This is a genomic window from Arenimonas sp. (genome assembly GCF_036275555.1).
Classification (GTDB): domain Bacteria; phylum Pseudomonadota; class Gammaproteobacteria; order Xanthomonadales; family Xanthomonadaceae; genus Arenimonas.
The window spans coordinates 111,340-166,567 of sequence record NZ_DASUDO010000037.1 but is presented as its reverse complement, the minus strand read 5'-3'; the positions used below and the strand labels follow the sequence as shown (position 1 = coordinate 166,567).

Below are 55,228 nucleotides of genomic sequence, written 5' to 3'. Positions count from 1 at the left end.
GACATGGCGCCTACGCTGGGCAAGGCCTTCAACGACCCGTGGGCGCAGCTTTACGACGTCACCCTGCGCGGCCAGGACGCGCCGACGCCGCGCGCCCTGCGCGCCCGCTGGGTGCTCGAGGCGCGCGTGCCGGAACTGATCGACGCCGCCTACACCCAGCGCTTCCTGCCGGTGCCGCGCCAGCAGCGCGCCCAGGCCATCGCCGCCGCCGTGCGCGCCGCCGCCATCGAGCGCGTCGGCCAGGCCGCCTGGCTCAGCGAGGCCGGCAAGGCCAGCGCCCGCCAGCGCCTGGAGTCGATGGTCGTGCAGCTGGGCACCGAAGTGCCGGACAACGTGTTCGACGACCTGCGCTTCAGCCGCGACAACTTCGCCGGCAACGTGATCACCCTGCGCAAGTGGCTGATGAAGTACGCGCTGGTGCGCGCCCGCTTCGCCTGGCCGGCCGAGCAGTGGCAGCCGATGGTGGCCTACCTGCCGAAGGAAAACCGCCTGCTGGTCACCGCCGCCACCCTGCAGCCGCCGGTGCTCGACGATGGCGGCAGCGCCGCCGACTTCGGCAGCCTCGGTGGGCTGGTGGCGCAGCAGATGAGCCTCGCGCTCGCGTTCGAAGGCGCCGACAAGGCGGCCTGGGACAAGCGCGTCGCGCCGCTGGTGCCGCAGTACGCCGCCTACTCCGCCACCGGCGGTGCGACCCGCGTCAACGGCGCCGGCTCGCTGGCGCAGAACGCCGCCGACCTCGCCGGCCTCGAGATCGCCTGGGCCGCGCTGAACGCGCAGGGCAAGCCCGATGCCGCCGCGGCCAAGGCCTTCTTCACCGGCTGGGCCGGCCTGTGGCCGCGCCAGGACGTGGCCACCGCGCTCGCGGCGGCCCAGGCCAAGGCCATCCACGCCCCGGCCAGGTGGCGGGTGAACGGCCCACTGGCCAACCTGCCCGCCTTCGCCGAGGCCTTCGGCTGCAAGGGCCGCGTCGCGATGCAGCGGCCCGCCAAGGAGCAGGTCGCCCTCTGGCGCTGATGAACAGTTTCGCTCCCGGACAACGTTGGTTCTCGAGCGCCGAGCCTGAACTCGGGCTCGGCACGGTGCTTCGCCTCGCGGGGCGGCAGGTGCAGATCGTCTTCACCGGCACCGGCGTGGTGCGCATGTACGCCCTGGGCTCGGCGCCGCTGCTGCGCGCCGTGTTCCGGCCGGGCGAGCGCGTGCGCATCGGCGGCCAGGACAAGACCGTCGAGCGCGCCGAGCTGCGCGACGCCCTGATCCACTACACCTGCGACGGCCAGCTGCACACCGAGGGCGAGCTCGACGCCGAGCAGCCGGTGTCGCAGGCCGATTCGCGCCTGCTGTCGGGGCGCGTGGACCGCAACGACCAGTTCGAATTCCGCCGCGAATGCCTGCAGCGCCGCGCCGACGCGCGCGCGCACCCGGGCTGGGGCGTGCTGGGCGCGCGCATCGACCTGATCCCGCACCAGCTACGCGTGGCCGAGATGGCCGGCCGCCGCCGCCCGCCGCGCCTGCTGCTGGCCGACGAAGTGGGCCTGGGCAAGACCATCGAGGCCTGCCTGGTCACCGCCCAGCAGCTCGCCAGCGGCCGCGCCCGACGCGTGCTGGTGCTGGTGCCGGAAAGCCTGGTGAACCAGTGGTTCGTCGAGCTGCTGCGTCGCTTCAACCTGCCCTTCGCCATCTACGACGAAGAGCGCTGCGAATCGCTGGAGATGACCGAGCCCAAGGCGAATCCCTTCGAGGACGAGCAGTGCGTCATCGCCTCGGTGGACTGGCTGGCCAGCCACGAGAAGCGCGCGCGCCAGGCGCTGGCCGCGGGCTGGGACCTGCTGCTGGTGGACGAGGCGCACCACCTGGTGTGGACGCCGGAGTTCTCCAGCCCGGGCTACGCGCTCGTGGAAGCGCTGTCGGCGCGCACGCCGGGCCTGCTGCTGCTCACCGCGACGCCGGAGCAGCTGGGCCTGGGCGGCCACTTCGCGCGGCTGCGCCTGCTCGACCCCGCGCGCTACACCGATCTCGACGCGTTCCGCGCCGAATCGCGCGGCTACCTTGAACTCTCCGCGCTGGCCGAGCGCCTGCTCGAAGGCCAATCACTGACGACCGCGGACATGACGACGCTGTCGGGCCTGTTCCCCGGCGACGAGGCCGCGCTGGTCGCGCGCCTGGGCCGCATCGCCGCCGGCGACGACGCCGAGCGCGAGGCGCTGCTGGCCGATTTGGTCGACCGCCACGGCACCGGCCGCGCGATGGTGCGCAACCGCCGCGCCGCGGTGGGCGGTTTCCCCACGCGCCTGCCCTGGATCACCACGCTCGACGCGCCCGAAGACCCCACCGTGCTCGGCCGGCTGCGCGCCGAGTTCGCGCACGACGTCGGCGACAGCGACGACGAGCCCGGGCACGACTACGCCCGGGACCCGCGCACCGACTGGCTGCTCGGCATCCTCGAGCAGGTCGCGCCGGCCAAGGTGCTGCTGCTCTGCCGCTCGCGCGCCAAGGTGCAGGCGCTGGAGGAAGCGCTGCGCCTGCGCACCGGCCTGCAGGTCGCCCGCTTCCACGAGGACATGAACCTCCTGCAGCGCGACCGCAACGCCGCCTTCTTCGCCGACCCCGACGGCGCGCGCCTGCTGATCGCCAGCGAGATCGGCGCCGAAGGCCGCAACTTCCAGTTCGCCCAGCACCTGGTGCTGTGGGACCTGCCGCTGCACCCCGACATGCTCGAGCAACGCATCGGTCGCCTCGACCGCATTGGCCAGAAGGGCGACGTCAACCTCCACGCGGCCGCCGTCGCCGGCAGCGCGCAGGAAGTGCTGCTGCGCTGGGTGCACGAGGGCCTCGACGCCTTCCGCGGCGTGCTGGCCGACGGCCGCGAGCTGCTGCGCAGCTTCGGCGCGGAACTGCTGCAGCTGGCCGAACAGGACGCCGACGCGCGCGAGCCCGCGCTCACTGAGCTCATCGCCCGCAGCCGCGAAAAACATGCCGAACTGGCCCGCATCATCGCCGAGGGCCGCGACCGCCTGCTCGAACTCGGCAGCCGCGGCACCGACGGCGGCGAGCTGCTGGCCGCGCTGCACGGCGACGACCAGCACGCCGCGATGGACGACCACGCGCTGCGCCTGCTCGAGGCCTTCGGCGTGCACAACGAGCCGCTGGGCCCGAACCAGTGGCTGCTCGACCCCGAGCACCTCACGGTGGACGGCTTCGAAGAGCTCAAGCAGGGCCCGCGCGCCGTCACCTTCGACCGCGCCACCGCGCTGGGCCGCGACGACCTGCTCTACCTGCGCGACGACCACCCGCTGCTGCTCTCGGCCAACGAGCTGCTGGTCTCGGGCGAGACCGGCAACGCCGCCTTCCTGGTCGACGACAGCCTGCCGCCGCGCACCGTGGTGATGGAGGCCGTGAACGTGATCGAGTGCGTCGCCCCGCGCGGCCTCGACGTCGAGCGCTACCTGCCGCCGGCGCCGCTGAGCGTGGCGGTGGACACCCGCCTGCAGGTCCGACCGGACTTCGCCCCGGGCGAGCGCGCCCGGCTGCGCGCCGGCGACCGCGTCTTCGACCTCTCGCCCCAGCGCAAGGTGCTGGCCGCGCTGGTGCCGCCGATGCTCGAGCGCGCCCGCGAAGAAGCCCTGCTGCGCGCGCAGGAGCGCGTGGCCGAGGCCATGGCGAAAGCCGACGCCCTGCTTGGCGCCGAAATCGCCCGGCTCAAGGCCCTGGCCCGCGTGAACCCCGCGGTCCGCCCCGAGGAAATCAGCGCACTCGAACAGGAGCGCGAGCAGCTGCTCGCCATCCTGCCCACCGCCCGCCCCCGCCTCGACAGCCTCCGCCTCGTCGCCAGCACCGACTTCCTCCAGCTCCGCCGCTGACAAAAAAGGGGTCAGAGTAATTATTCGTTTGAAACGAATAATTACTCTGACCCCTTTTTCCCGGCTAGCGGACGAGCCTTGGACCGCGCGGGCGGAACGGCGGCTGGCCGCGCCAGTAGCGGATCACCAGCCAACCGAACAGCATGCCGCCCAGGTGCGCGAAGTGGGCGATGCCGGAATTGCTGGAGAACACGCCCATGCCCAGCTCGATCGCGCCGAACACGATCACGAAGGTGCGCGCCTTCATCGGGATCGGCGGGATCAGCAGCATCACCTGCCGGTTCGGGAACAGCATGCCGTAGGCCAGCAGCAGGCCGAACACGCCGCCCGAGGCGCCGATGGTGGGATAGACGCCCTGCCCCGTGATGCCCGAGGTCACCACCGCCAGCTGGACCAGGCCCGCACCGGCCACGCAGATGAAGAAGTAGGCCAGGAACCGGCGCGTACCCCAGGTCTGCTCCAGCGAAGCGCCGAACATGAAGAGCGCCAGGCCATTGAACAGCAAATGCGGGAAATCGCCGTGCAGGAAGCCGTAACTGACGACCTGCCACGGCAGGAACCCGACGCTGATCGGCGAGCCGTCGGCAGTGAATCCCATCGGGTGTTCGCCCAGCGGCCACAGCGCGAAGTACATCAGCAGCGGTTCGGGCAGGAAGTTCTGCAGCAGGAAGCCAATGCCAAGGGCCCAGAGCAGGCCGGCGGTAGCCGGAGGCAGTCGCATGGGGAAGTGCCGGTGGGGAGCCAGCCCGTATCATAGCGGCATGGCCCCGCCCCTTCCGTTGATCCCCGGTGACGATGCGCTCGACGCGCTGGCCGGCGTGCTGCGCGAGCGCGACTGGGCCACGCTGGCGCTGGATCCCGCCGATGCCCGGCTGCACGCGGCCGCCGATGAAGCGCGCGCGCACGCCGCGGCCGGGCGCCTGGTGCCCGCCGCCACCGGCCGCGCCGACGGCCGCCAGTTCGCCGGGCTGCGCGGCGACGCCACGCTGTGGCTCGACGACCCCGCCTGCGGCCCGGCCGCGCGCGAATTGCTGGCCTCGCTCGACGCGCTGCGCAGCGGCCTCAACCGCCGGCTGCTGCTGGGCCTGGACGAAGTCGAGGCGCACTTCGCGCACTACCCGCCCGGCGCCGGCTACGCCCGCCACCGCGACCGCTTCCGCAGCGACGATGCGCGCGTGCTGTCGCTGGTGCTCTACCTCAATCCCGACTGGCCCGACGCCGCCGGCGGCCAGCTGCGCCTGCACCTGCCCGAGGGTCCGGTGGACATCGCGCCGCGGCTGGGCACGGTGGCGATCTTCCTCAGCGCCGACGTGGACCACGAGGTGCTGCCGGCGACGCAGCCGCGCTACAGCGTCGCGGCCTGGTTCCGCCAGCGCCCGCGGGGCTGAGGCACTTCGTCAGCGCTTGCGGGCCGGCGGCGCCCACAGCATCTCGTCCAGCGTCGGCGCCGCGCGCTGCCCGCGCACCCGACCCGCCTCGACCCGCACGCCCTCGGCGCGCAGCCGCTGCACCTGCTCATCGAAGCCTTCCGAACCCTCGGGAAAAGCGATGCGCCCGTCGGAGCGCAGCACGCGGTGCCAGGGCAACCCCGGTTCGTCGCCCGCCGACAGGATCCGCGCCACCAACCGCGCCCGCCCCGGCAGGCCGGCGCGCCGCGCCACTTCGCCATAGCCGGCCACCTCGCCCGCGGGAATGGCGCGCACCGCCGCGAGGATGCGCTGGCGGGCGGCGGCGGGCGATTCGCTGGCGTTGGGCTTTGGGGCCATGGGGGTTTAGGATACCCCTCCCGCAGATTTCCACGCCGCCATGCAGAACTTCGAACAGATCCGCAGCCACCTCCAGGGCAAGTACAAGCTCACCGCCAGCGAACCCTACCTGGCCTGCGTGCAGCTCTCGCTGGACAAGGGCAAGCGGCACCAGAGCATCTTCCTGTCGGAGATGGTGGGCGAGGACGAGCGTCCCTACCTGCGGGTCAGCACCGTGATCGCGCCGATGACCGGCATCGACGCCCGCCGCATGCTGCAGTTCAACTGGCAGAGCCGCGTGGGCTACCTCGCCATCGGCGAACTCGACTCCGTGCCCTACCTGCAGCTGTGCGAAAACCGCCCCTACGACACCCTCACCGCAGCCGAGATAGACCGCCTCGTGCTGGAAATCGGCGGCCTCGGCGACCAGATGGAACGCATGCTTTCCGCCGGCGGCGACCTTCTTTAAGTGCGTTTTAGCCACAGATGAACACTGAAAAACACGGATAAAGCAAAGGGTATATGGGGTTGCGGCGTCAGTAGGAAACGTCGAAGACCAACCTTCTGTCTTTTGCCTTATCCGTGTTCATCAGTGTTCATCCGTGGCAAAAAATTCTCTACGTCACCCCCAGCCCATCGCCGTGACGCCCTTGAGGAGGAGCCAGGCGAGGCCGCCCGAGGCGGGGATGGTGAGGATCCAGGCCCAGACGATCTTCTGGATCACGGTCCACTGCAGGGCGCGCGGGTTCTTGGCCACGCCCACGCCCATGATCGCGGTCGAGATGCTGTGGGTCGTGGACACCGGCATGCCGAAGTGGGCCGCCAGCGTCAGGATCGTGGCCGAGCTGGTTTCCGCCGCGAAACCATGGATGGGATGCAGCTTCACCATCTTGTGGCCCAGCGTCTTGATGATGCGCCAGCCGCCGGCCGCGGTGCCGGCCGCCATCACGATCGCGCAGGTGACGATGATCCAGGTCTCGATGCCCTGGCTGTCGCCCGGGTGCATGAAGGCCAGCCAGCCCGGCAGGTTGTCGAGCGTGCCCGCCGCCTCGGCGCCGATCAGCGCCAGCGCAATGATGCCCATGGTCTTCTGCGCGTCGTTGGTGCCGTGGGCGAAGCCCATGTAGGCCGCCGAGACGATCTGCGACTTGCCGAACACCGCGTTGATCCAGCGCGGCCGCGAGATGCGCGCCAGCCAGCCGCCGGCGCCGTTCATGGCGCTGATGATCGCCATCAGCCCGCCCATCATCAGCAGGCCGAGGGTGAAGCCCGCCACCGGCGAGCTGATCATCGGCACGATCACTTTCCAGAAAATGCCCTGGTTCTTGGTCCAGTGCTCAGCCTCGCGGGCCCAGATCAGCGCGTCCAAGTCACCGCCGGACGCCGCCAGCGCGGCGCCGCACAGGCCGCCGATCAGCGCGTGGCTGGACGAGGACGGCAGGCCGAACCACCACGTGATCAGGTTCCAGACGATGCCGCCCATCAGGGCGCAGATGATCAGCTGGGAGGTGACCACCACCACCTGGTCGTCGATCAGGCCGGAGGAAATGGTCTTGGCCACCGCCGTGCCGGCCAGCGCGCCGATGAGGTTCATGAAGGCCGCCAGCGCCACCGCCTGGGTCGGGTTCAGGACCTTGGTGGCCACCACGGTGGCGATGGAGTTGGCGGTGTCGTGGAATCCGTTGATGTACTCGAACACCAGGGCCGTCAGGATGACGGCCAGCACCAGGATGAGCGCGGTGGTCATGGCTCAGGCGTTCTTGAGGACGACGCCGTAGATGACGTTGCCGGCGTCGCGGCAGCGGTCGATGGCCTTCTCCAGGATCTCGAACAGGTCCTTGAGGATCAGGTAGCGCATCGGGTCGGTTTCTTTGGTGTAGGTGTCGCGGTAGAGCTCGAGGATCAGGCGGTCGGCCTCGGCCTCGATGGCCTGCAGCTTGTCGTTGAGGCCCTTGGTGGTCTCGAGGTTCATGCCCTTGCGCAGCAGGCCGACCATTTCCTCGAGCACCACGCAGGCGCGCTCGAGCATGGCCGCGCGCGACACGAACTCGACGTCGCCGATGCGGTCGGAAGCCAGCATGTAGCGCTCGGCGAACTTCTCCACCACCTTGGGGATCTTGTAGAGGACGTTGCTGAGGGCTTCGATGTCCTCGCGCTCGAGCGCGGTGACGAAGGTGTTCACCAGCTCGTGGCTGATCTGGGCGGCGAGGTTCTTCTCGCGCTGGCGGGCGAGCTTGAACTTCTCCAGCGAGCGCTGGGCCGGCGGGGTGGCGAGCAGTTCGCCCAGGGCCCGGGCGCTTTCACGGGCGGCCGCGGCGCTGGCCTCGAGCAGGCCGTAGAACTTGTCGCCTTTGCCGAAGATGGTCTGGAGGGAAAACATGGATGCGGGCCCCTGGCTGGCCGGGAAGCCCCGGCCGTGGATGTCGAATGTGGCCGCAATATTACAACGGCATGACGCCCGGACGCCCGCCCCGCGGGCATCCAGCGGTCCGGGAGGCCGGGCCGGGCCGGGGCGCTGTGGCATAGTTCACCCTCCGCCCGCCCTCCCTGAACGGAATCCCGTGCCGGCCCGTCCCGGCAGCCCATGACCCTCGCCCTTGCCATCGTCCTGTTCCTGATCATCTGCAACGGCTTCTTCGCCCTGTCGGAGATGTCGGTAGTCGCCTCCCGCAAGCCCAAGCTGCGCCAGATGGCCCAGGACAGCCGCCGGGCCGAAGCCGCCCTGGCCCTGGCCGAGCACCCCGAGCGCTTCCTGTCCACCGTGCAGGTGGGCATCACCTCGATCGGCATCCTCACCGGCATGTTCGGTGGCGATGCCCTCGGCGACGGCATCGCGGCCGGGATCGAACCGCTGGGCCTGGAGCAGCTGGTCGGCGGCTGGCTGGAGCCGGTGCTGGCCTGGATGAGCGTGGACCTGGACGTGAACCAGGCCATCGGCACCGCGATGGCGGTGATCCTGATCACCTATTTCTCGATCATCCTCGGCGAGCTCGTGCCCAAGCGCATCGCCCTGCTGGCGCCCGAGAAGTTCGCCAGCGGCGTCGCGCTTCCGATGTCCTGGGTCTCGAAGATCGCCATGCCCTTCGTCTGGCTGCTGTCGCTGAGCACGCGCAGCATCCTGCGCCTGCTGCGCCTCAACCAGGGCAGCGACAACCAGGTGACGGAAGAGGAGATCCGCCTGCTGGTGGCCGAGAGCCACGAGCAGGGCGTGATCGACGCCGACGAGCGCAACATGATCAACCGCGTGCTGCGCCTGGGCGACCGCAGCAGCGCCGGCCTGATGACGCCGCGCACCCGCATCGTCTGGCTCGACGCCGCCGCCAGTACCGAGGATAACCTGGCGACGATGCGCGAGACCCCGTTCGCGCGCTACCCGGTCTACCGCGGCAGCGACGCCGACGTGCTGGGCATCCTCGAGGTGAAGTCGCTGACCGGCCTGCTCGGCGCCGGCGCCACCACCACCCCCGACCTGTTCCGCGAGCTGCGCCCGGCGCTGTTCGTGTCCGAGTCCACCCACGCCCTGAAGCTGCTGGAGATCTTCCGCGAGGAGCAGCAGACCATGGCCCTGGTGGTGGACGAGTACGGCGACATCCAGGGCATGGTCTCGGCCAACGACCTGCTGGACGCGGTGCTGGGCCGCGTGCAGGCCAGCGAATCCGAGGACGACGAGGCCCTGGTGGTCACCCGCGCCGACGGCTCGCTGCTGGTCGACGGCCGCCTTTCGACCGAGGAGCTGCGCGAGGTGCTGTCGGTGAACGCGCTGCCGGGCGAGGAAGAACACGACTATCACACCGTCGCTGGCATGGTGATCGCGCGCTTCGGACGCATCCCCCACGCCGGCGAGCTGTTCGACTGGGAAGGCTGGCGCTTCGAAGTGGTGGACCTCGACGGCGCCCGGATCGACAAGCTGCTGATTTCAAGGCTGCCGGACGCCGACGATTCCCCGGCAATTTAGGGCCGATAAAGCCGGCCCCCCACAGACTCCGGCCCCGATGAGCCCAGAAATCAGCACGCGCGCCCTGTTGCATGCCCTGGCCGAGGGGCGTGCGGGGCATTCGCTGACGCTGGGTGACCTGCTCGACCAGTTCCGGGCGCGGGCCTTCGGCGTCTTCCTGCTGATCGCGGTGCTGCCGGCCTTCGTGCCGCTGCCCATCGGCGCCGGCGCCATCAGCGGCCCGCTGGTGTCGCTGATCGGGCTGCAGCTGATGTTCCAGCTGGCCCATCCGTGGATCCCCGGCTTCCTGTCGCGGCGCGAGCTCTCGCGCGAAGGCGTCGAGAAATTCCGCAACCGCACCTCGCGCCTGCTCGGCTGGCTGGAGAAGATCAGCCGCCCGCGCGCCGAGGCGATCATCGACCATCCCGCGGCGCGCACCTTTACCGGCCTGATGCTGGTGCTGCTCGGCGGCCTGCTGGCGCTGCCGCTGCCGGCCACCAACTATCCCTTCGGCCTGATCCTGCTGGCCTTCGCCATTGCCCTGATCGAGCGCGACGGCCGGCTGATGCTGGCCGCGTGGGCGCTGGGCCTGGCCGAGCTGGTGGTGGTGGGCTTCTTCTCCGGGCAGATCGCCACCTGGGTGGGCGACCTGTTCCGCTGATTACTCGCGGAACCGGCGCTGCATCTCGGACGCCGGCATCGGCCGGCCCAGCCAGAAGCCCTGGCCCTGGTCGCAGCCACGCTCGCGCAGCACTTCGTACTGGCCTTCGGCCTCGATGCCCTCGGCGACCACGGTGATGCCGAGCGAATGCGCCATCGCGATGATGGCCGAGGTCAGCGCCAGGTCGTCGGGATCGCGCAGCACGTCGGCGACGAAACTGCGGTCGATCTTGACGCCGTCCACCGGCACCCGGCGCAGGTGGCTCAGCCCCGAGAAGCCGGTGCCGAAATCATCCAGCCACACCTTGACGCCGGTCGCGCGCAGGCGCGACAGCAGCGCGCTGGCCTGCACCTCGTCGCCGAGCACGGCGGTCTCGGTGAGCTCCAGGTGCAGCTGCTTGGGCAGCACGCCGGTGGCGGCCAGCGCGCTGGCCACCACATCGGGCAGGTCGCCGGTGCGCAGCTGGCGCGGCGAGATGTTCACCGACACGAACGGCGGCTCCATGCCCGGCTGCGACCACGCGGCCGCATCCTGGCAGGCCTGCACCAGCACGTGCCGGCCCAGCGATTCGATCAAGCCGCTCTGCTCGGCCACTTCGATGAACACCGACGGCGGCACCACGCCCAGGCGCGGATGCTGCCAGCGGCACAGCGCCTCGGCGCCCATCAGGCGGCGATCGGCCAGGCGGTAGATCGGCTGGTAGTGCAGGCTGAGCTCGCCGCGCTCCCAGGCGCCGCGCAGCTCTTCCTCGAGCTGCACCCGGCGCTCGACGGCCTGGTCCATGGCCTTGGAGTAGAAGCGGTAGCAGCCCTTGCCCGCGACCTTGGCCTGGTACATGGCGATGTCGGCGTTCTTGAGCAGCTGGCCGGCGCTGGCGGCGTCGAACGGGAACAGGGTGATGCCCACCGACGCGCCCAGGAACACCTGGCGGCCGCGCAGCACCAGCGGCCGCTGGATCTCCTCGATCAGCGACTCGGCCAGGTGGCCGGAGCTGGCGCGGATGTCCTCGGCCATGAACAGCACGATGAATTCGTCGCCGCCGAAGCGCGCGATCTCGGCGCCGACCCCGCCCAGGCGTTCGACCGCCATCCGGATGCGCATCGACAGCTGGCCCAGCACCTCGTCGCCGGCCTCGTGGCCCAGGGTGTCGTTGACGCGCTTGAAGTCGTCGAGGTCGACGAACAGCAGGGCGAGCTCGCCGCTGCTGGCCTGCAGCGTCAGCAGGCGGTCGTCCAGCGCCTCGCGGAAGGCCAGTCGGTTCGACAGGCCGGTCAGCGAGTCGGTGTAGGCCATGCGGCGGATGTCGCGGTCGTGGCGCGCCACCGACTCGCTCATGCGCGCGAAGGCACGCACCAGTTCGCCGATTTCGTCCTGGCGGTCCGACGAGACCCTGACGTCGGCGTAGCGGCCCTGCTCGATGCGCGCGGCGGCTTCGGCCAGGCCGCTGATCGGCGTCACGATGCGCCGCTGCAGCAGGCCCATCGCGCTCACGCCCATCGCCACCAGCGCCGCCATCAGCGCCAGGATCCAGCCGAGGTGCTCGTTGCTGGCCGCCTGCAGGCGCTCGGCCAGCGGCTCGAGCATTTCCGCCTCGCGGCGGTTGGCGCTTTCGCGCGAGAGGCCGACGCGGACGCCGCCGATGCGCTCGCCGCCGATGCGGATCGGGCTGGCCACGTCGAGCAGCTTGTCGCTCCACTGCCCGTGCACGCCCTCGGCGTTGAGCGCCTCGTAGGCCATCGGGTCGGACATCGGCTGGCCGAAGGCCGGGATGTCGCCGGAGCCGTCGTGCACCACCTGGCCTTCGGCGTCGTGGATGACCACGTACACCACGTCGGGCTGGCGCAGCGTGGCGCGGGCCAGTTCGCCCAGCTTGGCGAGGTCGAGGTAATAGAGGGGATTGGTCGCCGCGTCGGCGAGCTGGCTCGACAGCGTCTGGCCGCGGCCGAGCAGGCCCTCGCGCGCGAGTTCGCGCATGGCGCTGGCGCTGAGCTCGCGGGCGTCGCGGCTGCTGGCCTTCTCGTGCAGCCACAGCGCCGCCACCAGCGCGGCGATGACCAGCATCACGCCGCACATGATCAGCAGCAGTTCACCGCGCAGGCCGAGCTTCACGGGCGGCTTCATTCCAGCGCCTCGCGGATCTCGCGGGCGCCGCGGCGCAAGTTGTCGAGGCGGGCCTGGGTGGCGGCATCGGCCTCGTAGAAGCCGGTGGTGCGGAAGAACTGGCGCAGTGCGTCGCGCGCCTGCGGATCGGTGCTGGCGCCGAGCAGGACTTCCTTGAGCCTCGCCTCTACGGCCGGCGACATGTTGCCGTTGACCAGTTCCATCGCGCGCGGCACCGGGTCGGTGGTGTGGATCACCACCAGGTCGCGCCGGAACGCCTCGGACACGCGCTGCAGCTGGTCCCAGTCCTGGTCGCTGAAGCCGCCGGCGTCCACCAGGCGCTTGTGCACCCAGGCGGCCAGGTTGGCGTCGGTGTTGGCGAACACGTAGCCGACGCTGCCGGGCTCGCGGCCCTCGAGCGGCGACACCATCAGGCCCATCGGCAGCCGGCGCTCGCGCAGGGCCAGGGCCGGCACCAGGTAGGCGCTGGTGGAGGACGGCGACTGGAAGGCGATGGTCTTGCCCAGCAGCTGGTCGATTTCGGTGATGCCGCTGTCGCGGCGCACGAACACCACGCTGCGGTACTCGCGGGCGCCGCTGCGTTCGGTCAGCAGCAGCGGGCGGGCGCCGGCGCGATCGGCCAGCAGCAGTCCGGTGCCCGGGGTCTCGGTGACCCAGTCGACCTTGCCGCGGCGCAGGTAGCTCATCATCTGCTGCGGATCGCGGGCCATCAGCACCCGGCCCTCGGTGATGCCGACGGTGCGCATGCGCGGAACGACGTAGTCGAGCAGCGGCTTGAGCTGTTCGTGGTGGCGGCGGGGATCGTCGCTGATGCGGCCCAGCACCAGCACGCCGTCGGCCGCGGCGGACGGGCCGGCCAGCAGCAGGATCAACAGGAACAGCAGACGCCGGGCGCCGGACTTCTTGCGGGGTGGCTTGGGCGTCACTTCGGGCTCGGGGCGGCTGGACTACTGGGGGCCTACTCTATTCGCCCCACGGCGACCGCGCTAGGCGGCCCCGCCCCGGGCCAGCCGGGCCATGCGCTGGGCCTCGGCCAGGATGCCGCGCAGGATCTTGACCTCGCGCGCGTCGAGGCCGGCCCGCAGGTAAAGACGGCGCAGGCGCGACATCACCATCTCGGGCGGCTTGCCCTTGTGGAAGTCGATGTCGTGCAGGGCCTGGTCGAGGTGCCGGAAATAGCCCTCGAGTTCGTCGGCGGTGGCCGGCGGCTCGACGTCCGGCGGCGGCATCGGCCGGCCCGAAGCCAGGGCCTCCCCGGCCCGCGCCAGCACGGCCAGCCGCAGCTCGTAGGACAGCACCTGCACGGCGGCCGCGAGATTGAGCGAGCTGAAGCCCGGGTCGGTGGGGATGCCGACCGTGTAGTGGCAGCGCTGCAGCTCGGCGTTCTCCAGCCCGGTGCGCTCGCGGCCGAACAGCAGGGCCACCGGGCCCCGGCTTACGGCCTCGACCAGTTTTTCGGCCGCCTCGCGCGGCGTCAGTTCCGGCAGCGGCACGTGCCGGCGGCGGGCGCTGGTGCCCAGCACCAGGTGGCAGCCGGCCAGGGCGCCGTCGAGGTCCGGGTGCACCGGGGCCGCGGCCAGCAGGTCGTCGGCGCCGGCGGCCAGGGTGTTGGCCTCGGGGTCGGGGAAGCGCTCGGGGGCGACCAGGTGCAGGGCCGACAGGCCCATGGTCTTCATGGCGCGCGCGGCCGAGCCGATGTTGCCCGGATGCTGGGTGCCGACCAGCACGATGCGGAGTTTGGGAAGGCCGTCGATCATGGTTTTAGAGGCCCCGTTCAGGGCAACCTGTTATCCTTTGCGCCGCGCCGGCTCGACCGGCCCCTTGTTCTCTTCACAATCCAGCGGACCTTTGGACGGGCATATGCAGAAACCTGTCGTCAACGTCATGGTCAAGGCGGCCCGTTCGGCCGGCAACTTGATCCTGCGCCACATGAGCAAGCTCGACAGCCTGAGCGTCTTCGAGAAGTCGAAGCAGGACTACGCGAGCGAAGTCGACGCCCAGGCCGAGGCGGAGATCATACGCGAGCTGCGCCGCGCGTTCCCGGACTACGCCATCCTGGCGGAGGAATCGGGCGCGATGGGCTCGGGCCGCCACACCTTCGTCATCGATCCGCTGGACGGCACCTCGAACTTCCTGCGCGGCTTCCCGCACTTCTGCGTGTCCATCGCGCTGTGCGAGGGCGGCGAGCCGGTGCACGGCGTGATCTTCGACCCGCTGCGCAACGAGCTCTTCACCGCCTCGCGCGGCGCGGGCGCGGTGCTCAACGACAAGAAGATCCGGATCGGCGAGCGCAAGGACCTCAACGGGGCGATGCTCATCACGGGCTTCCCGCCGCGCGAGCGCAAGCGGGTCGCGCCGCACCTGGCGGCGCTGGAAGCAGTGCTGGGCGAAGCCGAGGACATCCGGCGCACCGGCTCCGCGGCGCTCGACCTGGCCTACGTGGCCTGCGGCCGGGCCGATGCCTACTTCGAGGCGGGCGTGAAGCCCTGGGACATCGCGGCGGGCCTGCTGCTGGTCCGGGAAGCCGGTGGCCGTGTCTGCGACTTCCGGGGCGGCGGCGACAAGCTGCTCATGTCCAGCCAGATCGTCGCCGGCAACCTCAAGATCACCGAGCACCTGCAGAAGGCCATCGTGAACTCCAACTACGCGGCCGCGTTCTCGGTCTGATCCGCGGCGAGGTTGCTGCATCGAGGGGCCCGCTTCGGCGGGCCTTTTTCGTGCGCGCGGATCCGGGAGAAGCTCGCTGGCTCCTGATCGCGGGGTGCCCAAAGGAAAAGCACGGACCCAGGCGCTACGACGTGCACCCCCACCCGCCGCCGGGCGGATAGGTCTCCCAATCTGGCCGCCTTCCACGCTGGCCAAGCGGCGGCATCTCGCGTCCGAAGGGACGCGCGCGATGGGCCGTCAGTGGCCACTTGCCTTGAGCGGGTCAGCCAAGCAAGGACAGCGAGAAAGATGTTGCGCCTTGGTCCTGATCGACACGCGCAAGCATCGGAGCCCGCGGCCGCGGGCCCTTCGTTGGGCGTCCTGCTGACACGCACCGGGGACGCCGCGGAAGCGAAGGTCACTGCCTCCGACATAAAAGGCTTCACGGAGGAGGAAGTGACCTTCGCTTCCGCGGTGGCACCGGCGCCAGGTCCAGGCGCACGAAAAAGGCCCGCCGAAGCGGGCCTTTGCGGAAGCAAGACGCGCGCGGCTCAGGGCCGGCGGGCGAGTTCTGCTTCGAGGTCGTCCTTGGCGCGCGGCATCAGGTCCTGCTTGGTGACGCCCATCAGCAGCAGCAGCGGGCAGGCCACGAAGATCGAGGACAGCGTGCCGAACACGATGCCGATCATCTGCGACTCGGCCATGCCCTTGAGCGACTGGCCGCCGTAGAGATAGAGCGCCAGGATGGTCAGGAAGGCCACGAACGACGTGATGATCGTGCGCGACAGCGTCTGGTTGACCGACTTGTTGAGGATCTCGCGCGGCTCGAGCTTGAGCGTGCGGAAATTCTCGCGCACGCGGTCGAACACCACGATCGTGTCGTTGATCGAGAAGCCCATCACCGACAGGATGCCGGCCAGCACCGTCAGGTCGAACTCGTGCTGGCTGAGCGCGAACCAGCCGCAGACCACCAGCAGGTCGACCAGCGTGGTGAGGATGGCCGCGATCGCGAACTTGAGCTCGAAGCGCGCCCAGATGTAGGCCAGGAAGCCCAGCACCACGAAGATCGCCGCGTAGACGCCGTTGAGCGCCAGTTCGTTGCCGATCTGCGGGCCGACGAAGTCGCTGCGCAGCACCTTGCCCGGGTTGCCCTCGGGCTGGGCCGCGGCCAGGATCGCCGCGCCGCTGTATTCGCGCTGCGTGCCCTCGCCCTCCGCCCCCGGTTCCTGCGGCTGCAGCCGGATCACGATGTCGTTGCCCGCGCCGAAGGTCTGCACCACCGCTCCGGCATAGCCGGCGGCCTCGAGCTGCTGGCGAACCTGTTCGACGTCCACCGGCTGCGCGAACTCGATCTCGGTGGCGGTGCCGCCGGTGAAGTCGAGCGCGTAGTTGAAGCCCTTGGTGCCGAGGAAGAACAGCGACGCCAGCATGAGCAGCGCGACCACCGCCAGCGAGACGTAGCGGACGCGCATGAAATTGATGTTGCTATTGGACGGGAAGAGTTCCACGCCGCCTCCAGGAATGCGTTAGATCGAGACCTTGGCAAGCTTCTTGCGCTTGCCATAGATCAGGGTGGCGATGCCGCGCGACACCGAGACCGCGGTGTACATCGAGGTCAGGATGCCGATGATCAGCGTGATGCCGAAGCCACGGATCGGGCCGGAGCCGAACACCGCCATCGCCACGCCCGCCAGCAGCGCCGTGGTGTTGGAGTCGGTGATGGTGCCCGAGGCCTTGTCGTAGCCGTTGGCGATGCTGGCCAGCGGCGTGTTGCCGTTGCGCAGCTCCTCGCGGATACGCTCGTTGATCAGCACGTTGGCGTCCACCGACATGCCCACCGTGAGCGCGATGCCGGCCAGGCCGGGCAGCGTCAGGGTGGCGCCGATCACCGACATCACCGCCACCACCATCAGCAGGTTCAGCAGCAGCGCCAGGTTGGTGACGATGCCGAACATCTTGTAGTAGACGAGGAAGAACACCAGCACGAACACGAAGGACCAGAACACCGCCGACAGGCCGCGTTCGACGTTCTCGGCACCGAGGCTCGGGCCGATGATGCGCTCCTCGATGATCACCATCGGCGCCGCCAGCGAGCCGGCGCGCAGGAGGCGGGCCAGGCTGGCCGCTTCTTCCTGGCTGTCGAGGCCGGTGGTCTGGAAGTTCTTGCCGAACACGCCCTGCAGCACGGCGGCGTTGATCACTTCCTCGCTGACCCGGGAGGTGCGCACTTCCTGGCCATTGACCATCTTCACTTCGGGGATGGTCTCGATGTAGACCGCGGCCATGAACTTGCCGACGTTCTCGCGGGTGTGCGCCAGCATGCGGTTGCCGCCGGCGTTGTTGAGCTCGATCTGCACGGCCGGGCCGCCGCCCTGCGGATCCGGGTTGGAAGTGGCGTTGACCAGCTGGTCGCCGGACACGATGACCCGGCGCGACAGCAGGATCGGCATCGGCTTGCCGTCCGGACCCAGCTGGCGCATGTAGTAGAGGCGGGCATTGGCCGGCACCACGCCGGTACGCGCGGCTTCGATGGCCTGGGCGCCGTTGTCCACCACGTGGCGGTACTCGAGGGTGGCGGTGGCGCCGATCAGCTTGCGCGCCTCGGCGGTGTCCTGCACGCCGGGCAGCTGCACCACGATGCGGCTCTCGCCCTGGCGCTGGATGACCTGCTCGCCGACGCCCAGCGAGTTGATGCGGTTGTCGAGCGTGGTGCGGTTCTGCTCGATGGCGCCGTCCATGATCGCCTTGATCTGGGCCGGCGTGACCCGGGCCAGCAGGCGCTCGGGCTGGGCCTCGTCGGAAATCAGCTCCAGCTCGGGCGCATCGCGGCTGATGGCGGCGCGGACGCGGGCCATGTCGGCGCCGTCGCGCAGCAGCACCTGGATGCCCTCGGCGGTGCGCGAGACGCTGGTGTAGGCGAACTTGCCGTCGCGCAGGATCGCCGAGATCTCGTCGGCGAAACCATTGGTGCGCTTGTCGATGGCGGCCTGCTGGTCCACTTCCAGCAGGAAGTGCACGCCGCCCTGCAGGTCCAGGCCCATGGACATCGGGTCGGCGCCCATCACCGTCAGCCACGAGGGCACGGTGGAGGCCAGGTTCAGCGCGACCGTGTAGCCCTGCCCCAGCTCGGTGCGCAGCAGGTCGGCGACCTGTGTCTGCACGTCCGGGTTGGCGGTGCGGACGACGAGGTTCTCGCCCTCGACCGCGACCGACTTGGCCTCGACCTTGGCGGCCTCGAGCGCGCCGCGGACGCGGAGGGCCAGCGAGTCGTCGATGGTGCTGCCGCGGTTGGCGGCGATCTGCACCGCCGGGTCCTGCGGGTACAGGTTGGGCAGCGAGTAGAACACCGACAGCGCGATCACGAGCGCGGCGACGACGTATTTCCAGGTGGGGAACTGCAGCATGGGCGACAACCGTTGGCGGCCCGGTCAGGGCCGTGGGTGATTCGGATGGGGACGGATCAGGCGGACTTCAACGTGCCCTTGGGCAGGACCGCGGTCACGGCGCCGCGCTGGACCTTGATGCTGACCTTCTCGGCGATCTCGACGGTGACGAAGCTCTCGCCCAGGTCCTCGATTCGGCCGGCGAGGCCACCGCTGGTGATCACTTCGTCGCCCTTCTGCAGCTTGGCCAGCAGCTCGCGGTGTTCCTTGGCGCGCTTCATCTGCGGGCGCAGCAGCAGGAACCAGAACACGATGAAGATGATGATCAGCGGCAGGATGCTGCCGATCATGCTGGGCTGGGCGGCGGCACCACCCGCGGCCTGGGCGGCCGCCGGGGAAACGAAAATATCGAGCAGGGACATGGCTTTACCGTCTGCGTAGGGAATCAAGCGCGCAAGTATGCCACACCCCACCCCGGCTACGGGGAGGCCGCCCGGGCGGCGTGGAAGGCCTGGCGCCAGGCCTCGAAACGGCCGGCCTCGATGGCGGCCCGGATGTCGCGCATCAGCTGCTGGTAGTGGTGCAGGTTGTGGATGGTGCCCAGCATCGAGGCCAGGATCTCGTTGCAGCGGTCGAGGTGGCGCAGGTAGCTGCGGGTGTAGCCGCTGGCGCAGGTGTAGCAGGTGCAGCCTTCCTCGATCGGGCGCAGGTCCTTCTCGTACTGGGCATTGCGGATGCGCACCTGGCCGCCGCGGACGAAGTAGTGGCCGTTGCGGGCGTTCCGCGTCGGCATCACGCAGTCGAACATGTCGATGCCGCGCGCCACCGCCTCGACGATGTCCTCCGGCTTGCCCACGCCCATCAGGTAGCGCGGCTGGTCGTCCGGCAGCAGCGGCACCAGGGCGTCGAGCGTGGCGTCGCGCTCCTCCGGCGGCTCGCCCACGGCCAGGCCGCCGACCGCGTAGCCGTCGAAGCCGATCGCCTTCAGCCCCTCGGCCGAGCGCGCCCGCAGCTCTGGATGGGTGCCGCCCTGGACGATGCCGAACAGCGCCGCGTCGTTGCCCTCGTGCGCCCGCTTGCTGCGCTCGGCCCAGCGCAGGCTCAGCTCCATCGAGGTGCGCGCCACCTTCTCGGTGGCCGGGTACGGCGTGCACTCGTCGAAGATCATCACGATGTCGGCGTCGAGCGCGCGCTGCACCTGCATGCTCACCTCCGGCGACAGGAACACCCTGCTGCCGTCGGTGGGCGAGGCGAAGGTCACGCCCTCCTCGGTGATCTTGCGGCGCTTGGCCAGCGACCAGACCTGGAAGCCGCCCGAGTCGGTGAGGATCGGCCCGTCCCACTGGCAGAACCCGTGCAGGCCGCCGTGCAGGTTGATCACCTCCATGCCCGGCCGCAGCCACAGGTGGAAGGTGTTGCCCAGGATGATCTCGGCGCCGATCGCCCGCAGCGACTCGGGCAGCATCGCCTTCACCGTGCCGTAGGTGCCCACCGGCATGAAGGCCGGCGTCTCCACCGTGCCGCGCGGGAAATGCAGGCGCCCGCGGCGCGCGCGGCCGTCCTGGCCCAGTTTCTCGAAACGCATCCGGCTCACGGCGCGGCCTCCGGGTAGAGCAGCATGGCGTCGCCGTAGCTGAAGAACCGGTACTTCTCCCGCACCGCGTGTGCATACGCCGCCAGGATGCGCTCGCGGCCGGCGAAGGCGGAGACCAGCATCATCAGCGTGCTCTCGGGCAGGTGGAAGTTGGTCAGCAGCGCGTCCACGGTGCGGATCTGCTTGCCGGGGAAAAGGAAGATGTTGGTGTCGCCGGCGTAGGGCTTGAGCTCGCCGTCCCGCGCGGCGGTTTCCAGCGCGCGCACCACCGTGGTGCCGACCGCGACCACGCGGCCGCCGGCGGCGCGGGTGCGCGCCACCTGCTGGCACAGTTCTGCGCCGACGTTGAGCCACTCGCTGTGCATCTGGTGTTCGTGGATCGACTCCACCCGCATCGGCTGGAAGGTGCCCGCGCCGACGTGCAGGGTGACGTGGCCCGACTGCACGCCCTTGGCCTGCAGCGCCGCCAGCAGCGCCTGGTCGAAGTGCAGGCCGGCGGTAGGCGCGGCCACCGCGCCGGTGTGGCGGGCGAACAGCGTCTGGTAGCGCTCGAGATCGTCGTGCCCGGCCTCGCGCTGGATGTAGGGCGGCAGCGGCATGCGGCCGGCGCGCAGCAGCAATTTTTCCAGCGGCTCGTCGGTAAGGAAGCGCAGGCGGTAGAACTCGCCCTCGCGGCCCAGCACCTCCAGCGCGGTGCCCTCGTCGAGCGTGATGCGGCCGCCGGGCTTGGGCGACTTGCTGGCGCCGACCTGGGCCAGCACCTCGTGCCCGCCCACCAGGCGCTCGAGCAGGATCTCGACCCGCCCGCCGCTGTCCTTGGTGCCGAACAGGCGCGCCGGGATGACCCGGGTGTCGTTGAACACCAGCAGGTCGCCGGCGCGCAGGTACTCGGGCAGGTCGCGCACCTGGCGATCGGCGTAGGGCGGCGCATCGGGCCCGACCACCAGCATCCGGCTGGCCGAGCGCTCGGCCAGCGGGGCCTGCGCGATCAACTCGGGCGGCAGGTCGAAGTGGAAGTCGGACTTTTTCAAAGGGGCGGCATGCGGCGGCGGGGGCCGCATTATCGCCGGGAATGTCGCCCGGCCGTTAGGCGCCGTGCAGGCGGGCCTCAGCCTCCGGCCGCTGCCCCGCGTCGATGCAGCACCAGGCCGGCCATGCCAAAAACGGCCTCCAGCACGGCTCCCGCCAACGCGCCTGCGAAAACCGAGGCGCCGAGCGCGGCAAGGGCGAAGCCCGAGGCTGCCAGCACCAGGCCCAGGGCCCAGTAAAGCCGCAGGCCGTAAACGGTGGCGAACACGAGGTAGCGACCACCAATGACCAGGAGCATCGCCGGGAAGAACAGGCCCGGCAGGTGCAGGCTGAGCAGGTAGGCGATGGGCAGGCAAAAGATGAGCCAAAACGTGCTCGCCCCGGCCAGCAGGCCGAACGGATTGCCCTTGGCGTGCGCGCCGCGCGAGCCCAGCAGCTTGCACCCGAGCACGCCGACGGGATGGATGAACATGCCGCCGACGAGCAGCGCCCAGACGGCTTGCTGGGGGGATGCGAGGGCCGCGAAGCCCGCCGCGACCGACCACGCCAGCGCGGAGGCCAGGATCCCCGGGGCTCCGCCGTGGTAACCCTGCCGCATGTCGGCCTGTGCTTGCGCTACGGACATTTCCACGTGATTCCTTCCCTGTGTTTCGGTTATGGACGGAAGCGCGCTCACAGCCAGCCCTTGGCCCGCGCCACCCGATAGGCCTCGATGCGGTTCGCCGCGCCGAGCTTGCCGATCGCTTCCGACAGGTAGTTGCGCACGGTGCCGTGCGAGAGGTGAAGCCGGTCGGCGATGTCGACGCTGCGCGCGCCCTCGCCGGCCAGGCGCAGCACCTGGCGCTCGCGCTCGGTCAGCGGGTCCTCCTCGCCCCAGGCGGCAACGGCGAGCTGCGGATCGATCACGCGGCCGCCGGCGTGCACCTGGCGCAGGGCCGCGGCAAGCTGGCCGGAGGGCGCATCCTTGAGCAGGTAGCCGCGGACGCCGGCGTCAAGCGCGCGGCGCAGGTAACCGGCGCGGGCAAACGTCGTGATGATCACCACGCGCGTGGACAGCCCGGCGTCGCGCACGCGCAGGGCCAGGTCGAGGCCGGTGAGGCCGGGCATTTCGATGTCGGTCACCAGCAGGTCGGGCGCCTGCTTCGCCACCGCGACCCACGCGGCTTCGCCGTCGCCGGCTTCGGCCACCACCTCCAGGTCGGATTCCAGCCCCAACAGCGCCGCGATCGCGCCTCGCACCATGGCCTGGTCCTCGGCCAGCACCAGCCGGATCATGCGCCCGACTCCATCGCGCGCCGCGGCAGCGTGACCTGCAGGCGGGTGCCGGCGCCCGGCGGGCTGTCGACCTCGAGCCCGGCGCCGAAGGCCGCAAGGCGTTCGCGCATGCCGGCCAGGCCGTTGCCCGGCGCGCCGGCGCCGCCGCGCCCGTCGTCGGCGATGCTCAGGCGCAGTTCGCCGTCATCGGCCACCAGTTCGACCTCGACGCGGCGCGCCCCGGCGTGGCGCAGCACGTTCGTGACCGCCTCGCGCAGGGCCAAAGCCAGGGCCGACTCCAGCGCGGGATCCAGCGCCACCGGCGCCAGCCGCTGGTCCAGGCGCACGTCCGCCGACAGCAGCGCCAGGCGGGCCGCGGCCAGTTCGGCCTCGAGCCCGGTGGCGCGGATGCCGACCACCGCCTCGCGCACCTGCGCCAGCGCCTGGCGCGCGACGCTCTCGACTTCCCCGATCTGGGTGCGGGCAGCGGCGGGATGCGTGTCCACCAGGCGCCCGGCCAGCTCGCTCTTCAGCGCCACGAGCGACAGCGTGTGGCCCAGCAAGTCGTGCAGGTCGCGGCCGATGCGCTCGCGCTCGGCCATCGCCGCCAGGCGCGCCACTTCGTCGCGGGTGAGGCGGAGTTCGGCATCGCGGCGCAGGCGGGCGCGGGTCATCAGCACGCCGGCGACCACCAGCGCGCAGATCGCCGTCGCCATCGCCGCGTAGGCCAGCGCCAGCGGAAGCGGCATCACCGCGAGGAAGGCCGCCACCATCGCGGCCACCAGCAACGCCGCCAGCCACACCGCGCGCCGCGCCGGCAGCACCGTGGCCGCCATCGCGCAGGCGTAGATCACGAAGGTATTACCGCCGGGCTGGATCGCGATCAGGGCCAGGCCCAGGATCGCGGTCGCCGCGACCAGGGCGTGCTGGCGCCGGCCGCGCCAGCGCCGGAACGCGAAATACATCGGCAGGAACACCGCGATCGCCAGCACGCTGGCCACCCAGGCCCGCGCCGGCGCGTCGGTCCAGAAGCCCAGCGGCAGGAAGACGAACGGCAGGTAGACCAGGCCCAGCCACGGTCGCCCCATGAGCTCGTCGTAGGTTTCCTCTTCTTGCGGTCGCGGTGCGGGCTGGCCCATCGCTTTCCAGACTATCGGATTTCCCGCCATGGCCGCCGCCTCAGCCGCGGCGCAGGCGGCGCGCGGCCAGGGCCAGGAAGAGCGCGGTGGTGCCCAGCAGCACGGCAAGGTGCAGGCCCCAACGAACGTCCTGCGCCTGCCCGACCACCCCCAGCGCCAGCCGGCCCAGGTGCCAGGCCGGCCAGACCACGGCCAGTTTCTGCAGCAGCACCGGGAAGGCGAAGATCGGGATCCACAGCCCGGACAGCACCGACATCGGCAGGTAGACCAGGTTCACCACCGCCACCGCGCCCTGGCCGCGCACCAGCGTGCCCAGCCACAGGCCCATCGCGCAGAACGGCAGCGTGCCCAGCAGCAGCGTCGCCACCAGCAGGCCCCAGGTGCCGGGGGCCATCCGCACGCCGCCACCGACCACCGCGGCGATCGTCAGCAGGCACACCACGGTGAAGCCGACCACGAGGCTCATCGCGATCTTGGCGAGGAAATACACCAGCGTGGGCATCGGCGAGACGCGCTTGAGTTCGAGCCAGCCTTTCTCCCGCTCGATCGCCAGGCCGACGCCGAAGCCGAACAGCGCCGGGCCGATCACCCCGAACACGCCATAGGTCGCCAACAGGTAGGCGGCGCGCTCGAGCCCGCCCCATTTGCCCGGCAGCACCACCGCGAACAGCAGGTAGAAGACGACCGGGAACAGCAGGGTCGGCAGGGCGAACGCCGGCTGGCGCAGCACCGCCAGCAGTTCGTACCAGGCTTCGAGCGCCTGGATGCGCAGCAGCGACGGGGCGGCGTGGGTGGACGAAGGCAGGGCATTCATGCGGCTTGCTCCAGGGGGCCGGCGGCCACGGGGTCTTGGGTCAGGGAAACGAAGGCCTCCTCGAGGCTCAGCGGGCGCACTTCCAGCTCGGCCAGGCCGGGGTCGGCGGCCAGCCAGCGGCGCAGCACCTGCTCGGCCTGGCGGGTCACCAGCTCGGTGCCCGCGGCGGTGTCTTCCACGCACAGCACGCCGGGCCAGGACGCCAACTCGGCACTGGCGACGGTGCTGCGGGCGCGCAGGCGCTTGCCGTCGGCGCGGGCCTTGATGCCGGCCGGGCTGTCGTCGGCCAGGAGGCGGCCGCCGGCCATCAGCACGATGCGATCGGCCAGCGCATCGGCTTCCTCGAGGTAGTGGGTCGTGAGCACGATGCCGGTGCCCTCCTCGCGCAGGTGCCGCAGCACGGCCCAGAAGGCGCGGCGCGACTCGACATCGAGGCCCACCGTCGGCTCGTCGACGAACAGCAGCGGCGGCCGGCCGCAGATCGCCAGCGCAAACTGGACCCGCCGCTTCTGCCCGCCCGACAGCGCGCCATAGGGACGGCGCGCGAGGTCGGCGACGCCGGCCAGGGCCAGGGTTTCGGCCAGCGGCCGCGGCGAGGGGTAGTAGCTCGAGAACAGGCGCACGTGCTCGGCCACGCGCAGGGTGTCGGGCAGCTCGCCGTCCTGCAGCATCACGCCGATGCCGCGCCGCCGGCGCGGATCGCGCGGGTCGCCGCCGAACAGTTCGGCCCGGCCGGCGTCCGGGCTGAGCCGGCCCGTGAGCAGGCCCAGGGCCGTGGTCTTGCCGGCGCCGTTGGCGCCCAGCACGGCCAGCACCTGGCCGGCGTGGATGGTCAGGTCGAGCGCGGCCAGGGCTTGGACGGCGCCGTAGCGCTTGCCGGCGGCCTCCAGCCGGGCGAGGACGGTCGGGCAGTTCGAATCAGGGGACATGGCGGCGCTCCTCGGGGACGGCGCCAGTGTTCCGGCCGGGCCGTCGCCGCCACAGTGGCCGGCGTCAGCGATCGCGCCTGACAGCTGTCATCCGCGGCCGCCGCGGATTCAAACGCCTGGGGGTTACGCGCCCTTCACCGGGGTGGTAACATCCGCCGCAAGTATTTGATTTTCAACGCAAGACCCGACACGCGAGGGACTCCTCGCGTTTTGCTTTGGGTCCGGAGCCCGCCATGAACCTGATCGACACCCTCAAGCCCCTGCGCAGCCACGCTGGCAAGGTCCGCACCGCCGGCCTGGACGACGCCACCGTGCTCGATCTCGCCGGGCGCTACCCCGAGCTGGTCGAAGCCGTCGAGGCCGCCGTCGCGCAGCACGCCGCGATCGCCGCCGAGTTCGCCGACCTGCTCGAGCTCGACGAGCAGGCGCAGATCGAGGCCGTGCAGGCGGGCTTCGTCAACTTCTACCCGGAAGACGCGGTGAACCCGTACGTCGCCATCGCCGCGCGTGGCCCGTGGGTGGTCACGCTCAAGGGCGCCGTGGTCCACGATTCCGGCGGCTACGGCATGCTCGGCTTTGGCCACGCGCCCAAGGCGGTGCTGGAGGCCATGGCCAAGCCGCAGGTGCTGGCCAACATCATGACCCCGTCGCTGTCGCAGCTGCGCATCGTGCGCGCGCTGCGCAAGGAGCTGGGCCACACCCGCGGCGGCTGCCCGTTCGCGAAGTTCCTGTGCCTGAACTCGGGCTCGGAGTCGGTGTCGCTGGCCGGCCGCATCGCCGACGTCAACACCAAGCTGCACACCGACCCGGGCGGCCGCCACGCCGGCAAGCGGGTCAAGCGCATCGCGGTCAAGGGCGCCTTCCACGGCCGCACCGAGCTGCCGGCGCTGTACTCCGACTCCTCGCGCAAGAACTACCTGCAGCACCTGGCCAGCTACCGCCACCACAACGACCAGCTGATCACCATCGAGCCCTACTCGATCGAGGCCCTCAAGCAGGCCTTCGCCGACGCCGATGCCAACGGCTGGTACTTCGAGGCGATGTTCCTCGAGCCGGTGATGGGCGAAGGCGACCCGGGCCGCGCGGTGCCAGCGGAGTTCTATGCCGTCGCGCGCGAGCTGACCAAGGCGCACGGCACGCTGCTGCTGGTGGACTCGATCCAGGCCGGCCTGCGCGCGCACGGCGTGCTGTCGATCGTCGACTACCCGGGCTTCGAGGGCCTGGAAGCGCCGGACATGGAAACCTATTCCAAGGCGCTCAACGGCGGCCAGTACCCGCTGTCGGTGCTGGCGGTGAACGAGCGCGCCGCGGGCCTGTACCGCAAGGGCACCTACGGCAACACCATGACCGCCAACCCGCGCGCGCTCGACATCGCCTCGACCGTGCTGGGCCTGCTGACGCCGGAACTGCGCCGGAACATCGTCGAGCGCGGCCGCGAGTTCCTCGACAAGATCAACGCGCTCAAGGACGAGCTGGGCGGCGGCCTGATCACCCAGGTGCAGGGCACCGGCCTGCTGTTCTCGTGCGAGCTGCATCCGCAGTTCAAGTGCTTCGGCACCGGCTCCACCGAGGAGTTCATGCGCGAGCGCGGCATCGGCGTGATCCACGGCGGCACCAACTCGCTGCGCTTCACCCCGCACTTCGGCGTCACCAGCGGCGAGATCGACCTGGTCATCTCGCACATCCGCCACGCCCTGCTGCACGGCCCGCGCAAGTCGCAGGCCGAGGCGGCCTGAGGCAAGGGCGTTCTTGACGCGGATTTACGCGGATAAACGCCCTTCAAACCCCCGCCGCACGGCGCCAGAGGGCGCGGGTGACCGGGGTGAGGCGGTTGGCGAGGCCGAGGGCGTGGCCGCGCAGCAAGGTCGGCCACATCGCGTCGTTGCTGAAGACGCGGTTGATGGTTTCGAAGCCATGCGCCGCGACGGCGTTCTCGCTGCGGCGGGTGCGCTCCCAGCGGGACAGGCGGTGCGGGGCCGCGAAGTCGGCGTGCACGTCCGCCGCACGGCGCCAAGACGCCCGCAGCGCGGCGACATCGCGCAACCCCAGGTTCACGCCCTGTCCCGCCAGCGGGTGCACCGCGTGGGCGGCGTCGCCGACCAGCAGCACGCGCCCCGCCACGTAGTCCTTCGCCAGCTGCCGACGCAGCGGGAACGCCGCGCGGGCCGACACCGCCGTGACTTCGCCGAGGCGCGCATCGAAGGCGCGCGTGAGTTCGCGCCGGAAACTGGCGTCGTCGGCGGCGAGCAGGCGCTGCGCCTCGGCGTCCGGCAGCGTCCAGACGATCGAGCTGCGGCCGTCGGCGCAGGGCAGGAAGGCCAGCGGGCCGGTGGGCAGGAAACGCTGCCAGGCCGTGTCTTCGTGCGGCGATTGCGTTTGGACGTAGGCGACCAGGCCGCGCTGGCCGTAGTCGTGGGCGTCGGTGTCCAGGCCGACCGCGGCGCGCACCCGCGAGGTGGCGCCGTCGGCGCCCACCACCAGCCGGGCGCGGAGGCGCTGGCCGTCGCCCAGCACCGCCGTGGCGGCGTCGGCGTCCTGTTCGATCGTGGCCAGCGTCGCCGGCACCACGCGGCGCAGCGAAGGCTCGCGGCCGCAGGCCGCCCACAGCCGGTCCACCAGCAGCGAATGTTCGACGATGTGGCCGAGGTGGTCGCGGGCGAAGGCGTCGGCGTCGAAGTCGAGTTCGCCGCCGCCGGCCGCGTCCCAGACCCGCATGCGCCGGTAGGGATGCGCGCGCGCCGCGCAGATCGCAGACCACGCGCCGAGGTCGTCGAGCAGCGCGGCGTTGTCGGGCGCGAACGCGTACACGCGAAGGTCGGCGTCATCGGCCGACCAGGTGGAGGGCTCCTGCGCCTCGACCAGGGCCACGCGCAGCCCGTCGCGGGCCGCCGCGAGCGCAGTGGCGCTGCCGACCACGCCGGCGCCCACCACCACCAGGTCATAAAGGTCGCGGCGGCTCATGCGCGCCCCCGCGACAGCGAAGGCACGCGGCCGCGGAATCCCATCGCCCCGGCCACCAGCGGATCGGCCAGCCCGGGCACGTGGCCCAACGCCAGCAGCCCCAGCGAGCGCAGCACGTGCAGCGGGAAACCCTCGCTGGCGGTGAGGCGCGCCAGGCCGTCGCTGAAGGCCAGGGTGCGCTCGCGATCCTCGCGCCGCGCTTCGGCGTAGGCCGCGAGCCCCGCCGGTGCGCCGGGATCGTCGCCGGCGAGCCGTTCGGCCAGGGTGAGCGCATCGCGCAGGCCGAGGTTGAATCCTTGCGCGCCGATCGGGTGCAGGGTCTGCGCGGCGTTGCCCATCACCACGCCGCGCGGCGCGGTGAGGCGGTCGGCCACCACGCGGACGATCGGATAGGCGCTGCGCTCGCCCACGCGGGTGATGCGGCCGGCGCGCCAGCCGAAGCGCTGCTGCAGGTAATCGCGGTAGGCCGCGTCGTCCATCGCCAGCACCGCGTCGGCGGCCTCGCGGCGCACGCCGCAGATGCCGCCGAAGTGGCCGCCGGCCATCGGCAGCAGCGCCACCGGGCCTTCCGCGGTGAAGCGCTCGTAGGCGGTGCCGTCGGGCGCGCGGTCGGTGGCAACGCTGCACACCAGCAGCGTCTGGCCGTAGTCGTGTTCCTGCGTGCCGATGCCCCACGCGGCGCGCGCCAGCGAGCGGCTGCCGTCGGCGGCCACCAGCAGGCGGGTGCGCAGGCGGCGGGTGGCGCCGTCCTGCTCGATCGTGACGCCCGGGCCGTCGGCGTCGGGCGCCACCGCGACCACGCGCGCCGGGCGATGACGCACCAGGCCGGCGCAGTCGGCCAGCCGCGATTCGAGCGCCTGCCCCAGCTCGCGTGCCAGCACCACGCCGCCGAACTGCTCGCGCCCGTGCTCGGCCGCGGCCAGCCGCACGCTGCCGAAATCGCCGGCGCGGCTGACGTGGATGCGGCGGATCGGCGCCGGCGGGGTCGCCAGCCGCGGCAGCACCTCCAGGGCCGACAGGGCATTCAGGCTGGCCAGGGCCAGCGCCAGCTTGCGCTCGTCGAAGCCGGGCGCACCGGCCTGCGGCGGGCTGGCCTCGACCTGGCCGACGCGCCAGCCGCGCCCGTCGAGCGCGCAGGCCAGCGCGCTGCCGACCAGGCCGCCGCCAAGGATGAGGATGTCGTGGTCGAAACCGTCGCTGCCGGGCATGCCGTGATGATACGCGCCCGCCCGGTGAAGGCCCATGCATGCCCCCTCGGGGCGCAGTTCGTCTAAAATGCCGGCCTGACCTCCGGAAGCCCGCACATCATGACCCTGACCCTCCGTTCGCGACTGGCCGTGTTCCTGGCGCTCGCCGCCGTCATGGCCGCGACCCGGCTCAACCATTTCGGCCTGGTGCCAGACGCGTCGTGGGCGGTGTTCTTCGTCGCCGGCTTCTACCTGCGCGGCAGCGTGCGCTGGGCGTTCCCGGCGCTGATGGCGCTGGCGGTGGCGGTCGACTACCTCGTCATCACCGGCAGCGGCCAGAGCTTCTGGAGCCATTACTGCATGTCGCCGGGCTACTGGTTCCTGGTGCCGGCGCATGCGTCGATGTGGCTGGGCGGCAGCCTGCTGCGCCGCGCTTACCGCGGGCTGGAGCCGCGCGCGCTGGCGCTGCTGGCCGTCTCGGTGTTCGCCAGCGTGGCCGCCTGCCACTTCTTCGCGCAGGGCGGCTTCTACTGGCTGGCCAGCGCCGTCGCCGAGCCGACCGTGGCCGGCTGGGCCAAGAACTACGCCGACTGGTTCCTGCCCTACCTGCGCAACGCCAGCGGCTACGTCGCCATGGCGGCCGCGCTGCACGTCGTCGCGACCTGGGCCCTGGCCCGCCGCGCCGCCGTCGCCACCGCGCGCTGAGCCCGCCATGGGTAACCGGCTGTCGAAGATCTACACCCGCACGGGCGATGACGGCAGCACCGGGCTGGGCGACGGCTCGCGCGTGGCGAAGGACTCCGCCCGCGTCACCGCCTACGGCACCGTGGACGAGGCCAACTCGGCCATCGGCATCGTGCTGGCCTGCGATATCCCGGAAGACGTCCGCAGCGTGCTGGTGTCCGTGCAGCACCAGCTGTTCGACCTCGGCGGCGAGCTCTGCATCCCGGGCCACGCCGCCATCTTCGACGCCGACATCCAGCGCCTCGAGGACCAGCTCGACGCCTTCAACGCCGACCTGCCGCCGCTGAAGGACTTCATCCTGCCCGGCGGCGGCCTGGCCGCCGCGCACTGCCACCTGGCGCGCACCATCTGCCGACGCGCCGAGCGCGAGTCGGTCACGCTCTCGCACCACGACGCCGTGCGGCCCGAGGCGATCCGCTACCTCAACCGCCTCTCCGACCTGCTGTTCGTGATCGCCCGCGTGCTGGCCCGCGCCAGCGGCCACGGCGAGGTGCTCTGGAACCACGAGCGCCGGAAAGGCTAGGCGTGCTGCTCTACACCCATCCCGCCTGCCTGGCGCATGACCCGGGCGCCGGCCACCCGGAATGCCCGGCCCGGCTGGAAGCGGTGCTGCACGCGGTGCGCGCCAACTTCCCGCTCGCGCCCTGGCGCGAGGCCCCGCGCGCCAGCCGCGACGCCCTGCTGCGCGTGCACACGCGCGACCTGGTGGCGCGCGTGCTCGACACGCCGTTCGACGCCAGCCTGCGCCTGGACGAAGACACCGCGATGTCGCCCGATTCGCCCGAGGCCGCGCTGCGCGCCGCCGGCGCCGGCATCGCCGCGGTCGACGCGGTGATGGCAGGCGAAACCCGGCACGCCTTCTGCGCCGTGCGCCCGCCCGGCCACCACGCCACCGGGCCGGTGGCGATGGGCTTCTGCCTGTTCAATTCGATCGCGGTGGCCGCGGCCCATGCCGTGCACGCGCACGGGCTCGAGCGCGTGGCGATCATCGATTTCGACGTACACCACGGCAACGGCAGCCAGGACATCTTCGCCAGCGACCCGCGGGTGATGTACGCCAGCTCGCACCAGTACCCGCTCTACCCCAATTCCGGCCTGGCGCACGAGCGCGGCGTCGGCAACGTGGTCAACGCCACGCTGTCGCCGGGCACCGACGGCGACGCCTTCCGGCACGCCTGGCGCCAGCACCTGCTGCCGCAGGTGGACGCCTTCCGCCCGCAGCTGGTGCTGGTCTCGGCCGGCTTCGACGGCCACCGGCTCGACCCGCTGGCCGACCTGATGCTGGAAGCCGACGACTACCGCTGGCTCAGCGCCGAACTCGCCGCGCTCGCCGACCGCCACGCCGGCGGCCGCCTGGTGTCGATGCTCGAGGGCGGCTACAGCCTGGCGGCACTGCGGGCCTGCAGCGTGGCCCACCTGCACGGGCTGGCCGGCGCTACGCCGGCCTGAAATCGAGCGCCGCGGAGTTGATGCAGTAGCGCAGCCCGGTGGGCTGCGGCCCGTCGGGGAAGACGTGGCCCAGGTGGGAATCGCAGGCCGCGCAGCGCACCTCGACCCGGTGCATGCCGTAGCTGGTGTCCGCGTGTTCGTCCACCGCGCCGGCCGCGACCGGCCGCGTATAGCTGGGCCAGCCGCTGCCCGAGTCGTACTTGTCCACCGACGAGAACAGGTCGGCGCGGCAGGCCGCGCAGACGTAGGTGCCGGTGGCGTGGTGGTTCCAGTACTTTCCGGTGAACGCGCGCTCGGTTTCCGAACAGCGGCAGATCGCGTATTGCTCGGGGCTGAGCTCGGCCCGCCACTCTGCGTCGGTCTTTTCGATCTTGCCGGCCATCGCCCTGCCTTCGTGTTGCCCCGTCAGGCGCCTTGGGCCAAGCTATCACGTCTTTTCCAGGGATGCCTCCGTGCGCCGTCAAGCCCTTCGACTGCTTCCGCTCTGCCTGGCCATCGCCGGTGCAGCCCGCGCACAGGATCCCGCCCCGGCCGCCGACTGGGCACTCTGCCCGTCGCCGGAGGGCCTGCCGCTGTTCCAGCCACTCGCCGACCCGGCCGCCGGCGCCGCGGACCCGGCCACGCTCGCCACCGACATCAGCGCGGAGAACCTGGACGTCAGCGGCCGCGAAACCACGGTGTTCGAAGGCGGCGTCGAGCTGCGCCGCGGCGGCCAGTGGCTGGGCACCGACAAGCTGACCTACTCGCACGACAGCGAGCGCTTCGTCACCGAAGGCCCGGTGCGCTTCCAGGACGACGGCATCCGCTTCACCGCCGACCAGGCCGCGGGCGACCAGAAAGCCGACACGATCGTGCTCGACGGCGTGCAGTACCAGTTCAACCAGAACGCCGGCAACGGCCGCGCCGACCGCATCACGATGCGCGGCGACCTCGGCGAGATGGCCGGCGGCACCTACTCCACCTGCCCGCCCGGGCAGCGCCAGTGGGAGTTCTCGGCCAGCCGCATCGACGTCGACCAGGAAGAGGCGATGGGCACCGCCCGCAACGCCACCCTGCGCCTGGGCGGCGTGCCGGTGCTTTGGCTGCCGTATATCCGCTTCCCCACGGATGATCGCCGCCGCACCGGCCTGCTCTCGCCCAAGATCGGCTTCGACGACCGCAACGGCTTCGATTACGAGCAGCCGATCTACCTCAACCTCGCGCCGAACTACGACGCCACCCTGACGCCGCGCTGGATGTCGCAGCGCGGGCTGATGCTCGGCGCCCAGTTCCGCTACCTCACCGCGCGCAGCCGCGGCGTGGTCGAAGGCAACTGGCTGGGCAACGACGACGAGCCGGGCCGCGGCTACGACCGCGGCGTGGCCTCGCTGCGCCACACCACCTCGCTGGGCCCGAACTGGTACGCCAGCGCCGACCTGAACCACGTCAGCGACGTCTTCTACTTCGACGACTTCAACGACTCGCTGGCCTCGACCTCGATCACCCTGCTGCCCAGCACCGCCGGCCTGTACGGCCGCGGCTACGGCTGGACCGCCAGCCTCTTGGCCCAGCGCTGGCAGATCGCCAACCCGCTGGTGCTGCCGGGCACCGAGCCCTTCCGCCGCCTGCCCGCCGCCGACCTGCGCTGGACCAAGACCCTGCTGCCCTGGATGGAATTCGGCCTGCAGGCCGAGGCCGTGCGCTTCGACCACGAGACCCTGGCCGGCGGCGACCGCGTGGACCTGCGCCCGACCCTGCGCCTGCCCTTCGGCGGCGCGGCCTGGTACGCCACCCCGGAGTTCTCCTGGCGCTACACGAGCTGGTCGCTGGACGGCGGCCTGCTGGCGCCGGGCGCCGACCGCTCGCCCACGCGCAGCCTGCCGATCACCCGCTTCGATGCCGGCGCCTTCTTCGAGCGCGAGTTCGGATGGGGCGACGGCCGCCTGCTGCAGACGCTCGAACCGCGCCTGGTCTACCTGAACGTGCCCTACCGCGAGCAGGACGACCTGCCGTTGTTCGACACCCAGCCGCTGACGTTCAGCTGGCCCGGCCTGTTCCGCGACAACCGCTTCGGCGGCGCCGACCGCCAGGCCGACGCCGACCAGGTGACGCTGGCCCTGACCAGCCGGATCCTCGACACGGCCGACGGCCGCGAGCGCCTGAGCGCCAGCCTCGGCCGCATCCACTACTTCGACCCGCCCCGGGTCACCGTACCCGGCGCCCCGCCGCTGTCCGACGACGGCTCGGCCTGGGTCGCCGAGGCCAGCCTGGCCCTGGGCCAGCGCTGGACCCTGGGCCTGGCCCAGCAGTGGGACCCCGACCGCGAGCGCACCAACCTCTCGGCCGTGCGCAGCCAGTGGCGTTTCGGCGACGGCGGTCTGGTGAACGCCGCCTACCGCTACCGCGCCGACGTGCTCGAGCAGGGCGACCTGTCCTTCGTGGTGCCGGTGAACGACCGCTGGCGCCTGCTGGGCCGCTGGAACTACTCGCTGCGCGACCGCGAGACGCTGGAGTCGCTGGCCGGCATCGAGTGGAAGAGCTGCTGCCTCGCGGTGCGCGTGCTGGCGCGTGAATACATCCGTGAATTCGGCGGCGACCGCAACCTCGGCATCTACCTTGAGCTGGAGCTGAATGGCGTCGGCAGCCTGGGCCGCGACACGGCCCGTTTGCTTGATGATGCTATCCTTGATTACTCCCGTTGAACCCATGGCGCCGGCCCCGGCGCCGGAGCCACGAACCGCATGAAGAACGCCCTGCCCCTCCTCCTCGCCGGCCTGCTGGCCCTGGGGTCCGCCCTCGCCCCGACGCCGGCGTCGGCCCAGGACACCACCCCGCTGGACGGCATCGTCGCCGTGGTCGACGAGGAAGTGATCCTGCGCAGTGAACTCGACCGCGCCGTGGGCAACATCCTGGCCCAGTACGCCAACCAGCCCAACCAGCTGCCGCCGCGCGAGATCCTCGAGCGCCAGGTGCTCGACCGCCTGGTGCTGATGCGCCTGCAGCTGGTGCGCGCCCGCGACAACGGCATCCGCGTCAGCGACGGCGAGCTCAACCAGGCCATCCAGAGCGTCGCCGCCCGCAACCGCATGACCCAGGACCAACTGCGCGACCGCCTGTCGCAGGACGGCCTGGGCTACGAGGAATTCCGCAACAGCCTGCGCGAGGAGCTGATGCTCGAGCGCCTGCGCCAGAGCTACGTGCAGTCGCGCGTGCAGGTCAGCGAGGCCGAGGTGGACCAGCTGCTGGCCGTGCGCGAGATCGGCGGCCCGGAAGTGCGCCTGTCCAACATCCTCGTGGCCCTGCCCGACGGCGCCACGCCGGAGCAGATCGCCACCGCCGAGCGCAAGATCACCGGCATCCGCGAAGTGATCATGAAGGGCGAGCTCGACTTCCGCGCCGCCGCTATCCGCTACTCCGACGCGTCCAACGCGCTCGAGGGCGGCGACATCGGCTGGCGCGGCTACGATGCCCTGCCGCAGAACTACGTCGGCATGATCCGCGCGATGCAGCCGGGCGAGATCAGCCAGCCGCTGCGCGGCCCGAGCGGCTACCAGCTGGTGCAGCTGGTCGAGACCCGCGAAGCCGGCCGCCAGACCGCCACCGAATACAACGCCCAGGGCATCCTGGTGCGCCCGACCCCGACCCTGCCGCCGGAAGCCGCGCGCCAGAAGATCGAGGACCTGCACCGTCGCCTCGTCGCCGGCGAAGACTTCGCGAAGCTGGCCCGCGAGAACTCCGACGACACCCTGACCCGCGCCGACGGCGGCGACATGGGCTGGTTCGCCATCAACACCTGGGGCACCGCGATCGGCAACCAGATCCAGCAGCTGGCCGATGGCGAGCTGTCGGCGCCCTTCCAGAGCGACAGCGGCTGGCACATCGTGCGCCGCCTGGGCATGCGCGAGCAGGACGTCACCGAGGTCAACCGCCGCAACCAGGCGCGCGAGGTTATCGGTGCGCGCAAGGCCGAGGAAGAGTTCGAGCGCTTCCTGCGCCAGCTGCGCTCCGAGGCCTACGTCGAGACGCGCCTCGCGGCCGCGGGCTGATCCCCATGCGGACCCGGCTGGCCCTGGTTCCTGGTGAGCCGGCCGGCATCGGGCCCGAGCTCTGCGTCCGGCTGGCCCAACGGCCACCGGACGCCTCCCTGGTGGCCTACGCCGACCCCGACGCGCTCACCGCCGCCGCCGCGGCGCTGGGCCTGCCCCTGCGCCTGATCGAACCCGACCGCGATGCCGGACCGGGCGAGCTGGCCCTGCACCCGATCCGCCAGGACCGCCCCACCCGCTTCGGCCAGCCCGACCCGGCCAATGCCGCCGCGGTGATCGCCGCGCTGCACCAGGCCGGCGCCGCCTGCCTGGCCGGCGAGCTCGACGGCCTGGTCACCGGCCCGGTGCACAAGGCCAGCATCAACGCCGGCGGCATCGCCTACACCGGTACCACCGAGCTGCTGGCCGCGCAGGCCGGCGCCGAGGTGGTGATGATGCTCGCCAACCCGCGCCTGCGCGTGGCCCTGGCCACCACCCACCTGCCGCTGCGCGCCGTGCCCGATGCGATCACGCGCGACGGCCTCACCCGCACGCTGCGGATCCTGCACGCCGCGCTGGCGCGCGACTTCGGCCTGGCCGCGCCGCGCATCGCGGTGCTGGGCCTGAACCCGCACGCGGGCGAGGACGGCCACCTCGGGCGCGAGGAACTCGACACGATCATCCCCGCGCTCGACGCGCTGCGCGCCGAAGGGCTGGCGCTCGAGGGCCCGCTGCCCGCCGACACCGCCTTCCTGCCGCAGAAACTGGCCGGCTACGACGCCGTGCTGGCGATGTACCACGACCAGGGCCTGCCGGTGCTCAAGCACTCGGGCTTCGAGCAGGCGGTGAACATCACCCTGGGCCTGCCCTACCCGCGCGTCGCGGTCGACCACGGCACGGCGCTCGACCTGGCCGGCCGCGGCATTGCCGATCCGTCCAGCCTGTTCGCCGCCGCCGCCCTGTGCGCCCGGCTCGCCCGCCACCGGAGGTCCGCATGAGCCACTTCAAGGCGCCGCCCAAGAAGAACCTCGGCCAGCACTTCCTGGCCGACCGCAGCTACATCGACCGGATCGTGATGGCGGTGAACCCGAAGCCGGGCGACCGGCTGGTGGAGATCGGACCCGGCCAGGGCGCGATCACCTTCCCGCTGCTGCGCAAGCACGGCGAACTGACGGTCATCGAGTTCGACCGCGACCTGATCACGCCGCTGATGGAGGCTTCGGAAGGCGTGGGCCGGCTGACGATCATCCACAAGGACGTGCTGCAGGTGGACTTCAGCAAGCTGGCCGGCGACGAGGGCCCGCTGCGCCTGGTCGGGAACCTGCCCTACAACATCTCCTCGCCGATCCTCTTCCACGCGCTCGAGCACGCCGGCGCGGTGCGCGACATGCACTTCATGCTGCAGAAGGAAGTGGTGGACCGCATGGCCGCCGACCCCGGCAGCAAGGTCTACGGGCGGCTGAGCGTGATGCTGCAGGCTTACTGCACCGTCACCTCGCTGTTCGACGTGCCGCCGGGCGCGTTCCGGCCGCCGCCGAAGGTGGACTCGGCCGTCGTGCGGCTGGTGCCCAAGCCCGCGGCGGAGATCGGCATCGCCGACCCGGCGCTGTTCGAGCGGGTGGTGCGCGATGCCTTCGGCCAGCGCCGCAAGACCCTGCGCAACGCGCTCTCCCAGGTCTGCACCGGCGCCGACATCGAGGCCGCGGGCCTGCGCCCGGACGCCCGCGCCGAGCAGCTGGCGGTGGCTGATTTCGTGCGACTGGCGCAATTCCTCGGTTCGCTGCCCCCGGCGGACCGTCCTGCGTAGAATGGCGGCATGGAATCCCCGCAGCACGCCATCGAGGTGATCGTCGCCACCCGCTTCCTCGAGGACCAGTCGATCCCCGAGGACAACCGCTACGTCTTCGCCTACACCATCCGCATCGTGAACCTGGGCGAGGTGCCGGCACGCCTGCTCAGCCGCCACTGGATCATCACCGACGCCAACGGCAAGGTGCAGGAGGTCCGCGGCGAGGGCGTGGTGGGCGAGCAGCCCTGGCTGCGCCCGGGCGAGCACTTCGAATACACCTCGGGCGCCGTGCTCGAGACGCCGCTGGGCACCATGCACGGCAGCTACCAGATGCTGGCCGACGACGGCACGGCGTTCGACGCGCGGATCGACCCGTTCACGCTGTCCATCCCGCGGACGCTGCACTGACATGGCCACCTACGCCATCGGCGACGTGCAGGGTTGCTATGACGCGCTGCAGCGCCTGCTCGAGAAGATCCGTTTCGACCCGGCCGCCGACCGCCTGTGGTTCTGCGGCGACCTGGTCAACCGCGGCGGCCAGTCGCTCGAGACCCTGCGGCTGATCCACTCGCTGGCCATCCACAGCACCATCGTGCTGGGCAACCACGACCTCTCCCTGCTGGCCATCTCCACCCGCCGCGAGGCCGACCAGCGCAAGGTCAACCCGGACCTGCAGCGGGTGCTGTTCGCCGACGACCACGAGCTGCTGATCGGCTGGCTGCGCCGGCAGAAGCTCTTCCACGTCGACCGCACGCTCGGCTTCGCGATGGTGCATGCCGGCCTGGCCCCGAAGTGGACCATCAGCCTGGCCGAGGCCCGCGCCCGCGAGGTCGAGGAGAAGCTGCAGGGCGACGGCTTCTTCAAGCTGGTCAAGAACATGTACGGCGACAAGCCGGCCTGGTCGCCCAAGCTCACCGGCGTCGACCGGCACCGGGCGATCATCAACGTCTTCACCCGCCTGCGCTATTGCACGCCGGGCGGACGCATCGGCTTCGAGGACAAGGGCCGGCCGGGCACCCAGAAGCCCGGCATGTACCCGTGGTTCGAAGTGCCGGGCCACGCCGCCCGCGAGCTGCCCCTGGTCTGCGGGCACTGGTCCACGCTGGGGCTGTTCATGGGCCTGGGCGTCTACGCCATCGATACCGGCGCGGTCTGGGGCGGCAAGCTCACTGCGATGGAGCTGGGCCCGGAGCTGCGCCTGCACCAGGTGGCCGGCCGCGACCCGCCCGACGGCAGCCCCCGCGGCGACGACTGAGTCGGGCCGCCCCCTTTTTTTTAGTGCAGGGCCTCGGTACGGGCCCGGTATGGTCTTGAGTCTGGCTGCAAAGGAGAACCCCCGCCCATGTCCCGATCGATCCTCACCCTCGTGCTCGCCCTGTCCCTGGCCGTCCCGGCCGCGTTCGCCCAGTCGTCCGGCAACGGCGCCCAGAAGATGGCCGCGCTGCAGGCGGAAGTCGCCCAGGGCAAGCAGGCCTACATCTCGCGCCAGCTGGCGATGGATCCCGCCGAGCAGGCCGCGTTCTGGCCGGTCTACGACAAGGTGCAGGAGGAACTGGCCGACCTCGCCGAGCGCCGCCTCGCCAACGCCGCCGCGGTCACCGCCGGCCTGCGCGCCGAGCTGGACGAGGACGATGCCGAGGAGCTCGCCGACGAGGCCGTGGCGATCGAAGTCGACCAGGCCAAGCTGATGGAGCGCACCTACCGCACGCTCAGCCGCGTGATCGCCCCGAAGAAGGCCCTGGCCTACGTGCAGGCCGAGGCCCGGCTGGCCACCCTGCAGCGCTACGAGATCGCGGGCGCGCAGCTGCCCTGATCCTCCCGCCGGCGCCGCTCAGCGGCGCCGGTACTCGACGAACTCGAAGCCGAAGGCATGGCGCGCATCCGCGCCGTGCGCGTCCCGCGACACCACCTGCCAGTCCGCCGGGTCGAACGCGGGGAAGAAGGCATCGGCCGCGTCCACTTCGGTGGCCACGTGCGTGAGGTGCATGCGCGCCGCCAGCGGCAGCGCCAGCGCGTAGACCTCGCCGCCGCCGATCACCATCAATTCGTCCGCGCCGCAAACCTCGCGTGCCCGCGCCAGCGACGCCACCGCCTCCATGCCGTCGAACGGCACCCGGCCGCTGCGCGTCAGCACCAGGTTGCGTCGGCCCGGCAGCGCCCGGCCCAGCGATTGCGCCGTCTTGCGCCCCATCAGCACCGGCTTGCCCAGGGTCAGCGCCTTGAAGTGCCTGAGGTCATCGGGCAATCGCCACGGCAGGTCGTTGCCGCGGCCGATGGCACCGGCGCGATCGAGCGCCGCCACCAGCACCAGCGCCGTCACACCGCCACCGGGGCCTTGATGGCCGGGTGCGGGTCGTAGCCTTCGATGGCGATGTCCTCGAAGCGCATCGCGAACAGGTCGGTGGCGCCGGGCGCGAGCACGAGGCGCGGCAGCGGGCGCGGCTCGCGTGACAGCTGTTCACGGGCCTGGTCGAAGTGGTTGGTGTACAGGTGCGCGTCGCCCAGCGTGTGCACGAAGTCGCCCACGCCCAGCCCGCAGTGGCGCGCCACCATGTGCGTGAGCAGCGCGTAGCTGGCGATGTTGAACGGCACGCCCAGGAAGATATCGGCCGAGCGCTGGTAGAGCTGGCAGCTCAGCTTCCCGTTGGCGACGTAGAACTGGAACATCGTGTGGCAGGGCTGCAGCGCCATCGCCGGCAGGTCGGCCACGTTCCAGGCGCTCACCACCAGGCGGCGCGAATCGGGATTGCGCCGCAGTTCGTCCACCACGTTGCGCAGCTGGTCGATCTCGCGGCCGTCGGTGCCGGTCCAGCGCCGCCACTGCTTGCCGTAGACCGGGCCCAGCTCGCCGTCGGCGTCGGCCCACTCGTCCCAGATGCTGACCTTGTTCTCGCGCAGGTAGGCGATATTCGTCTCGCCGCGGATGAACCACAGCAGCTCGTGGATGATCGAGCGCAGGTGCAGCTTCTTGGTGGTGACCAGCGGGAAGCCTTCCGACAGGTCGAAGCGCATCTGCCAGCCGAACACCGAGCGGGTGCCGGTGCCGGTGCGGTCGGCCTTCTCGGCGCCGTGCTCGAGCACGTGCCGCAACAGTTCGAGGTACTGGCGCATCAGGTCGGCTTCACGTTGGAGAGGTCGGGCTGCAGGGTCGGCGCCGTGCGCGATTTCCACAGCAGGAACAGGCCCAGGAGCACCAGCGGCAGCGACAGCACCTGGCCCATCGTCAGCCAGCCGAACGCCAGGTAACCCAGGTGAGCATCGGGCTCGCGCACGAACTCGACCAGGAACCGGAACGCGCCGTAGAGCAGCGCGAACAGCCCGGACACCGCATAGCGCGGCCGCGGCTTGCGCGAGTACAGCCACAGCGCGGCCATCAGCAGCACGCCCTCGAGGAAGGCCTGGTAGAGCTGCGAGGGATGCCGCGCGTAGGCGTCCAGCGCGCCGCTGGCGTGCAGCTGGCGCAGCTGCTCGACCGGCTGCACCGCCAGCTCGGCCGGCAGCGCGTCGCGGAACACCACGCCCCAGTCGCCGCCCGTGGGCTTGCCCCAGAGCTCGCCGCCGATGTAATTGCCCATCCGCCCGAAGCCCAGGCCCAGCGGGATCAGCGGCGCCACGAAATCCATCACGTCGAAGAAGTGCCGGCGGTGCTTGCGCGTCCACCACGCCGCCGCCAGCATCACGCCCAGCAGGCCGCCGTGGAAGCTCATGCCGCCCTCGTTGATGCGCAGGAGCATCAGCGGGTTGGCCAGGAACTCGTCGAAGACGTAGAACAGCACGTAGCCGACGCGCCCGCCCAGCACCACGCCGAGCATGCCGTAGAACAGCAGGTCGCCGAAGGCTTCCTCGTTGATGCCCGGCAAGCGGCCGCCGCGGATGCGCCGCGTGCCCAGCCACCACGCGCCCAGGAAGGCCAGCAGGTACATCACGCCGTACCAGTGGATGCCGTGCGGCCAGAACGGCAGCGGGACGGCGATCGGGTCGATGTCGTGCAGCAGGGTCATGCGGGCTCCGTCGGGGCGGCGCAGCGGCTAGGTGGGCCGCCGTTTCTTGCGCTGCGAGAGGATGTTCAGGGTCTCCACGCCGGCCGAGAAGGCCATCGCGAAGTACAGGAACTTGCGGTCGATGTGGTACTCGAAGCCGTCGGCCACCAGGGCCACGCCGACCAGGATGATGAAGGTGAGCGCCAGCATCTTCACGGTCGGGTGCCGGTCGATGAAATCGCCGATCGGGTTGGCCGCGAACAGCATCACCGCCACCGCCATCATGATCGCCGCCACCATCACCCAGCGGTTGTCGACCATGCCGACCGCGGTGATCACCGAGTCGAGCGAGAACACGATGTCGATCACGGCGATCTGCGCGATCACGTAGCCGAACACCGCCGAGGGCTTGGTGGAGATGTCTTCCTCCTCGTCGCGGCCCTCGACCGAGTCGTGGATCTCCATCGTGCCCTTCACCAGCAGGAACAGGCCGCCGGCGATCAGCACCAGGTCGCGCACCGAGAAGTCCTGGCCGAACAGGCTGAACAGGTTGTGCTGCATGCTGGCCAGGAAGGCCAGCGACAGCAGCAGCAGGATGCGGGTGACGCACGCCAGCATCAGGCCGAACCGGCGCGCCTTCGGGCGCTGCTCGGGCGGCAGCTTGCTGACCGCGATCGAGATGAAGACCAGGTTGTCGATGCCCAGCACGATCTCGAGCGTGGCGAGGGTCAGCAGCGCGACCCACATTTCAGTGCTGAAAAGCCATTCCATCGCGCGGGAGCCTCTAGAGGAAACGGGGGCCGAGGATCAAACCCCAGCAAAGCAGGACGTTCATGTCGGCCAGGAAGACCGCGGCCGAGCCCATGTCCTTGGCGCGGCCGGCGAGTTCGTGGTGTTCGGCGCCCCAGCGGTCCACGACCGCCTCGACCGCCGAATTGAGCACCTCGACCACCAGTACGCCCAGCAGCGAGCCGACCAGGATCGCACGCTCGACGCCGTCGGTGCCCAGCCACAGGCCCAGCGGCGCCAGCACGACGAACAGGTAGACCTCGAGCCGGAACGAGGACTCGAGCTGCCAGCAGGCGCGCAGGCCCTGCAGCGACCACACGAACGCGCTCCAGACCCGGAACGGGCTGCGCGGCGCGTGGCTGCCGTTGCTGTCGGCCATCAGGGTCTCGTGAAGGGTCGCAAGGCGGGCATTTTGACACATCCGCCCCGCCCGCCCGTCCCTGACCTTGTGCACTGGGCCGGGCCACCCCATTGTCGAAAGCTGACCCCTGAAAGCACGGAGCCGAGAATGTTCAACCCCGAACAACTGTTGGGACAGCTGATGGGCGACGCGATGTCGGGCCAGCTGGGCGGCCGCAAGCGCAAGCGCTCCAAATCCGGCCTGGGCGCCCTGCTGGGCGGTTCGGGCGGGATGTCCACCGCCACCAAGGCCAAGGTCGGCCTGGGGCTGCTGGGCGTTGCATACGCGGCCTACCAGCACTACTCCCAGCAGGGCGGCAGCCCGTCCCCGGCACCGCAGCCGGTGATGGGCCAGGCGCCGCCGCCCCCGCCGGCCACGGCCTCCGCCATGCCGCCCCCGCCGCCGCCCGCCGCGAACCCCTCGCCCGCCCGGGTCGAAGAAGCCATGCACCTGCTGCGCGCCATGATCACCGCCGCGCACGCGGACGGCCTGATCGACGCGGAGGAGCGCGAGGCCATCCTGGGCCGCGCCCGCCAGGCCGGCATGGACGCCGACAGCCTGCGCGCCCTCGACGCCGAGATCCGCGCGCCGCTCACGCTCGAGCAGCTGACCGTGCGCACCCCGGCCGGCCAGCGCGCCGAGACCTATGCGGCGGCGCTGATCGCGATCACCGCCGATACCGCCGAGGAGCGCGCCTTCCTCGACCGGATGGCGGGACAGCTGGAACTCGACGCGGCGACACGGGCCGACATCCACGCGCAGCTCGGCATTCCCAACTGACAGGAGCACCCCATGCACCAGTGGTACCTCAGCTACAACGGCCAGCAGATCGGTCCGCTCGACCACGCCGCCGCCATCGCCCAGGCCACCCGCGACCCGGCCGGCCACTGCTGGCGCCAGGGTTTCCCCGAGTGGATCCCGATCGCGGCCTGCACCGAACTGCGCGCCGAATCGGCGCCGGGCGCGATGATGGCGCCGGTGCCGCCGCCGGCCGCGGCCGCCAGCCACGCCGGCCAGCGCAGCGACGTGATCGACTACCGCATCTACGGCGAGGACATGCAGTTCGTCGAGATCGAGCTCGACCCGGGCGAGAGCGCCGTCGCCGAGGCCGGTTCGCTGATGTACAAGGAATCGGTGGTCAGCATGGACACCGTGTTCGGCGACGGCACCGCCGGTTCGGCCGGCGGTGGCTTCATGGACAAGCTGGTGGGCGCTGGCAAGCGCCTGATCACCGGCGAGAGCCTGTTCACCACGGTGTTCTCGCACGCCGGGCCCAGCGGCAAGGCCAAGGTCGCGTTCGCGGCGCCCTACCCCGGCACCATCGTGCCGATGACGCTGAGCAACTACGGCGGCACCATCATCGCGCAGAAGGACAGCTTCCTGTGCGCGGCGCGCGGCGTGCAGATCGGCATCTTCTTCCAGAAGAAGATCATGACCGCGCTGTTCGGCGGCGAGGGCTTCATCATGCAGAAGCTCACCGGCGACGGGCTGGTCTTCATCCATGCCGGCGGCACCATCATGGAGCGCGACCTGCGCCCGGGCGAGCGCCTGGACGTGGACACCGGCTGCGTGGTGGCGATGACCAGCACGGTGCAGTTCGACGTCAAGCCGGTCGGCGGCGTGAAGTCGATGCTGTTCGGCGGCGAGGGCGTGTTCCTGGCCACGCTGACCGGCCCGGGCAAGGTCTGGCTGCAGTCGCTGCCGTTCTCGCGCATGGCCGGCCGGATGATGGCCGCGGCCTACCAGCAGGGCGGCAGCAAGGGCGAAGGCTCGGTGCTGGGCGGGCTGGGCGGCATCATTTCCGGCGACCGCGGGTTCTGATCGCGCGGCGCGAGCCGCGACAGGCATGACCAGGCGGGCCCGGGAAACCGGGCCCGCTTCAATTCACGGCGCGGAAATCCAGGCCCAGCCACAGCGTGCGCGGGGCGCCGGGTTCGAAGTAGCGGCCGTTGCCGTCGTTGGTGATCACCGAGCCGGCGTGGCGGCGGTCGAGCGCGTTGTCCAGGCGAAGGAAGGCGTCGAGGCGCGGCGTCGCCGACCACGTGACGCCCAGGTCGAGCAGGCCGTAGCCTGCCGCGCGGTCGCTGCCGGCGTCGTTGACGGTGACGGCGGAGACGCCGCGCACTTCCGCGAAGCCGCGCCAGTCGCCGCGCCAGCCGTCCCAGCGCAGCCGCCCCTGCGAACGCGGCACGCCCGCGAGCCGCGTGCCGCGGGCGATGCGTTGGGTCGGCACCGTGCAGGGCGCGCCGGCGCAGGCGAAGTAATCCTGGCGCATGGTCGCGTCGAGTCCGGTCCAGGCCAGCTGCAGCGACATCGCCTCGCCCAGCGGCGCGGCGACCTCGAGCTCCACGCCCTGGCGGCGGGTGCGCGCGGCGTTGGCGTAGCTGGCGCGGCCACCGGCATTGGTCGCCACCACGAGCTCGTCGCGGGTGGCGGTGCGGAACACGGCCAGGTCGGCACTGAAGCCCGGCCGCGGCCGCCACTTCATGCCCAGCTCCAGGTTGCGGCTGCGCGCGGGGCGCAGGTCGAGGTTGAGCCCGGAACCGCCGTCCGGGCGATACGCCAGCTCCACCAGGGTCGGGGTCTCGAAGCCGCTGCCGACGCTGGCATGCAGGTTCAGCGTCGCCTGTGCGCGCCACTGCAGCGCCATCACCGGAGTGTAGCGTTCGAAGTCGACCGTGCCGCTGTCGTCGGGGTTGCCCGCGGTGACGTAGCGATCGTCCGAGCGGAAGCGCACGCGGCTGTGGCGCAAGCCGGCCAGCAGCGACCAGTCGTCGGCGAAGCGCCAGTCGGCCTGGGCGAACTGGTCGAAGGCGGCGACGTCGTTGCGCTCGTCGCGCCGCAGCCGGCCGCGCACCCCGAGCTGCGTGCCGACGAAGTTCTCGAAGCCGCGGCGTTGCTGCGCCAGGCCTTCCCAGCCCGCCCCCGCGGTCCACTGCAGCGCGCGCCCGCCCAGCGTGGTTTCGCCGTCCAGGCGCAGTTCACCGCCGAAGAACCCGCTGCCCAGATCGACCACGCCCCCGGACTGCAGCGGGTTGCCCTGCACGCCGACCGGGATGGCCAGGTACTGCTCGATGTCGCGCTGGCCGGCATAGGCCATCGCCTGCAGCCGCACGGCGCCGAACGCCCGCTGCCAGGTGCCGCCGAGCTGCGACTGGCTCACCGATTTGCGGGTATTGAACGTCTGCGCCTGCGGCGTGGTTTGCGACGGATCGGCATCGAACTGCGCGCGGTCAAGGCCGAGCGGATCCTGCGCGTCCGGCGCGTCGAGGTGGTTGAACACCAGCGCGGCGCCGTCGCCGCCTTCGCCCGGCCAGTGCAGGCGCGCGTTGAAGGACGTGCGCTCGGCGGCCGAATGCGGGCGGAACCCGTCCACGCGCAGGTGCGACAGGCCCGCGACCACGCCCGCGCCGCGCCACCGGGTGCGCAAGCCGGCTGAGACGCGCCAGTCCCCCGAATCCGATGCGGCGGCGCCCACGCGCGCCTCGCCAGGCGCCAAGCCGTCACCGCTGAAGACCTGCAGGACGCCGCCCGACGAGTTGCCGTACAGCGCCGAGAACGGCCCGCGCAGCACCTCCACGCGCTCCGCGCTGGCGAGGTTGGCGTGCGAAAGCTGCGATTGCCCGTCCGGCTGCGTCGCCGGGATGCCGTCGATGATCACCCGCAAGCCGCGGATGCCGAAGCTGGCGCGCGTGCCGAAACCGCGGATCGACACCTGCGTGTCCTGCGCGTAGTTCTGCCGGTCGCGCGCCAGCAGGCCGGGCACCCCGCCCAGCCACTCCGACAGGTTCAGCCCCGGCGCCGCCTCGGGCGCCGTGCGCACCGACACGGCGGCCGGCGTCTCGAACACACTCGACTCCCGCCGCGTCGCCGTCACCGTCACCGGCTCCAGCGCCACCACCTCCGAAGCCGCCAACACCCAATGAACCAGGTTCATTTGCAACCCGCCGCCATCAAATGAACCTGGTTCATTTGTCGTCGCGGAAGATGGCGGTGCCGCGGGTGCCGTCGGGCTTGAGCCAGGCGCGGTACATGCCGCTGGTGTTGAAGGGCATGGCGATGTTGCCTCGGCGGTCGAGGGCGATGGCGCCGCCGTCGCCGCCGAGCGCGACGATCTCTTCGTTGATCACCGCGTGCGCGGCGGTCGCCAGCGCATCGCCGCGCAGGCCGACCCGGGCGCAGATGGCGTGCGCCGCCGCGGTGCGCAGGTAGAACTCGCCCCAGCCGGTGCCGGACACGCCGCACTCGGCGTCGGCCCAGGTGCCCGAGCCGATCACCGGCGCATCGCCGACCCGGCCCCAGCGCTTGTTGGTCATTCCGCCCGTCGAGGTGGCCGCGGCGATGTGGCCGCTTGCATCCAGCGCCACCGCGCCCACGGTGCCGAAGTACGCACCCGGCGCCGGAACCAGCGCCGCGCGCTCGCGCTCCTGCGCGCGCTCGAGCTGCTCGCGGCGGCGGTCGGTGTCGAACCAGTCGGGCGCGACCCGCTCGATCTCCGGCCGCGTATCGGCGAAGGCCTCGGCGCCACCCGCCGCCAGCATCACGTGCGGCGAGTGTTCCATCACCGCGCGCGCCAGCCGGATCGGGTTGCGCACCGTGCGCACGCCCGCCACCGCGCCGGCCCGCCGCGTGTGGCCTTCCATGATCGCGGCGTCGAGCTCGTGCCCGCCCTCGGCATTGAACACCGCGCCCTTGCCGGCGTTGAACCAGGGCGACTCCTCCAGCACCACGATCGCCGCGGTGACGGCGTCCAGCGCCGTGCCGCCGTCCTTGAGCACCGCCTGGCCGGCGTCGAGGGCGCGGTCGAGCGCCGCGCGCACCTCGCGCTCGTCCTCCGGCGACAGCGCGCTGCGCTCGATCACTCCGGCGCCTCCGTGCAGGACCAGGGCGGTGGGCGGCGGCGCGGCGAAGGCCGGCGCGGCTAGGGCGACGGCGAGCACGAGCAGGGTGCGGATCATGGGCGGAGACCTCGGGAAAGGACGCGGACGCACAGTCTAGCCGGGCCGGGCGAAGGCCCCGTGCACGCCCGTGCAGGCCGCGCATATTTCCTGCGGCAAAGCAGCAATTCACGCCCGGCCCGGGCACGTGCACGCGTGCTGCGCTGCGGCGGCCTTCACGGGTCGAGGCCGCAGCAGCGCACCTGGCAACGATGGTGCAGCGCGGTCGCCGCGTCGCAGCATGCGCCACGCCGTACACGGGGCGTTGACAGCCCCCGCAGGCGTCCCCTATCCACGGCCAGGCCAAGCGACGAAGGACACGGCGAGACGCCGACCGGAAGCCGCGGGCCGGTCCGACAGGGGAAGGACCGACGCGGGCACCCAGCCCAACCACCACCTGTTCGAACCATTCGGGGAGTCACACCATGAAGTCCGCCAACCTGCTCGCGCTCGGCCTTGCCCTCGCGCTCGGCACCACGTCCACCCTCGCGTCCGAGCTGCGCCGCGCCGAGCATCCGATCAAGAACAGCTACATCGTCGTGCTCAAGCCCAACAGCCTCGTGCTGCCCGCCAACGCGCGCAATGGCCGCGAAGCCATGTCGATGGCGGTGGCCAACGCCGCGGTCGACCTGTCCGACCGCTTCGAGCTGCGGCCGCACCAGATGTACGACGTCGCCCTGCAGGGCTTTGCCGTCGAGGCGACCGAGAAGCAGATCCAGCGCCTGCTCAAGGACCCGCGCGTGGACTACGTCGAAGAGGATGAAATGTCCTACATCGGCGCCACCCAGACCGGCGCGACCTGGGGCCTGGATCGCTCCGACCAGCGCGACCGCCCGCTCAACGGCAGCTACATCTACGACTACACGGCGTCGAACGTGCGCGTGTACGTGATCGACAGCGGCATCCTCGGCAGCCACAGCGACTTCGGCGGCCGCGTGCTGTCGGGCTACACCGCCATCAGCGACGGCCGCGGCACCAGCGACTGCAACGGCCACGGCACCCACGTCGCCGGCACCGTCGCGGGCGCCACCTGGGGCGTGGCCAAGCAGGCGCGCCTGGTGCCGGTGCGCGTGTTCGGCTGCACCGGCGGCAGCGCCAACTCGACGATCATCGCGGGCATCAACTGGGTCGCCAGCAACCACGTCAAGCCGGCCGTGGCGAACATGAGCCTCGGCGGCGGTGCGTCCTCGGCCACCGACACCGCGACCAACAACCTGATCAACGCCGGCGTCACCGTGGTGGTGGCCGCGGGCAACGACAACTCCAACGCTTGCAACTACTCGCCGGCGCGCGTCGCCAACGCGATCACGGTCGGTTCGACCACGTCCACCGACGCCCGGTCCTCGTTCTCGAACTACGGCACCTGCGTGAACATCTTCGCGCCGGGCAGCTCGATCCGTTCGGCCTGGTACACCAGCACCACCGCCACCAACACCATCAGCGGCACCTCGATGGCGTCGCCGCACGTCGCTGGCGCCGCGGCGCTGTACCTGTCCACGAACCCGGGCGCGTCGCCGGCCACGGTGCGCAATGCGATCTATGCCAAGGCGACCACCGGCCGCCTGACCGGCATCCTCACCGGTTCGCCGAACCGCCTGCTGTACACGCGTTGATCCACCCAGCCCCGGGGCGGCTCGTCCGCCCCGGCGGCTTCCCCAGTGGGAGGCATTGCCTCAGCCCTGGTGGCGCAGGGCCTCGATCGGATCGAGCCGCGCCGCCTTGCGCGCCGGGTAGAACCCGAAGAACAAACCGGTCGCCACCGAGAAGCCGGTGGCCATCAGCACCACCTTGGCATCGAGCATCACCGGCAGTGCGCCGAACTTGCTCGCCAGCAGCGCGCCGCCCACGCCCAGCGCGATGCCGATGAAACCACCGCCCAGCGAGATCAGCATGGCCTCGGCCAGGAACTGCGCCTGGATTTCCTTCGGCCCGGCGCCGACCGCCATGCGCAGGCCGATCTCCCGGATGCGCTCGGTCACCGACACCAGCATGATGTTCATGATGCCGATGCCGCCGACGATCAGCGAGATGCTGGCCACCGCGCCCAGCAGCAGCGACATCAGCCGCGTGGTCTGGGTGCGGGTGCTGACGATCTCGGCGATGTTGCGCACCGCGAAGTCGTCCTCCGCGCCCGGCGCGATGCGGTGGCGCTGGCGCAGCAGGGCGTTGAGCTCCTCCTCGACGTACGCGAGGTCCTCGGCGCGGCCCACGCTCACCGAAATCTGCTGCACGGTGCTGGCCTGGCGCGGCACCGCCGCCGCGGCGCCCGCGGCGGGCGTGGCGGTGGCCGGCGTGCTGGCCGCGGCGGCGGCGGGCGCCAGCCGGCGGCGGCCGGTTTCCAGCGGCACGATGATCAGGTCGTCGGAATCCTGGCCCCAGTTGCCCTGCCCCTTCGGCACCAGCACGCCCACCACGCGCAGCGGCACGCGGCCGAGGCGGATGGTGGCGCCCACCGGATCGGCGTCGCCGAACAGCTCGCGGCGCACGGTCTCGCCCAGCACCACCACCTTGGCGGCCGAGCTGAAGTCGCGGGCGGTGAAACCGTTGCCTAGCGCGTACTCCCAGTCGTTGACCGGGAAATAGTCGGCGTTGACGCCCTCCCAGCGCGTGGACCAGTTGTTCTCGGCGAACACCACCTGGCCGCCGCCGCGGATCGAGGTGGCCACGTACTGCACCTCGGGGATCTCGTTCCGGATCGCCTCGGCGTCCTCGTCGGTCAGGCTGGCGGCCGAACCGGCGCCGCCGCGCACCGGCCCCTGGCGCGACGAAGAGGCGAACACCTCCAGCCGGTTCGAGCCCAGGCGCGAGATCATCTGGTCGAGCTCGCTCTGCGTGCCCTGGCCCACCGACACCATCACGATCACGGCGGCGATGCCGATGATCACGCCCAGCGCGGTCAGGATGCTGCGCATGAAGTTGCCGCGCAGCGAGAACACCGCCGAGCGAAGCACGTCGGGGAAAGTCATGCCGCGTTCTCCTTCGGGACCCAGCCATCGGCGTGCAGCTGGCCGTCGTGCATCACCACGATGCGGTCGGCGTGCTCGGCGATCGGCCGCTCGTGGGTGATGATGACGATGGTGCGGCCGCCGGCCTGCAGGCGCTCGAACAGCGCCATGATCTCCTCGCTGGTGCGCGAGTCGAGCGCGCCGGTGGGCTCGTCGGCCAGCAGCAGCGGCGGCTGGTTGATGAGCGCGCGGGCGATGGCGACGCGCTGCTGCTGGCCGCCGGAAAGTTCGTTCGGGCGGTGCCCGGCGCGGTCGGCCAGGCCCACCTCGGCCAGCGCCGCCAGCGCCCGCGGCGCGCGCTCGGCCACCGGCACGTTCGAGTACACCAGCGGCATCATCACGTTCTCGAGCGCGGTCTGGCGCGAGAGCAGGTTGAAGCCCTGGAACACGAAGCCGATCTTCTCCAGCCGCAGCTTGGCGCGCTGCGTGGCGTCGAGCGTGGCGACGTCGACGCCGTCGCAGCGGTAGGTGCCGGCGCTCGGCTGGTCGAGGCAGCCGATCATGTTCATCATCGTCGACTTGCCCGAGCCCGAGGCGCCCATGATGGCGAGGAACTCGCCGCGCGGCACCACCAGGTCGACGCCGCGCAGCGCCACCACTTCGGCCGGCGTGCCTGGCGAGTACACCTTGCGCAGGCCGACCAGCTCGATCATCGGCGTGCGCGATCCGGTCGTCGTGGCCGTCATGCCGCCGGGCGCTCCTGCCCGGTGATCACCGCATCGCCCTCGGCCAGCTCGCCCGACACTTCGGTGACGGTGCCGTCGGAGGCGCCCAGGCGCACGGCGACCGCGCGCGGCTGGCCCTGGTCGAGCACCCACACCACGCCGCGGCGGGCGGTGGCGAGGGCGCGCAGTTCTTCATCCCAGCGCTTCTGCTGCTCCGGCGACAGCGTGGCGCGGAAGTCGGCGAAGCTGCGGTTGAGCGCTTCGGCCATGCGCTGGCGCATCGCTTCGGGCGACGGCCCGCCGGCTCCCGGCGCGGGGCCCTGCCCGGCGCCCGGCGGACGTCCACCGCCCGCGGCGGCCGCGGCCTGGCGGCCGGCCGCGCGCGCCGCGGCGCGCTCCTGCACCTCGGCCAGCGCCGCGTCGAAGGCCGCGCGCTGGGTGGCGTCGAGCTGCAGAGCGTCGGCCACCCGCGGCAGGTCCTGCCCGAAGCCGCCGCGTCCCGCGCCCGGCGCGGCCGCGGCGTCCACGTCCGGCGGCGTGTAGCGCAGCGCCGCGTTCGGCACGCGCAGCACGCCCTCGCGGCGGCTGACCACGATCTCGGCGCTGGCGGTCATGCCCGGCAGCAGGCTCTGGTCGCGGTTGTCGACCTGCACCACCACCGGGTAGCTGATGACGTTGGCGGTGGAGGTCGCGGACAGCCGCACCTGCTTCACCTCGCCCTGGAACTGGCGGTCGGGGAAGGCGTCGACGGTGAACGAGACCGGCAGGCCCTCGCGGATCTGGCCGACGTCGGCCTCGTCGATGCTCAGGTCGATCTGCATCTGGCCCAGGTCCTCGGCGATCTGGAACAGCACCGGCGTCTGGAAGCTGGCCGCCACCGTCTGGCCCGGCTCGACCGCGCGCAGCAGGATCACGCCGTCCACCGGCGAGCGGATGATGGTGTAGCTGACGTCGAGCCGCGCGTTGTCCACCGCGGCCTGCCGCTGCTGCACGCCGGCCTGGGCCGAGACCACGCGGGCGCGGGCCTGGTCGCGCGCGGCCAGCGCGAGGTCGAGCTCGTTGCGGGCGATCAGCTGGCGCGCGGCCAGGTCGGACTTGCGCACGTAGTCGGCCTCGGCGTTCTTCAGCGTGGCCTGGGCTTCGTTCACCGAGGCGCGCGCGCTGGCGAGATCGGCCTCGGTCTGCTTCACCCGGCTCTCGAACGGCGCCGGGTCGAGGCGGGCGATCGGCTGGTCCTTCGCGACGCGGTCGTTGAAGTCGACCAGCACCTCCTGCATCTGCCCGGACACCTGCGAGCCGACGTCCACCGTGGTGGTGGCGCGCAGGGTGCCGGTGGCCGAGATCACCACGCGCACGTCGCCGCGATCGACCGCGCCGGTGCGGAAGCCGCCGCCGGCTTCGGGCGTGCGCGCGCTCCAGGCCCACCAGGCCAGGGCGGCAAGGCCCAGCACCGCGGCGACCAGGGCCAGGCGGCGGAACGGGCGGGCGGTGGGCTGGGCAAGCGACATCGTGGCTCCGGATTCAGTAAAGGCAGTGGCGGGTGGGGAGATAACGCACGGGCGCGCCGCGCGTTGACGTCGCGCGACGATCCGGGAGGCGGGACTCAGGGCATCGGCGGCAGCAGCGGGAAACTGATCGTGGCGACGGTGCCCTTGCCGGCCTCGCTCTCGAGCCGCACCGGCCAGCCGTAGCGCTGGGACAGGCGCTGCACTATCGACAGGCCGATGCCCTGCCCGTCCTTCTTGCGGTCGCCGCCGCGGTAGAACGGCTCGAACACGCGCGCCAGTTCATCCGGCGTCATGCCCACGCCGGTGTCGGCCACCGCGATCGAGCCGCGGCGCAGGTAGACGGTGACGCTGCCCTGGTCGGTGTAGTGGCAGGCATTGCGCAACAGGTTGCTCAGCAGCACCGACAGCACGCGGGCGGGCGCATGCAGGTGGAAGTCGTCCTCCTTCACCAGCCGCAGTTCGACCGGCTTGGTGGCGACCAGCACGCGGGCCTTGTCCACTTCCTCCTCGACCACGCTGCTGACGGCGAAGTCGTCGTCCGGCAGGCCGGTGTCGCCTTCGCGGGCCAGGATCAGGAAGGCCTCGATCAGGGCCTCCATGTCGCGGCCGGCGCCCTGGATGCGCTTGAGCGCGCGGCGCGACAGCGGGCTGAGGTTCTCGTCGGCCTCCATCATGTCGCCGGCGACGCGGATCACGGTGAGCGGGGTGCGCAGCTCGTGCGAGGCGTCCCGGGTGAAATCGCGCTCGCGCTCGACGAAGCTTTCGATGCGGCTGGCGAAATCGTGCAGCGAGGACGCCAGCACGAGGGTCTCGCCCTCCACGTCCACCGGCAGGTTCTCGGGCCGCAGCGCGCTGGCCTCGGGATGCTTGGGGTCCCAGCGCTGCACCTGCCCGGCCAGCCAGATCACCGGCGACACGGCGCGTTTCGACGTTCGGTAGGTGCTCCAGGCGATCACGTAGATCACCACCAGCACGATCGCCAGCGGCGTCACGCCGAACCAGAACGCGAGGCTGTCGACCTGTTCCTGCTTGAACAGCAGGTAGAGCATGTGGCCGTTGCGGTCGCGTTCGACCAGCACCAGCGAGCCGCCCTCGGCCCGCGACAGGGCGTGGAAGCCGACGTCGAGCGGCCGCAGCTTCTCGGGCAGCGCCGCCTGGCTGCCGCCGGCGGGCACCAGGAAGCCGGTCATGTTGTAGGTGTCCGGCACCTGGGCCTGCGCATCGCTGGCCAGGCGCTGCCAGTAGTGCGTGGCCTCCTCCTGCAGCGCGCGCTGGATCAGCACGTGCTTGAGCACCGCCGAGGCGCCGTACACACCCAGCACGGCGGCGAAGCTGATCGCCGCCGCCTGCAGGATGAAGGCGACCCAGATCTTGCGGCGGAGCCCGGAGCGTGCGGTGGCCATCCCTGGTCCGCCGCTCAGCCGGCCGGCGGGGCGTCGAGGTCGGCGATGCGGTAGCCGGCGGTCTGCACGGTGTGCAGCAGCGGGCGGTCGAACGGCCGGTCGATGGCCTTGCGCAGGTTGTAGAGGTGGCTGCGCAGGGTGTCGGAATCCGGCAGGCCGTCGCCCCAGATCTCGCGCTCGATGTCGCGGCGCGTGACCACGCGGGGCGACTCGCGCATCAGGATCGTGAGCAGGCGCAGGCCGATCGGCGACAGCGCGATCTCCTGGCCGGCGCGGGTGACGCGCAGGCTGGCGGTGTCGAGCACCAGGTCGGCCACCTTCAGCACCTCGGCGCTGACCTGGCGGCGGTCGCGGCGGATCAGGGCGCGCACGCGGGCCTCGAGCTCCTGGATCGCGAAGGGCTTGACCAGGTAGTCGTCGGCGCCGGCCTCGAGGCCGTTGACCTTGTCGTTGAGGGTGTCGCGGGCGGTCAGCATCAGCACCGGGGTCGACTTCTTGGCCTCGTTGCGCAGGCGGCGGCAGACTTCCAGGCCGTCCAGGCGCGGCAGCATCAGGTCGAGCACGATCACGTCATAGCTGTTGTCGGCGGCGAGGCGGTAGCCGTCCATGCCGTCGCCCGCGTAGTCGACGCCGAAGCCCTTGGACTCCAGGTATTCGCCGACCATCTCGGACAGGTTTCGGTTGTCTTCGACCACCAGGATCAGGCCGGCCGGGTCATCGCGTCGCATGGGGTATCTCCGGGATGTGAAGGGGATGTCTTCAGCTTTGTGAAGATTACACGCCCCACCCGGTGAGCCGGGTGTGAAGCCCCCGGCAAGGCGGCGTCAACGCTACCCTTGGCCAGCCCGGCGGCCAGTGCCGCCGGCCTCTTCCCGCCCCCGCCCGGCCCGACGCCATGCCCAATTTCAGTGCCTACGCCACGCCCGTCCTGCTGCTTCTTTTTTCCAACATCTTCATGACCTTCGCCTGGTACGGGCACCTGAAGTTCAAGACCAGCCCGATCTGGATCGTGATCTTCGCCAGCTGGGGCATCGCCTTCTTCGAGTACTGCCTGCAGGTGCCGGCCAACCGGATGGGCCACGCGGTCTACTCGGCGCCGCAGCTCAAGGGCATCCAGGAAATCCTGACCCTGCTGGTGTTCGCGGGATTCTCGATCTGGTACCTGGGCGAGCAAATCAAGTGGAACCACCTCGCCGGCTTCGCGCTGATCGTCGTTGCCGCCTTCCTGCTCTTCCTCGACTGACCCTGTGGGAGGGACTTCAGTCCCGAGGCCTTTCGCCGGAAAACATCGGGACTGAAGT

Annotated in this window: 54 protein-coding genes (1 of these 54 cut by a window edge); 22 read left to right on the top strand and 32 right to left on the bottom strand. The window is 71.2% G+C overall.

The genetic code is table 11. The features are described 5' to 3' along the window. Window positions 1–1,014, top strand: partial view of a M13 family metallopeptidase gene (locus VFV21_RS10040; protein ID WP_329669283.1) — the 3' portion only. Its footprint begins 873 nt before the window's first position; 1,014 of the gene's 1,887 nt are visible here — the last part of the coding sequence; the start codon falls outside the window, past its left edge; the stop codon is at window positions 1,012–1,014. Further along, window positions 1,014–3,857 carry an RNA polymerase-associated protein RapA gene (rapA, locus tag VFV21_RS10035; RefSeq protein ID WP_329669282.1) on the top strand — a complete coding sequence of 948 codons (2,844 nt, stop codon included), beginning with the start codon at window positions 1,014–1,016 and terminating at the stop codon, window positions 3,855–3,857. The genes VFV21_RS10040 and rapA overlap by 1 nt, the downstream gene beginning before the upstream one ends. A 64-nt stretch (window positions 3,858–3,921) precedes the next feature. On the opposite strand, the gene VFV21_RS10030 is transcribed toward rapA, so the two are convergent. Then, entirely contained in the window at window positions 3,922–4,578 is a 657-nt protein-coding gene (locus VFV21_RS10030; RefSeq protein ID WP_329669281.1) for a rhomboid family intramembrane serine protease, read from the bottom strand. Window positions 4,579–4,618: 40 nt separating this feature from the next. Between VFV21_RS10030 and VFV21_RS10025 the strand changes: the two genes are divergently transcribed. Continuing rightward, entirely contained in the window at window positions 4,619–5,245 is a 627-nt protein-coding gene (locus tag VFV21_RS10025) for a 2OG-Fe(II) oxygenase (RefSeq protein ID WP_329669280.1), read from the top strand. A 9-nt stretch (window positions 5,246–5,254) separates the two neighbouring features. On the opposite strand, the gene VFV21_RS10020 is transcribed toward VFV21_RS10025, so the two are convergent. Beyond that, the gene (locus VFV21_RS10020; protein WP_329669279.1) at window positions 5,255–5,623 is read right to left on the bottom strand and encodes an MGMT family protein; all 369 of its coding nucleotides are present in this window, start codon (window positions 5,621–5,623) and stop codon (window positions 5,255–5,257) included. A 40-nt stretch (window positions 5,624–5,663) separates the two neighbouring features. Between VFV21_RS10020 and VFV21_RS10015 the strand changes: the two genes are divergently transcribed. After that, window positions 5,664–6,071, top strand: a complete 408-nt coding sequence (locus VFV21_RS10015) for a hypothetical protein (protein WP_034215446.1) — start codon at window positions 5,664–5,666, stop codon at window positions 6,069–6,071. A gap of 153 nt (window positions 6,072–6,224) precedes the next feature. On the opposite strand, the gene VFV21_RS10010 is transcribed toward VFV21_RS10015, so the two are convergent. Next, window positions 6,225–7,349 carry an inorganic phosphate transporter gene (locus tag VFV21_RS10010; RefSeq protein WP_329669278.1) on the bottom strand — a complete coding sequence of 375 codons (1,125 nt, stop codon included), beginning with the start codon at window positions 7,347–7,349 and terminating at the stop codon, window positions 6,225–6,227. A gap of 3 nt (window positions 7,350–7,352) precedes the next feature. Continuing rightward, window positions 7,353–7,982 (bottom strand): pit accessory protein, encoded by a 630-nt coding sequence (locus VFV21_RS10005; RefSeq protein WP_329669277.1) that lies wholly within the window; start codon window positions 7,980–7,982, stop codon window positions 7,353–7,355. 204 nt (window positions 7,983–8,186) lie between these two features. On the opposite strand from VFV21_RS10005, the gene VFV21_RS10000 reads away from it, so the two are divergent. After that, the gene (locus VFV21_RS10000; protein ID WP_329669276.1) at window positions 8,187–9,557 is read left to right on the top strand and encodes a hemolysin family protein; all 1,371 of its coding nucleotides are present in this window, start codon (window positions 8,187–8,189) and stop codon (window positions 9,555–9,557) included. A 37-nt stretch (window positions 9,558–9,594) separates the two neighbouring features. Next, window positions 9,595–10,197 carry an exopolysaccharide biosynthesis protein gene (locus VFV21_RS09995; protein WP_329669275.1) on the top strand — a complete coding sequence of 201 codons (603 nt, stop codon included), beginning with the start codon at window positions 9,595–9,597 and terminating at the stop codon, window positions 10,195–10,197. Here the strand turns inward: VFV21_RS09995 and VFV21_RS09990 are convergent, their stop codons facing one another. The 3 genes from VFV21_RS09990 to VFV21_RS09980 are packed head-to-tail and all read right to left on the bottom strand — an operon-like array spanning window position 10,198 to window position 14,075. Further along, the gene (locus VFV21_RS09990; RefSeq protein ID WP_329669274.1) at window positions 10,198–12,318 is read right to left on the bottom strand and encodes a putative bifunctional diguanylate cyclase/phosphodiesterase; all 2,121 of its coding nucleotides are present in this window, start codon (window positions 12,316–12,318) and stop codon (window positions 10,198–10,200) included. Continuing rightward, a complete protein-coding gene (locus VFV21_RS09985) occupies window positions 12,315–13,244 on the bottom strand; it encodes a phosphate/phosphite/phosphonate ABC transporter substrate-binding protein (RefSeq protein WP_329669273.1) in 930 nt (309 codons plus the stop codon). The genes VFV21_RS09990 and VFV21_RS09985 overlap by 4 nt, the downstream gene beginning before the upstream one ends. A gap of 60 nt (window positions 13,245–13,304) precedes the next feature. Continuing rightward, window positions 13,305–14,075, bottom strand: coding sequence for an RNA methyltransferase (locus VFV21_RS09980; RefSeq protein WP_329669272.1), 771 nt, complete (start codon window positions 14,073–14,075; stop codon window positions 13,305–13,307). Between the two features lie 103 nt (window positions 14,076–14,178). Here VFV21_RS09980 and VFV21_RS09975 point away from each other — a divergent pair, with 103 nt between their 5' ends. Next, window positions 14,179–14,985 carry an inositol monophosphatase family protein gene (locus VFV21_RS09975; RefSeq protein WP_034215460.1) on the top strand — a complete coding sequence of 269 codons (807 nt, stop codon included), beginning with the start codon at window positions 14,179–14,181 and terminating at the stop codon, window positions 14,983–14,985. 530 nt (window positions 14,986–15,515) lie between these two features. Here VFV21_RS09975 and secF read toward each other — a convergent pair. Genes secF through VFV21_RS09925 form a run of 10 tightly spaced genes read right to left on the bottom strand, consistent with a single transcriptional unit; the run spans window position 15,516 to window position 25,106 of the window. Then, window positions 15,516–16,436, bottom strand: a complete 921-nt coding sequence (gene secF, locus VFV21_RS09970; RefSeq protein WP_329669403.1) for a protein translocase subunit SecF — start codon at window positions 16,434–16,436, stop codon at window positions 15,516–15,518. 54 nt (window positions 16,437–16,490) lie between these two features. Beyond that, the gene (gene secD, locus VFV21_RS09965; RefSeq protein WP_329669271.1) at window positions 16,491–18,368 is read right to left on the bottom strand and encodes a protein translocase subunit SecD; all 1,878 of its coding nucleotides are present in this window, start codon (window positions 18,366–18,368) and stop codon (window positions 16,491–16,493) included. Between the two features lie 56 nt (window positions 18,369–18,424). Beyond that, complete coding sequence (yajC, locus tag VFV21_RS09960; protein ID WP_329669270.1) at window positions 18,425–18,769, bottom strand: preprotein translocase subunit YajC; 345 nt, start codon at window positions 18,767–18,769, stop codon at window positions 18,425–18,427. A gap of 56 nt (window positions 18,770–18,825) precedes the next feature. Next, window positions 18,826–19,932 carry a tRNA guanosine(34) transglycosylase Tgt gene (gene tgt / locus VFV21_RS09955; protein WP_414638557.1) on the bottom strand — a complete coding sequence of 369 codons (1,107 nt, stop codon included), beginning with the start codon at window positions 19,930–19,932 and terminating at the stop codon, window positions 18,826–18,828. 5 nt (window positions 19,933–19,937) lie between these two features. Further along, a complete protein-coding gene (gene queA / locus VFV21_RS09950) occupies window positions 19,938–21,002 on the bottom strand; it encodes a tRNA preQ1(34) S-adenosylmethionine ribosyltransferase-isomerase QueA (RefSeq protein ID WP_329669268.1) in 1,065 nt (354 codons plus the stop codon). A gap of 47 nt (window positions 21,003–21,049) precedes the next feature. Further along, a complete protein-coding gene (locus tag VFV21_RS09945) occupies window positions 21,050–21,595 on the bottom strand; it encodes a DUF7010 family protein (RefSeq protein ID WP_329669267.1) in 546 nt (181 codons plus the stop codon). 47 nt (window positions 21,596–21,642) lie between these two features. Continuing rightward, on the bottom strand, window positions 21,643–22,245 hold the full coding sequence (locus VFV21_RS09940) for a response regulator transcription factor (RefSeq protein WP_329669266.1): 603 nt from the start codon (window positions 22,243–22,245) through the stop codon (window positions 21,643–21,645). Further along, entirely contained in the window at window positions 22,242–23,363 is a 1,122-nt protein-coding gene (locus VFV21_RS09935) for a sensor histidine kinase (RefSeq protein WP_329669265.1), read from the bottom strand. The genes VFV21_RS09940 and VFV21_RS09935 overlap by 4 nt, the downstream gene beginning before the upstream one ends. A gap of 40 nt (window positions 23,364–23,403) precedes the next feature. After that, a complete protein-coding gene (locus VFV21_RS09930) occupies window positions 23,404–24,177 on the bottom strand; it encodes an ABC transporter permease (RefSeq protein WP_329669264.1) in 774 nt (257 codons plus the stop codon). Further along, complete coding sequence (locus tag VFV21_RS09925; RefSeq protein WP_329669263.1) at window positions 24,174–25,106, bottom strand: ABC transporter ATP-binding protein; 933 nt, start codon at window positions 25,104–25,106, stop codon at window positions 24,174–24,176. Before VFV21_RS09925 ends, VFV21_RS09930 begins: the two co-directional genes overlap by 4 nt. 233 nt (window positions 25,107–25,339) lie before the next feature. On the opposite strand from VFV21_RS09925, the gene VFV21_RS09920 reads away from it, so the two are divergent. Further along, on the top strand, window positions 25,340–26,842 hold the full coding sequence (locus VFV21_RS09920) for an aminotransferase class III-fold pyridoxal phosphate-dependent enzyme (RefSeq protein WP_329669262.1): 1,503 nt from the start codon (window positions 25,340–25,342) through the stop codon (window positions 26,840–26,842). Between the two features lie 43 nt (window positions 26,843–26,885). Here VFV21_RS09920 and VFV21_RS09915 read toward each other — a convergent pair whose 3' ends face one another. Together VFV21_RS09915 and ubiH are read right to left on the bottom strand one after the other, a co-directional pair. Then, window positions 26,886–28,067 (bottom strand): FAD-dependent oxidoreductase, encoded by a 1,182-nt coding sequence (locus VFV21_RS09915; protein WP_329669261.1) that lies wholly within the window; start codon window positions 28,065–28,067, stop codon window positions 26,886–26,888. Next, window positions 28,064–29,275 carry a 2-octaprenyl-6-methoxyphenyl hydroxylase gene (ubiH, locus tag VFV21_RS09910; RefSeq protein ID WP_329669260.1) on the bottom strand — a complete coding sequence of 404 codons (1,212 nt, stop codon included), beginning with the start codon at window positions 29,273–29,275 and terminating at the stop codon, window positions 28,064–28,066. Before ubiH ends, VFV21_RS09915 begins: the two co-directional genes overlap by 4 nt. Before the next feature lie 105 nt (window positions 29,276–29,380). Between ubiH and VFV21_RS09905 the strand changes: the two genes are divergently transcribed. From VFV21_RS09905 to VFV21_RS09895, 3 genes are read left to right on the top strand one after another with little or no spacing between them, the layout of a single operon-like run. Continuing rightward, a complete protein-coding gene (locus tag VFV21_RS09905) occupies window positions 29,381–29,959 on the top strand; it encodes a hypothetical protein (RefSeq protein WP_329669402.1) in 579 nt (192 codons plus the stop codon). A gap of 7 nt (window positions 29,960–29,966) precedes the next feature. Next, window positions 29,967–30,521: a cob(I)yrinic acid a,c-diamide adenosyltransferase gene (locus VFV21_RS09900; protein WP_329669259.1), complete on the top strand. Its 555-nt coding sequence runs from the start codon at window positions 29,967–29,969 to the stop codon at window positions 30,519–30,521. Window positions 30,522–30,523: 2 nt separating this feature from the next. Then, on the top strand, window positions 30,524–31,447 hold the full coding sequence (locus tag VFV21_RS09895) for a histone deacetylase family protein (protein ID WP_329669258.1): 924 nt from the start codon (window positions 30,524–30,526) through the stop codon (window positions 31,445–31,447). On the opposite strand, the gene msrB is transcribed toward VFV21_RS09895, so the two are convergent. Then, window positions 31,434–31,829, bottom strand: a complete 396-nt coding sequence (gene msrB / locus VFV21_RS09890) for a peptide-methionine (R)-S-oxide reductase MsrB (RefSeq protein WP_329669257.1) — start codon at window positions 31,827–31,829, stop codon at window positions 31,434–31,436. The two genes, VFV21_RS09895 and msrB, sit on opposite strands and share 14 nt — an antisense overlap. Window positions 31,830–31,899: 70 nt before the next feature. On the opposite strand from msrB, the gene lptD reads away from it, so the two are divergent. The 7 genes from lptD (at window position 31,900) to VFV21_RS09855 (ending at window position 39,053) form a co-directional block, all read left to right on the top strand. Continuing rightward, window positions 31,900–34,128, top strand: a complete 2,229-nt coding sequence (gene lptD, locus VFV21_RS09885; RefSeq protein ID WP_329669256.1) for an LPS assembly protein LptD — start codon at window positions 31,900–31,902, stop codon at window positions 34,126–34,128. 39 nt (window positions 34,129–34,167) lie between these two features. Continuing rightward, entirely contained in the window at window positions 34,168–35,472 is a 1,305-nt protein-coding gene (locus tag VFV21_RS09880; RefSeq protein WP_329669255.1) for a peptidylprolyl isomerase, read from the top strand. A 5-nt stretch (window positions 35,473–35,477) separates the two neighbouring features. After that, entirely contained in the window at window positions 35,478–36,449 is a 972-nt protein-coding gene (gene pdxA, locus VFV21_RS09875) for a 4-hydroxythreonine-4-phosphate dehydrogenase PdxA (RefSeq protein ID WP_329669254.1), read from the top strand. Then, on the top strand, window positions 36,446–37,258 hold the full coding sequence (gene rsmA, locus VFV21_RS09870; protein WP_329669253.1) for a 16S rRNA (adenine(1518)-N(6)/adenine(1519)-N(6))-dimethyltransferase RsmA: 813 nt from the start codon (window positions 36,446–36,448) through the stop codon (window positions 37,256–37,258). Before pdxA ends, rsmA begins: the two co-directional genes overlap by 4 nt. Window positions 37,259–37,267: 9 nt before the next feature. Continuing rightward, the gene (gene apaG / locus VFV21_RS09865; protein WP_329669252.1) at window positions 37,268–37,648 is read left to right on the top strand and encodes a Co2+/Mg2+ efflux protein ApaG; all 381 of its coding nucleotides are present in this window, start codon (window positions 37,268–37,270) and stop codon (window positions 37,646–37,648) included. Between the two features lies 1 nt (window position 37,649). Then, on the top strand, window positions 37,650–38,495 hold the full coding sequence (locus VFV21_RS09860; protein ID WP_329669251.1) for a symmetrical bis(5'-nucleosyl)-tetraphosphatase: 846 nt from the start codon (window positions 37,650–37,652) through the stop codon (window positions 38,493–38,495). An 87-nt stretch (window positions 38,496–38,582) separates the two neighbouring features. Further along, window positions 38,583–39,053, top strand: coding sequence for a hypothetical protein (locus tag VFV21_RS09855; protein ID WP_329669250.1), 471 nt, complete (start codon window positions 38,583–38,585; stop codon window positions 39,051–39,053). 18 nt (window positions 39,054–39,071) lie between these two features. Here VFV21_RS09855 and VFV21_RS09850 read toward each other — a convergent pair whose 3' ends face one another. Genes VFV21_RS09850 through VFV21_RS09830 form a run of 5 tightly spaced genes read right to left on the bottom strand, consistent with a single transcriptional unit; the run spans window position 39,072 to window position 42,388 of the window. Then, entirely contained in the window at window positions 39,072–39,551 is a 480-nt protein-coding gene (locus VFV21_RS09850; protein WP_329669401.1) for a dihydrofolate reductase, read from the bottom strand. A gap of 5 nt (window positions 39,552–39,556) precedes the next feature. Continuing rightward, window positions 39,557–40,351, bottom strand: a complete 795-nt coding sequence (locus VFV21_RS09845; protein ID WP_329669249.1) for a thymidylate synthase — start codon at window positions 40,349–40,351, stop codon at window positions 39,557–39,559. After that, a complete protein-coding gene (gene lgt, locus VFV21_RS09840) occupies window positions 40,351–41,241 on the bottom strand; it encodes a prolipoprotein diacylglyceryl transferase (RefSeq protein WP_329669248.1) in 891 nt (296 codons plus the stop codon). The genes VFV21_RS09845 and lgt overlap by 1 nt, the downstream gene beginning before the upstream one ends. 27 nt (window positions 41,242–41,268) lie before the next feature. Continuing rightward, window positions 41,269–41,991: a TerC family protein gene (locus VFV21_RS09835; protein WP_329669247.1), complete on the bottom strand. Its 723-nt coding sequence runs from the start codon at window positions 41,989–41,991 to the stop codon at window positions 41,269–41,271. 13 nt (window positions 41,992–42,004) lie between these two features. Beyond that, the gene (locus VFV21_RS09830) at window positions 42,005–42,388 is read right to left on the bottom strand and encodes a diacylglycerol kinase (RefSeq protein ID WP_329669246.1); all 384 of its coding nucleotides are present in this window, start codon (window positions 42,386–42,388) and stop codon (window positions 42,005–42,007) included. Window positions 42,389–42,517: 129 nt separating this feature from the next. Between VFV21_RS09830 and VFV21_RS09825 the strand changes: the two genes are divergently transcribed. Continuing rightward, entirely contained in the window at window positions 42,518–43,189 is a 672-nt protein-coding gene (locus tag VFV21_RS09825) for a tellurite resistance TerB family protein (RefSeq protein ID WP_329669245.1), read from the top strand. Window positions 43,190–43,201: 12 nt separating this feature from the next. Beyond that, complete coding sequence (locus VFV21_RS09820) at window positions 43,202–44,230, top strand: TIGR00266 family protein (protein ID WP_329669244.1); 1,029 nt, start codon at window positions 43,202–43,204, stop codon at window positions 44,228–44,230. Window positions 44,231–44,288: 58 nt separating this feature from the next. On the opposite strand, the gene VFV21_RS09815 is transcribed toward VFV21_RS09820, so the two are convergent. Next, on the bottom strand, window positions 44,289–46,346 hold the full coding sequence (locus VFV21_RS09815; protein ID WP_329669243.1) for a TonB-dependent receptor: 2,058 nt from the start codon (window positions 46,344–46,346) through the stop codon (window positions 44,289–44,291). A gap of 31 nt (window positions 46,347–46,377) precedes the next feature. After that, entirely contained in the window at window positions 46,378–47,367 is a 990-nt protein-coding gene (locus VFV21_RS09810; protein ID WP_329669242.1) for an isoaspartyl peptidase/L-asparaginase, read from the bottom strand. 404 nt (window positions 47,368–47,771) lie between these two features. On the opposite strand from VFV21_RS09810, the gene VFV21_RS09805 reads away from it, so the two are divergent. Next, the gene (locus VFV21_RS09805; protein ID WP_329669241.1) at window positions 47,772–48,959 is read left to right on the top strand and encodes a S8 family peptidase; all 1,188 of its coding nucleotides are present in this window, start codon (window positions 47,772–47,774) and stop codon (window positions 48,957–48,959) included. Window positions 48,960–49,019: 60 nt separating this feature from the next. Here VFV21_RS09805 and VFV21_RS09800 read toward each other — a convergent pair whose 3' ends face one another. From VFV21_RS09800 to VFV21_RS09780, 5 genes are all read right to left on the bottom strand, one after another. After that, window positions 49,020–50,312, bottom strand: a complete 1,293-nt coding sequence (locus tag VFV21_RS09800; protein WP_329669240.1) for an ABC transporter permease — start codon at window positions 50,310–50,312, stop codon at window positions 49,020–49,022. Then, window positions 50,309–51,037: an ABC transporter ATP-binding protein gene (locus tag VFV21_RS09795; RefSeq protein WP_329669239.1), complete on the bottom strand. Its 729-nt coding sequence runs from the start codon at window positions 51,035–51,037 to the stop codon at window positions 50,309–50,311. Before VFV21_RS09795 ends, VFV21_RS09800 begins: the two co-directional genes overlap by 4 nt. Next, complete coding sequence (locus VFV21_RS09790) at window positions 51,034–52,524, bottom strand: efflux RND transporter periplasmic adaptor subunit (RefSeq protein ID WP_329669238.1); 1,491 nt, start codon at window positions 52,522–52,524, stop codon at window positions 51,034–51,036. Before VFV21_RS09790 ends, VFV21_RS09795 begins: the two co-directional genes overlap by 4 nt. A 95-nt stretch (window positions 52,525–52,619) precedes the next feature. Continuing rightward, window positions 52,620–53,927 (bottom strand): HAMP domain-containing sensor histidine kinase, encoded by a 1,308-nt coding sequence (locus tag VFV21_RS09785; RefSeq protein WP_329669237.1) that lies wholly within the window; start codon window positions 53,925–53,927, stop codon window positions 52,620–52,622. A gap of 14 nt (window positions 53,928–53,941) precedes the next feature. Further along, window positions 53,942–54,655, bottom strand: coding sequence for a response regulator transcription factor (locus VFV21_RS09780; protein ID WP_329669236.1), 714 nt, complete (start codon window positions 54,653–54,655; stop codon window positions 53,942–53,944). A 167-nt stretch (window positions 54,656–54,822) separates the two neighbouring features. Here VFV21_RS09780 and VFV21_RS09775 point away from each other — a divergent pair, with 167 nt between their 5' ends. Further along, entirely contained in the window at window positions 54,823–55,170 is a 348-nt protein-coding gene (locus tag VFV21_RS09775; RefSeq protein WP_329669235.1) for a DMT family protein, read from the top strand. Window positions 55,171–55,228: the final 58 nt, after the last annotated feature.

Bases quoted from the DNA above. Each gene is read 5' to 3' on its own strand.
- rapA (WP_329669282.1), top strand. From the start codon at position 1,014: ATGAACAGTTTCGCTCCCGGACAACGTTGGTTCTCGAGCGCCGAGCCT.
- VFV21_RS10030 (WP_329669281.1), bottom strand. From the start codon at position 4,578: ATGCGACTGCCTCCGGCTACCGCCGGCCTGCTCTGGGCCCTTGGCATT.
- VFV21_RS10025 (WP_329669280.1), top strand. From the start codon at position 4,619: ATGGCCCCGCCCCTTCCGTTGATCCCCGGTGACGATGCGCTCGACGCG.
- VFV21_RS10020 (WP_329669279.1), bottom strand. From the start codon at position 5,623: ATGGCCCCAAAGCCCAACGCCAGCGAATCGCCCGCCGCCGCCCGCCAG.
- VFV21_RS10015 (WP_034215446.1), top strand. From the start codon at position 5,664: ATGCAGAACTTCGAACAGATCCGCAGCCACCTCCAGGGCAAGTACAAG.
- VFV21_RS10010 (WP_329669278.1), bottom strand. From the start codon at position 7,349: ATGACCACCGCGCTCATCCTGGTGCTGGCCGTCATCCTGACGGCCCTG.
- VFV21_RS10005 (WP_329669277.1), bottom strand. From the start codon at position 7,982: ATGTTTTCCCTCCAGACCATCTTCGGCAAAGGCGACAAGTTCTACGGC.
- VFV21_RS10000 (WP_329669276.1), top strand. From the start codon at position 8,187: ATGACCCTCGCCCTTGCCATCGTCCTGTTCCTGATCATCTGCAACGGC.
- VFV21_RS09995 (WP_329669275.1), top strand. From the start codon at position 9,595: ATGAGCCCAGAAATCAGCACGCGCGCCCTGTTGCATGCCCTGGCCGAG.
- VFV21_RS09990 (WP_329669274.1), bottom strand. From the start codon at position 12,318: ATGAAGCCGCCCGTGAAGCTCGGCCTGCGCGGTGAACTGCTGCTGATC.
- VFV21_RS09980 (WP_329669272.1), bottom strand. From the start codon at position 14,075: ATGATCGACGGCCTTCCCAAACTCCGCATCGTGCTGGTCGGCACCCAG.
- VFV21_RS09975 (WP_034215460.1), top strand. From the start codon at position 14,179: ATGCAGAAACCTGTCGTCAACGTCATGGTCAAGGCGGCCCGTTCGGCC.
- secF (WP_329669403.1), bottom strand. From the start codon at position 16,436: ATGCGCGTCCGCTACGTCTCGCTGGCGGTGGTCGCGCTGCTCATGCTG.
- secD (WP_329669271.1), bottom strand. From the start codon at position 18,368: ATGCTGCAGTTCCCCACCTGGAAATACGTCGTCGCCGCGCTCGTGATC.
- yajC (WP_329669270.1), bottom strand. From the start codon at position 18,769: ATGTCCCTGCTCGATATTTTCGTTTCCCCGGCGGCCGCCCAGGCCGCG.
- tgt (WP_414638557.1), bottom strand. From the start codon at position 19,932: ATGCGTTTCGAGAAACTGGGCCAGGACGGCCGCGCGCGCCGCGGGCGC.
- queA (WP_329669268.1), bottom strand. From the start codon at position 21,002: ATGCGGCCCCCGCCGCCGCATGCCGCCCCTTTGAAAAAGTCCGACTTC.
- VFV21_RS09945 (WP_329669267.1), bottom strand. From the start codon at position 21,595: ATGTCCGTAGCGCAAGCACAGGCCGACATGCGGCAGGGTTACCACGGC.
- VFV21_RS09940 (WP_329669266.1), bottom strand. From the start codon at position 22,245: ATGATCCGGCTGGTGCTGGCCGAGGACCAGGCCATGGTGCGAGGCGCG.
- VFV21_RS09935 (WP_329669265.1), bottom strand. From the start codon at position 23,363: ATGGGCCAGCCCGCACCGCGACCGCAAGAAGAGGAAACCTACGACGAG.
- VFV21_RS09930 (WP_329669264.1), bottom strand. From the start codon at position 24,177: ATGAATGCCCTGCCTTCGTCCACCCACGCCGCCCCGTCGCTGCTGCGC.
- VFV21_RS09925 (WP_329669263.1), bottom strand. From the start codon at position 25,106: ATGTCCCCTGATTCGAACTGCCCGACCGTCCTCGCCCGGCTGGAGGCC.
- VFV21_RS09920 (WP_329669262.1), top strand. From the start codon at position 25,340: ATGAACCTGATCGACACCCTCAAGCCCCTGCGCAGCCACGCTGGCAAG.
- VFV21_RS09915 (WP_329669261.1), bottom strand. From the start codon at position 28,067: ATGAGCCGCCGCGACCTTTATGACCTGGTGGTGGTGGGCGCCGGCGTG.
- ubiH (WP_329669260.1), bottom strand. From the start codon at position 29,275: ATGCCCGGCAGCGACGGTTTCGACCACGACATCCTCATCCTTGGCGGC.
- VFV21_RS09900 (WP_329669259.1), top strand. From the start codon at position 29,967: ATGGGTAACCGGCTGTCGAAGATCTACACCCGCACGGGCGATGACGGC.
- msrB (WP_329669257.1), bottom strand. From the start codon at position 31,829: ATGGCCGGCAAGATCGAAAAGACCGACGCAGAGTGGCGGGCCGAGCTC.
- VFV21_RS09880 (WP_329669255.1), top strand. From the start codon at position 34,168: ATGAAGAACGCCCTGCCCCTCCTCCTCGCCGGCCTGCTGGCCCTGGGG.
- pdxA (WP_329669254.1), top strand. From the start codon at position 35,478: ATGCGGACCCGGCTGGCCCTGGTTCCTGGTGAGCCGGCCGGCATCGGG.
- rsmA (WP_329669253.1), top strand. From the start codon at position 36,446: ATGAGCCACTTCAAGGCGCCGCCCAAGAAGAACCTCGGCCAGCACTTC.
- apaG (WP_329669252.1), top strand. From the start codon at position 37,268: ATGGAATCCCCGCAGCACGCCATCGAGGTGATCGTCGCCACCCGCTTC.
- VFV21_RS09860 (WP_329669251.1), top strand. From the start codon at position 37,650: ATGGCCACCTACGCCATCGGCGACGTGCAGGGTTGCTATGACGCGCTG.
- VFV21_RS09855 (WP_329669250.1), top strand. From the start codon at position 38,583: ATGTCCCGATCGATCCTCACCCTCGTGCTCGCCCTGTCCCTGGCCGTC.
- VFV21_RS09845 (WP_329669249.1), bottom strand. From the start codon at position 40,351: ATGCGCCAGTACCTCGAACTGTTGCGGCACGTGCTCGAGCACGGCGCC.
- lgt (WP_329669248.1), bottom strand. From the start codon at position 41,241: ATGACCCTGCTGCACGACATCGACCCGATCGCCGTCCCGCTGCCGTTC.
- VFV21_RS09835 (WP_329669247.1), bottom strand. From the start codon at position 41,991: ATGGAATGGCTTTTCAGCACTGAAATGTGGGTCGCGCTGCTGACCCTC.
- VFV21_RS09830 (WP_329669246.1), bottom strand. From the start codon at position 42,388: ATGGCCGACAGCAACGGCAGCCACGCGCCGCGCAGCCCGTTCCGGGTC.
- VFV21_RS09825 (WP_329669245.1), top strand. From the start codon at position 42,518: ATGTTCAACCCCGAACAACTGTTGGGACAGCTGATGGGCGACGCGATG.
- VFV21_RS09820 (WP_329669244.1), top strand. From the start codon at position 43,202: ATGCACCAGTGGTACCTCAGCTACAACGGCCAGCAGATCGGTCCGCTC.
- VFV21_RS09815 (WP_329669243.1), bottom strand. From the start codon at position 46,346: ATGAACCTGGTTCATTGGGTGTTGGCGGCTTCGGAGGTGGTGGCGCTG.
- VFV21_RS09810 (WP_329669242.1), bottom strand. From the start codon at position 47,367: ATGATCCGCACCCTGCTCGTGCTCGCCGTCGCCCTAGCCGCGCCGGCC.
- VFV21_RS09805 (WP_329669241.1), top strand. From the start codon at position 47,772: ATGAAGTCCGCCAACCTGCTCGCGCTCGGCCTTGCCCTCGCGCTCGGC.
- VFV21_RS09800 (WP_329669240.1), bottom strand. From the start codon at position 50,312: ATGACTTTCCCCGACGTGCTTCGCTCGGCGGTGTTCTCGCTGCGCGGC.
- VFV21_RS09795 (WP_329669239.1), bottom strand. From the start codon at position 51,037: ATGACGGCCACGACGACCGGATCGCGCACGCCGATGATCGAGCTGGTC.
- VFV21_RS09790 (WP_329669238.1), bottom strand. From the start codon at position 52,524: ATGTCGCTTGCCCAGCCCACCGCCCGCCCGTTCCGCCGCCTGGCCCTG.
- VFV21_RS09785 (WP_329669237.1), bottom strand. From the start codon at position 53,927: ATGGCCACCGCACGCTCCGGGCTCCGCCGCAAGATCTGGGTCGCCTTC.
- VFV21_RS09780 (WP_329669236.1), bottom strand. From the start codon at position 54,655: ATGCGACGCGATGACCCGGCCGGCCTGATCCTGGTGGTCGAAGACAAC.
- VFV21_RS09775 (WP_329669235.1), top strand. From the start codon at position 54,823: ATGCCCAATTTCAGTGCCTACGCCACGCCCGTCCTGCTGCTTCTTTTT.